This window comes from Pseudarthrobacter ribosi (assembly GCF_055412865.1).
In genome coordinates this window covers 171,668-229,338 of record NZ_JBVAYZ010000001.1, presented here as the reverse complement: position 1 = coordinate 229,338, position 57,671 = coordinate 171,668, and the positions used below count along the sequence as shown (strand labels likewise).

Genomic DNA, 57,671 nt, shown 5'->3' with positions numbered 1-57,671 from the left:
ATGTGTTGTTTTAGCGCGGTTAAAGGCGGTTTATCGCGGTTCCCGTTGTTCATCCACAGGAATACACACAGGCCCAAACAGAAAGCCCCCGGCGATAGACAGTTGGGAGGCGGATTGGTTATGAGACATTTTTCGACTCACCCCAACCTGGAGGAGTGCGAAGAGTGCACGATCCGAAGCGGCTAGCTCTGAGTGAGCGGCACTCGGACTATCGCGAAAGCAAGAAAGCCCTATAGAAGGTATCGGTAGACGGTGGCGCGGGAGACTCCGAGCATCTTGCCGATGTCGGAGGCGTCAATTCCTTTGCCTTTAAGTTCCTTGGCCCTGGCGGCGGCAGCGTCGTCCACCTTGCGTGGTCTGCCGCCATGGCGGTTGTTCGCCGCGGCCGCGGCGAGTCCTGCCCTGGTGCGTTGGATCATCGTGTCGCGCTCCAGTTGTGCGAATGCGGCCATGATCGTCAGCATGGCAGTGCCCATGGGCCCGGTCGTGTCCAGTCCCTCGGTCAGGGACCGGAAACCTGCTCCCTGTTCTCTGATGTTCTCGATGATGTCCAGGACGTGCCTGGTGTTGCGTCCCAGACGGTCGAGCTTCCACACGGTGAGCACGTCGCCAGGTTCAAGCCGGTCCAGGGCTTTTGCGAGCTGAGGACGTTCCACGGTGGATCCGCTGACTCCGTTGTCGGCAAAGGTCCGGGCTGTAGGCGGCCCGGAGTGCCGTGAGCTGCAGATCAAGGTTCTGTTCCATGGTGGAAACCCTCGCGTACCCAATGACAGCCATGCCCCCCACTATTCTCTTAATCCCGATGAATATGCCGTTGTGAGACTACCGGTTATTAGACGGTTTTTGAGACAGCGGAGGAGCCACGCCGCCGCGCGACCTGTCATTTTCAGGAGTCGCCTGCACTGAATGTCAGAAGTCGTCTGCACTGCGATTGTGTGTCCGAATGGGGATCATCCTCATACCCTGCCCCGAATGCGGATGAATAGGGCAGCGAACATCGCCCCGAAGAGGGACACCGTGAGGATGGCCAAGATCGCCAATGCCGGGTTCGTCCACGGCGGCACCAGATCGTACTCGGCGTTGCACTTTGTGGTCAGCGGGAACAGCTGGAGCTGCTCATGCGCGTTTTGGCTGCGGTACTCGTGGTCGTACGGCTGACCAGCACCCAATTCACACGCCTCCGCGACATCAAGCCCGCCGGCGAAGACACCTTGGAAGAGGACCACAACGAGGAGAAAAGCCGACAGTGCAGTCAGTTTCAGCCAGAATCCGGCCGGTTTGATCTTGCCCATTGACAGTCCCCCATAACTACAGGCCGAGTCTATAGTCCGCTATCCGCCATGCTTCACGCAGTGGCCCGCCGCAGCGTCTCGCCGGGAATCACCTGAGAGCTTGAGAAGTGCACCCAGTCATCGATCCGGCCCTCATCGAAAAGGCGGCGTGCCTTCATCTGGCACTCCTGCATGTCCCGTCGTGTGCCGCGCGGGTCGTAGCCGACGGCACCACCCAGAAGAGTTGAATTCACCAGGCGGGTCAGGCCAGGCGCGGTCATCACCTCGTACATGGTGTGTCCGCGCCGGAAGGGCCACTTGCCAGTTGGGACCTCGACCAGGCGAAGGTAGGTGTATCCGTGGGCGAACATGGTGTTCCCCATCTGCTGGAGCAGCGACAGTGACTCATCAGCGCCAAATGCGAAGTCGGTCATTTTCTGCAGCAGGTCCTGATACTGCTGGTCAAGCACCCTATCCACCGACCCGTCCGCCTTCTGCACGTACCTGTCGCCGAGTCCACCAGCACCTCCCTGGAGTGTCAGGCGAACCCATGCACGGATTTCCTCAACATCTTCGGCTGCAGGATTGGATAGAAGATACTTCGCCCGTGCCTCATAGTTCTCGGCCCCCTGCGGCTGACGGATGATTCGAAGCAGCCCGGAAAACGTCAGCATATCGAGGGCCAGCGAATTTACGTCCGTCGTCATCTCCGACTCCATTTCAGGTGTTATGCGCTGAGGCGCAGGTCGAATGCAATCTCTGCCGTGTCCCACTCCGGACCGAGTGACGCTGCGGTCGGATTCTTCAAGAACTCTTTCAGCGCCTCATCAACGGTCCCAAGGTCGCTGACATAGCGTGAGGGAATAAAGCCTTGGATTCGTCCGATCGGGACCTCTACCGATCTGTCCCCTGCTTGCCCGTGGCTTTGCAGGACCGCCCATGAGAAATCATTTTCCGCATCATGGTTGCGGTGGCACACCAGCTTCGATGGCGGGCTTCCGGCGACTTCGAAACGGGCGGGACCATGTTCCACTACCAAGCGGGGGTGGCGTTCCCCGTCCAACATATCCAGCTCCTGCTTGGCAACCTTGCGAGCCTCAGTCAGGGTATCGATTTCCCACCCGTTTACAGTCCACGAGGCTTTCATCTCGAACTTTTTACCCACGAGCCTCCAGGCAACACCGAACTGGGCCCCTGCAAGATAGCCGCCCATCCACATGAGTCCGGGTTGCCCCAGCAGCATGCCGACGATAAGGAATGATGCAAGGAACAGGAAGTTCAGCCACTTCCAAGGCAAGCCGAAGCGGAATACATAGGTGCTGAGAGCCAGCCCTGCAAGAAGCGGCCCGATGTCCGCTGACACCGACGTGTTCACGCCGAACAGCGTGAGGGCAACAGTTCCGGCCAGCACTACCGCACCGAAGATGGAGTAAGACCAGATCTCATTCCGGGTATTCTTCCCCGCCATGCTCAACCCTTTTCCTAGCCCTGACGGCGTTTCCCGCTCATCACCCAATCTACTTGGCACTCCAACTCGGACCCCCAAGCCAGGGTGTATGGCGAGCCATGTTCTTGAAAACGAAGGATTTCAAGAATGACTCAAATCGAGAATCCCCGGCTCTGTCGCTCTTCGAGATAGTGCGGCATTCTGTGACTGTTAACCGAGAATGGCGGTTTTTTCACAGCTCGGTTTGGCGGGTTTCGCACAGTTGGCCTGGTGGATTTGATGGCTCCTTGGCGGCGTTCCGTGATCGCTTGGTCTCGCCTTCAGGGAGGATGATGAGATGCGGCTAGTCCTTGAGTGCTCGCGACCGTCTATAAAACGTTGCTCGGGACATTCCGAGATCGCGGGCAACCTGCGCAGCGGGGTCGCCGCCTTCAACCAGGCGGACAGCGCTTCTGATCTGACTGTCAGTAACCCGGCGGGGTCGGCCGCCAAGGTCCTTTCCAGCTTCGCGCCGTTTGCTGATGGAATCGGTAACGCGTTCGCGCTTGATCTCGTGTTCCATTTGCGCGAGAGCGGCCATGATTGTGAACAACATCGAGCCCATGGGTGTCGCGGTGTCGACGTCGCCGCCGCCGAGGTTCAGGACGCGCAGGGCCGCGCCTCGGCCGCGGAGTTCGTCGGCGAAGTCAAGCATGTTCAGTGTGGATCGTCCAAGCCGGTCCAGTGTCGTGATGACGAGGGTGTCGCCATCGATCAGCGCGTCGAGTGCCCGATCGAACTCGGGTCGTGAAGCTCGCGCCCCAGACACGCCGTGATCAATGTAGAGGTCATCGCGTCGGACGCCGGCGGCCATAAGATCCACCTGCTGCCGGTCGGTGGACTGCTGCCGCGTCGAAACACGTGCGTAGCCGATCAGTTTTGTCATGGGCTGCTCCGACGTGTCTCGTAACTAACGGTGAATACACCGATTCAATCAGAAGCTTTCGAGACATAGTTACGAGACTCGCCGGCCGTGCACGAATGCGTTCGGTGCCGCGAAAATTTGGTCCTACCGGTCGTCGCGGTCGTTCAGTCGATGAGACACCTCATATCCCAAGGGTTGCGAGACAGACAGCGGGTCCAGCAGGTGCCGGCGATCGAGGCGACAAGTAGGCCCCCACCTATTGGATGGGGGCCCTACTTGTGTGCTGGTCATCGCGGAGCATCCGGCATAGCGTTGTGATCCGGTGCGGGCGATGTGGAGCACCCTTGCACCTGATCACTGAGCGGGTCAGCCGCCGGCCGCGAAGTTGAGGATCAGTCGAATGGACAGGGCGAGCACCGCGAGGAGGCCCACCACGCCAAAGAGGTTCTGCCACCACTTATTGCGTAGCGAACCCATCAGGTCGCGGCGATTCGCCATCACCACGATCAGTGTTGCCAGCAGAGGTGCAACCAGGATCGTCAGTGCCTGGGCGATAATGATGACCTGCACCGGTTGAGTTTGGAAGATGACGGTGATGGTGAGGCCGAACGCGAGGATGATCGCGCTGATCAGTTTCTGTGTGCCGGAAGTGATGCCATTAGTGCCGCGCCGGTTGAGTGCGTCGGAGAGCATGGTGCCACCGGCGGTGCAGTTGGCGGTCATGGCGGAGAAAGCGGCACCGGTAAACCCGATGGCGAAGATCGCGGTGCCGATCGGGCCGGCGAGGGGTTCGAAGACGCTGCCGAGCTGGCCCATGGTCGAGGCGACCTTGCCCGTGGCACCGAGTACGGAGGCCGCAACGATGATTACGAGCGAGGTCATGATGCCGGGGGCAACGATGCCGGGAATCGTATCGATCATGGTGATGTCGCGGTAGTCTTCCTCGCTGCGTGCGCGCTCCTTCGTGCCGTAAGAGGTGTAGAAGGCGGCGTTCACGGAGAAGTTCGTGCCGACCAATGCGATGACCAGCAACCAAGCATCGTTAGGAACGCTGGGAATCAGCCCGGATGCTGCCGCGGCCCAGTCGGGGTTCGCGATGAACGTCGTTGTTACGAAGGCAATCGCCATGACGCCAACCATCACGACGAGCACCTTCTCGATAACCCGATAGACATTGCGGACCAGAAGAATCGTGGCGACCAGGGCGGTGCCGATGATCGTCCACATGACCGGCGATCCGCCTAACAGCATAGACGCGCCCAGGCCGAGACCGACGGCGTTGCCGACCGAGAAGCACAAGGTGACCAGGAAGACGCCGATGCCAGCGATCATCCCGACCTTCTTTCCCAGGTGGTCCTTGATCGACTCGATGAGTGAGATTGGCGATTTGATGCCCAGACGCACGCTCATGTCGGTGAGGAAGATCATCAGGATGGTGGAGACGACGATCACCCAGAGCAGGGTGTATTGGTAGCCGCTACCAGCCTGGACGGCGGTGGCGAGGTTACCGGGCCCGAACTGCCAGGCGCCGGCGACGAAGGCTGGACCGATCAGGGCAAGGTGGCCCCAGAATGATCGACGGGTCTTTCGGGCCTCGGCGCTGGCCTGGACGCTGCTGGCGGACAGATGTCCGGAGCCGGTTCCCCGCTTGCGCGAGGTGCTAGGCGTCTTCGTGTGTTCAGTCACGGCGCGCCCTCCTTCCGCGGGACTATTCTCCCGCACAGTCTTCTTTGACTTTTTGATTCCGACCTCAATTGTCGGGTGGGCGGCCTACCAAGTGGCCGTTCGCTTGCGTAAACGCGGGCAGTGTCCGAGCCAGGGTGAGTGCGGTATGAATTCTCCCGCACACACCCTGCTGTCGGTCAGGCGGGGACGGCGACCTTGCCGATGTTTGCGGCGGCGAAGGCATCGGCAATCTCGGCCTCGGCGCCGTCGGGCAGGGGCAGCAGTGGGGTGCGCACTGTGGCGTGGTTCAGAATGCCGCGGTTCACGAGGCCCCACTTCAAAGCGACGGTGCCCTCCATGTGGGACCCGCGGTGGTAAACGTTTTTGGTCACCGGGAGCAGCCGCTCATGAATCGCGTGGGCACGCGGGTAGTCCTGCGCCTTGCCGGCTTCGATCAGTTCGACGAGCAGTTCGGGGGCGATGTTGCCGTAGCCGACGAGCAGACCGTCGACATCGAACATGGTCGGCAGCAGGTACTCGTCATGGCAGGACAACACCTGCAGCTCGGGGTACGCGGCGCGCAGCGCGGGGATCTCGGTGTACCACCGGCGCATGTTCCGGACACCGTTCTTTGTGGCGAACACGCCCTCCTGGCCGGCGATCTCGAGTTGAGTATCGAGGTCGTAGGTCGCCTTGGTGTTGTCGGGGTACTGAAACAGGATCAGCGGCAGACCGGACTCGTCATAGATCTCCTGGTAGCGCGACTGGGGCGCGCCCTTCTGGTACCCGAAGCGCAGCCACCCGTGCGAGGGGTAGACGAGACCGGCTGACGCGCCGGCCTCGACGGCCTTCTTGGCCTCGAGGGCCGCGGTCTTGTTGCCCTCCTTCGTGATGCCGGCCACGACCGGCACGCGGCCGTCGGTCGACGCCACGAACGCGCGGATGACGTCCAGCTGCTCCTCTTCGGTAAGGAACGTGCCTTCGCCGGCGTGCCCCAGGACGACGAGGCTCTTCACGCCGTCAATCGATCCGAGCCACGAACCCAGACGCTGGATCGCAGCGAAGTCGACAGCGCCATCTTCGGTGAACGGGGTGACAGGTGCGGGGCTGAGTCCGCGGAGATCGATGGTCATTACAGCTACCTCTTGTCTTCATTGATGGTCGGTAGTTCCGCTATGATGAGAACGTTTGCGGGAACGTTCTCTAGTTTGCACGTGTCGCAGCTCACTGTCAAGAGAACGTTTGCAAGTAAGGAGGACTAGAGTGTCTGTAACACCTCTGCTGACCAGGAGAACCGCCATGGAACCGGCAGCCACCGGCAATGTCGTCACACTAAAGGACGTGGCAGCGGCCAGTGGCGTTAGCATTTCCACAGCCAGCCGCGCCCTGGATGAACGGACCACGTACCGGTCTGCAGCCGCAGCGAACGTGCGGAAGATTGCCGAACAGCTCGGGTACCGGCGGAACTCTTTCGCCTCCAGCCTGCGCCGCGGCGAGACCCGGACCTTGGGCGTCCTTGTCCCCCGCTTGAGCGACACCGTCATGGCACTAATGTTCGAAGAACTCGAGAAGGCCGCGTCCTCCCGCGGATACTTCGCCATGGTCGGTACCAGCGGGGATGACCCTGACGAAGAACGCAGCGCCGCTGAAACACTCCTGGACAGAAACGTGGACGGGCTGATCCTGGCTACGGCCCGGCTCGACGACGAACTCCCCCGGCTCCTGCGTGAACGCCGGGTAGCGCACGCACTGGTACTCCGCACCGACGGCATCAGCCCATCAGCTCTCGGAGACGACGAAGTAGGCGGTTACCTCGCCGTGCGCCACCTCATCGACCTCGGCCACCGCGACATCGCCGTCGTCACCGGCCCCGCCTTCACGTCCACCGGAACTGCCCGTCTCGCCGGCGCCCGCAGGGCCATGGAAGAAGCCGGCATCAACCCGCCGGACAAGTGGCTCCTCGCCGCGGGTTACGGCATTGAAAACGGCTACACCGCAGGTGAAACACTCCTGGCCGCCGACCGTCGTCCCACAGCGATCTTCGCTGCCAACGACAACATCGCCATGGGCGTCATGGCGGCAGCGCACCGCGGCGGCATCACCATCCCCGATGACCTCGCACTGGTCGGGTACAACGACACACCCCTATCGGCGCGGCTGCCCACACCCTTAAGCTCGGTCCGCGTTCCCTTGGATCAGATCGCCGCCACAGCCATAGATCTCATCGTCAATCCCGGTACCGAACCCCTCATCAGGCGCTCCATGCCGACCCTCATCCCACGTCAATCCAGCGGAACACCCAAGCACTAGTCCCCTGAAGCCATCACATCCATAGGACACACATGCGCATCGCCCAATTTTCAGCAGGCGCTGAACCCCTCTTCGGCATTGTGGAAGGCCCGCCAGGGAACGAAGAAATTACCGTCATAGACGGTAACCCCTTCTCTGGCGGAATAAACCGGACCCTCGTCCGCCACAAGCTAACCGACGTCCGCCTGCTCGCCCCCGTTACCCCGCGCAGCACAATCATTGGTGCTGCACGGAACTTCGTTGCCCAGACAAGCGAGCTGGCACAAGTTGAAAGGTTCGGCCATCCACTCCTATTCATGAAGCCACACACCGCCGTGGTAGGCCCGGGCGAAGCAGTCATCCTGCCGAAATTCTCTACGGAAGTAACCTTTGAAGCCGAACTGTGCGCCGTCATCGGGCGCCGCTGCAAAGAAGTCGCCGCCGACGACGTGCAAGACTTCATCTTCGGCTATACCTGCGGAAACGACCTCACGGCCAAGGACGTCCAAGCCACCGATGGACAATGGACGCGGGCCAAAGGCTTCGACACCTCCGCACCACTCGGCCCGTGGATCGAGACCGACCTGGATATTTCCGACCTTGCCATCCAAGGCCGCCTCAACGGCGAACTCCGCCAGGACGGCAGCACCGCCCTCATGATCCACGGCGTCAATGAACTGATATCCGTCATCTCCCACGGACTAACCCTGCTGCCAGGCGACGTCATCATGACCGGAACCCCCAGCGGAATCGGCCAAGTGCAGGCAGGAGACAGCTTCGAAGTATCCATCGAAGGCATAGGAAAACTCACCAACCCTATAGTCCGCCAGTGAGCGGCAGGCGGGTTCCGGCCGCCTATAGATGGCCGATCCGACAACAGAGGCCGAATCTTTGTCATCGACCAACTCGGTGTCTCGAAACCTCCGTGCCTCGAATCCCTAGCGTTTCGAGACAACCGAGCAGCAAGGCGAGAGCTGGCCTGACTGCCTCTTACACCCGCGGAGGGCATCCGAAGGCGCCATGAAGGGCGCTGAAGCACCGCCTCATCGGACCAAACCACCCCAAATCACAGTCACGTTGTGCTCCAAGAACCACTTTTCAGGCACAGTGATCGACAAGTCTATGGCCCACCCTGACATCGGACTCAAGTCCTCACAGCCCTCCAATAAAGCAGACATAAGTGTGGACACTGTCCACACCCTCTTTGGCAGGACAAACCTCGGGGCGCGACTCTCGCGGGCACGCCCTAAGACCGCCTCCCAGGGGCGCTCTTTAGCGAGATCGCCGAGGTCATGTCGTCGTCGCTTCCCCCACACATGGATAGGTGTAGTCCACCCCCGGCCACACCGAAAGAACCGGAACGAGGAACCATATAACCCACTTCAGCAGGCGGAAGGCCCATCAGCCAGGGACTTGAACCCGCCACCCCACACACCTGAACAGGCCCCGCGGTAGCCAGGCCACCGCCCGCGAACCAGCCGTCAGAGCGACGCGACCACAAGCTTTCGCAACACGTCAAAGCAAAATCGCCTCTGACGAGGAAAAACGTCGTGCCCGAGGTGGGACTCGAACCGGGTTCCAGCCCTTGAATTTCCGCCACTCCCCCGAAAACCTCCGGAATCCGGCCCAGTCCGGCACCCGTACGACCCGAACCGAAGCCCAAGGTGTGCACATTGTGCACACCCTCTTTTTGACCAATTTGATGCAACAACCAGAAAGAGGGCCGCAGCCCTGCCGGCATGGAGTATCCCGTCTGCTCCTCGCCGATATTCCGCCCTGTGCGGCCCCGCCTACACGAGTCTTGGCCGGAGCTTGGCCTGGTACAAGCGCAGCATCCTGGCAAGCGGAAGACTGGGAATCAACGAGCGACATGGTGTTGCACCTCCTTTCGTACATCTCATTGCGGAAAGAATGGAACCGCGCATGACGACTACCCCCTGCACGGGAGCACGGGCTGACCCATTCGGTTTCCCAAAGCGACGGAAGATCCAATATCGGTAGTTCCTCGTCAGCCGTTAGGCGTCAACATTTACGCAGCAGCCGTCGTTAGTGCTTTCGCATTTGGTGAACAGCAGGCTTGCTGACCAAGACGGAATGCATTAGATAGGCCTGCCTGTCGGGCCTGGCAATCGCCCAGTACGCCGTCGGGCAGGTTTCCGCTGACCGTGTACCCACACATCTCCCCGGCGGCAACAACGCAGATGTGGACCACCGCCTGTTCGACCGGCCACACGGTCCGCGATGGCGAGGATCACGGGCAAATGACAAGGGCCACTAAGACGCGGCTAGCACCGCTCATTGAGTCCATGCCTGTCGAGTCGGTACGCTGCCGAACGAATCAGCTCGACAATGCGGCCAGTCCGGAACCTCGGCTTGCGTCAACTGCGGATCCAAGGAGCCGTTCCAAGCGGGGCTGGCGGTTGTCCGAAGACCTATATGAGTGTCCCACCGGCATAGTGGACCGCCGGTGGGACACTCACAGAATGCCGTTAATGCAAACCCGCGAGCGATGGGTATCCCAGTGGGGATGAAGCACTTCAGTTTTCATTTAGAAGTAGGTTATAAATACTTTCTGTGTAACACAGTAAATATTTGCCCTACAGAGAATCGGCTGATTCGTATTGGTCAGCAGCCGCCAATGTAATATGCAAAGTTGAGGCCGCCCAAGTTCGGGTTTGCATAGAGGCGGGTTTCTCCAGGGGTCACGCACAGGTCGCGTTCGGCGTAGTAGTACTGGACTCTGATCTTGACGTTACCTGGACCGCAGTGGTTATAGATCGCTTCTTCCCAGGGCGGTATGTTGCCGCCGATGTTCGACGTGACAACACCCTGAAAACCGCACACGGCTGCAGATGCCGGCGCGGCGGTGACCACCAGTCCGGAGACTACCAGAGCCGCCCCAGTCGCTATTGCGGCGCAAACGCGCTTGAAACCGTTTAGCTGACTCATTGGACCTGCCCCTTAGCAGAGGCCGACGTAGTAGGCGCCAGCGATCCTGTCGCCCTGGTTCACGAATCCGAGCCAGCTGTCACCCGGGGGTACGCATGCGTAACGGTTGCCATTGGGTGATTCGGTGACGATCCTAACGTTTGTGGGACCGCAGTGACCGTAGACAGACACGACTTTCTGGCCGCCAAAGGGGTCTAGGGTCTGACCAAGCAAGTTCAGACTGAGGATGGAACTGTAGGTGCGGATTTCTTGCGAGTAACCACATACCGAAGCCTTCGCCTCTTCCGGCCCCACTAGTGAGGTGCCAACGATGCCACCGGCAACGAGAAGCCCGGTGGACAGAATTGTGACAATCTTTCGAGCTTTCATGTTATATTCCCCCAAATTATTTACAAACCCTGTCAAGTTGGATTCGTTCAATACGATAGAATATATTCATGGCTACTTCAACTAGATCGCCGATGATGCGCCAGGGCCGCAAGCAGAAGGTACTAGGGCTGGCGTTTTGCGTGTCGATGGCGGGCCTCTTGGCTTCGATCTTCCTTACCGGCCGGAACCCGCTTTTTCCTGGGATGTCTGGTCCGCTGCTGGTGCTGTTCTTCTTCCTGGCCGCAGCAGGCAGCGTCGTCGGGCTTGCCGCTATCAGATTGCGGCGAACAGCGAAGGAAATCTCAGACAGGGATATCTGAGAGGACTTCGCTCCTGCGGGAGTGACATGCGGCTACGTGGAGGATCCCTAAGCGGACGCCGTGGCAAGGATCGGCCGCCGCCGTTTTCGCGAGGTTAGGGTAGGCCCCATGACGACAGTTGCGCCTCTGCCCTCGGCCTAAGCCTTGACGCCCTCGCGATCGCGTACGCCTATTGCGACGCACTTCTAACCGATGCTGAAGCCCGGGCCGCGCTCATTAACTCTCGTGAGCTGCGCCACTTCGGCGCCTACGTCCCCCGCAACGCGCAGGAGATGGCAGATTGGCTCGATGGCCTTCCCGCTGTCCCAAGCCCAGAGACGTCCGTCAATCATCCGCCCCATCGCCCTGTCTGAAGATCCGTACGCGTCGTCCGCTGGTCTCAGGCGACAACACGCATAGTCAGCGCCAGATAGAGCATCGCCAAGGATCCTGTGTTGATCAGCCAGAAGAGCGGGAAGCAGGCTAGCAACTGGGTGCCGAAGCCTATGAAGTAGGTGCGCTTGCGGCCAATCCTGTCCGAGAGGTATCCGGCGAGGTAGGTGAAGATAAGCCAGACAGCAGAACCGTAAGTGACTGCGACGAGCACGTCAGTGCGTCCGTGACCGACGGCGGGGCTGGTCGCGTAGCTGGGGATGAAGCCGCCTGTTGCCATATACCCTGCAGCGTTGTTGCCCGCGAAGATCAGGGCAGCGATGCGTCATCGAGATCGCCATCAGCACCGACGACGGGAAGATCGACCTGGAGCGCCAGCGCACGACGGTGAGGGACGCCCGGTGAACGGCACCCCTCTCTGGCCCTGGTATTCAGGCCCGGACGACGTCGTCGAGATCGAGAGGACCCCCCTCTCCGAACGCGGGCTTCCAGCATCGACGTATGAGCTGTTGTGCCGAGCCGCCCGGCTGTGGCCGGATCGGACGGCAGCGGCGATACTTCCGAACACCGAGCGCTGGCAGGAACCCATCGAACTGACGTTCGCTGAGCTTCTCGCCGATGTGAACCGGATAGCGAACCTGCTGGCAGAAATCGGGGTCGGCCGCAAGGACACCGTGGCCCTACTCTCGCCCAACTGCCAGGAGCTCATCTCCGCAACCCTGGCCGCCCAGGCTGCCGGGATCGCCGTCCCGATCAACCCCGGTTTGTCCGAGGATTACATCGCCGAGCTGCTCCAGCGCTCGGGCGCTCGTGTGCTGGTGGCCGCCGGACCCGATCTCGATCCCGACGTCACCGAGGCCGCGTTCAGCCTGGCGAAGAAGGGCCTGGTGGACTGTGTGCTCCTCCTGTCACCGACCGGCCAGGCACCAGCCGGCCCGGCCGCCATCGTCGGATCCGCAAGCGTGGACAACCTGACCCGCCGGGCAGCAGACGCGTCGCCTGAGCAGTTCCACGGTGATCAGCCCGGACCAGGCGATCTGGCGGCACTCTTCCACACCGGCGGCACAACCGGGACCCCCAAGCTGGCGGCACACACCCACGCCAACAAGATCACCGACTCTTGGATGATCGCGGCCTACGACCTCCTCGACGAGGACGACGTGTACTTCGCCGCCCTGCCCTTGTTCCACGTCAACGCCCTCATGGTGACCGTCCTCGCTCCCCTTTTCAAGGGCCAGACCGTCGTGTGGTCCGGACCGCTGGGCTATCGCGACCCTGCCCTTTACGACGTCTTCTGGAAGCTCGTCGAACACCACCGGCTTACCGCGATGAGCGCCGTTCCGACCGTTTACGCCACGCTCGCCGCGTCTCCCGTCAACGCCGACATCAGCAGCCTGCGCTACGCCCTGGTCGGAGCCAGTCCGTTGCCCGCGGCAGTGCGTGTCGGCTTCGAGACAGCCACCTGCGTCCCCCTCATCGAAGGGTACGGCCTGACGGAGGCGACGTGCATCAGCGTCCGGAGCTTCCCAGGCGCCACCGGGAGCTCTGTCGGCTGCCGACTGCCGTACCAGGAGATCAAGGCGGTGCATGTCGACGACGCCGGGCAGTGGCATGATGTCGGACCAGGCACAAGAGGCTTGCTGGTGATCAAGGGCCCGACGGTCTTCCCCGGCTACGTCGTCGGCAACGGCCCCGACGGCCTCTTACTCGACGGCCTCGGCAAACTGCGGGACGGCTGGCTCGACATCGGCGACCTCGGACAGGTCGATGAGAACGGCTTCGTCAAGCTCACCGGCCGCGCCAAAGACCTGATCATCCGAGGCGGCCACAACATCGACCCTGCAATCGTCGAAGACGCCCTCCTGACTCACCCGGACGTGACCGGCGCAGCGGCTGTCGGCAGACCCGACCGGCATGCGGGCGAGGTACCGGTCGCCTACGTCACCTTGGCCGCAGGTGCGACCACGAGGACTGAAGACCTGATCAGCTGGGCGGACGACCGGGTCGGGGAACGGGCGTCCTCGCCGAAGTCCGTCACCGTCGTCGACCAGCTTCCGGTCACTGCCGTGGGCAAGCCATACAAGCTCGCGCTCCGGGCGGACGCCACCAGGGTAGCGCTGAGCGAGACCTTGCGGGAAATGACATCCGTGCACGCCGTGGGCGCCGATATCGAGGACGGCACCATAGTCATCACCGTGAGCGCTGACGAGGCATCGCATGCGGCCATCAAGCGTGCCCTCGACGAGTACGGCGTCCGCTGGCGGCTCACGCATCGGACTGCACCGAAGGCGGATCGATGATCATCGTCCTCACGATAGCTCTGGTTGGATGCTTCACCATGCTCGGCCTGGCAAAAGTGGCCGGCGCGGCGGGGATGCCCGACCGCGCCGCACATGTGGGCTTTCCGCGCCCAGGTCGCCAACAGGTGGCGCGACCGCCGCGTCTTCCTCCTCGGCGACGCCGCCCACCTGAGCCCTCCCTTCATAGGTCAGGGCATGGGCGCCGGACTCCGGGATGCAATGAACCTGGCCTGGAAGGTCGCCGGGGTTCTTGCCGGCGACCTCCCCGCAATAGCGCTGGCCAGCTACCAGACCGAGCGCAAGCGGCACGCGAAAAGAACCATTACCGTCGCAAAGCTCTTCGGCTTCACCATGACCGCAGGTGGTCGCGTCGGAACCGTCCTGCGCAGGTTCCTGGCACCGGGCCTGCACCTCGTGGCAGGCATCCCCGCACAGCCCGAGACAGCTATACCCCCTGGCTCTCGCACTCGGCTCCGGGCAATCGCCCGCACGTCCGCCGTCGGACGTGTCTGCCCGAACGCCCCGACCTCGGTCACCCCGGACGCCAACCGCTTCGACGACATCGCCGGCAACGGATTCGCGCTGCTAGCTCTCGCGATCACTCCCGAGGAACGCGAACAGATCCTTGACAAGGGAGCTGCGCCGGTCGTCCCCGATCCCGGATCTGAGCTCCACCAGTGGCTCGTCCGACATCGAATGGCTTCGGGGGTCGTCCGCCCGGATCGCACCGTGATGTTCACCTCCGACTCGGTCTCCGGGAGCCTCACCCGCCTGCCGTCCTTCCACTCGGCAACCGCGGACGCCGAGGGAACAGAGCGATGAAAGGTCCCCTGCCCACCGTCCAACACCCCGTGGTGGTTCCCAATCGGTTCCCGGACGCTCAGCAACGCTCAGAGGCGCTTAAGGAGCGCGTATATGTCACCTTCACAGCCCTGGCCGTGACGATCGCTTCCGAACGCGACGCCGGGCACGCGACAGTGGCCGGCGCTGCACTCACGCTCCTACTCACCGTCCTGGGCACGCTTCTGGCCGTCTTTGTTGCAGATGTGATCGCACATATGGTCCGGGACAGCTCGCTACCCTCCCGGGCCGAACTCGCCCACCTCATATACGTGAGCTTCGGGTCTTTAGGCGTGATCGTCGCGCCGATGGCGATTCTTGGTCTCAGCGCACTTGGCGTGATCGGCGTGGCGCCAGCGCTCCGGATGATCGCGGCGACCCTCGTCGCCACCCTGGTAGTCGTCGCGCTCTTCGCGGTGCGGCGACCGCCCGTCAAGCCATGGCTTAAAATCCTTGTACTCGCCATCATGGCGGCGCTTGGACTCGCAGTGCTCGCCATCGAACTCGCCACCCACTGAACAGCTTCAGGTGGCCTTTGCACCGTCGGACGAACAGTACCGCCATGTCCTTTGCGGCTTGGTGTTCGGTGCGCGTTCAGGCGGGGCGGGGAGGACGCCCGCCTGCTCGGGTGGGGCGGGCCGGCCGGCCCGTCGCGGTCTCCGGGGCCCGGCGGGAAACCGGCAAACCAACATCCGGGCCCGCCGGTGATGGCAGCACCGGAGCCACCAAGAAAACGTCCATAACCGTCATACCGATCCCGAGGTGTTCCTTATCGATGAAATCCTCGCCGTTTGCGACGAACCTTTTCAGCGGAAGTGCATTGCCAAGATCCAGGAGCTGGCGCAAGACGGCAAGACGCTAGTTGTGGTCAGCCACGATCTGGATCTTGTCTCCCGGATCTGTGACCGGGGAGTCCTGCTGGAGCACGGTCGGGTAATGTTCGATGGACCCATTGTCGAGGCCGTGGCTTTGCTCCGGTCCTGAATGGGTCCTTGCGATCAAATCCTCATTCTCGCCATTCAGATTCACTCATCAAAGGCAAGGCTCCATGAGGACTGCCCTCAAGACTTCCGCCGTCTCATCGGGTGGCAACCCTCCTGACGGAGCGCGGCCAGCGCCTCGTCGGGACATCCAGGGGCTGCGGACCGTGGCCGTGGGTCTCGTTATCATCTATCACCTGTGGCCCGAGCTACTGCCTGGTGGATTTGTCGGTGTAGATGTCTTCCTCGTGATCTCCGGATATCTCATTGTTGGATCCCTTGTCCGCGAGATTCAGGCCACGGGGCGGCTGAACATGGGCGAGTTCTATTCCAGGCGGATCCGGCGCCTGCTGCCCGCCGCAACTCTGGTTCTGCTGACAACATTGGTGGCTGCCGTCATTGTGCTGCCTCAGTCCCGGTGGCAGCCAATTGCGCTGGACGTCATCATGTCTGCGCTGCAGCTTCAAAACTGGAACCAGGCGTTCAGCACCGGAACTTATGAGGGCGCCACCGCGCTCGTGTCGCCAGTGCAGCACTTCTGGTCCCTGGCCGTTGAGGAGCAGTTTTACCTGCTGATTCCGCTGCTGCTGGCTTCAGTGGCCTACTGGCGCTGGGTTCCGGGAAAGTCACTGCAGCGCCGCTGCCTCAACTTCTTCATCGGACTTTCTGCTGTATCCCTGGTCCACAGCATTGCCCTCTCGCAGACTCACCATGACGTGGCCTATTTCGCAACAACCACGCGGATGTGGGAACTGGGGTTCGGCGGGATACTTGCGCTGACGAAATTCTCGCCACTTCTCAGTCACACATGGCGACGCCTTCTCGGGTGGGCGGGGCTGGCGGCACTTGCAGCTGCAGCCCTTGCGTTCTCAACTCAGCTGGCGTTCCCGGGATATGTTGCGCTTCTTCCGGTTTTGGGGACCGGTGCCCTCATACTCGTCGGGGAGGACAGCAGAGCAGGCGCGCCCGCCCCGCGGGGCGTCACAGGACTGCTGTCGACCGGGCCTTTCACCTGGTTAGGCGATATTTCGTATTCGCTCTACCTATGGCATTGGCCGGTCATTGTCTTTTTCGTCCACATCGCTGGCCGCTCGCCCCAGGCAGTGGACGGCGTTCTGCTGGTTGCGCTCAGCGTGGCGCTGGCTGCCGGATCCTACCGGTGGGTAGAGCAACCTTTTCGCCGGGGAACCAGATTCTCGTGGTTCCGCGATGCGATGACGGCTAAGGGCAGGCACCTCGGCCGGGGTAGGACGGCATACGCGCTAGGAGCCTCGCTCATTGTGACCACAACGCTCGTGGCGGCCGTGCCGTGGGCGGCTATGGAAATCAAGTTCTCCGGGATCGAACGGACACTCAACATCCGGCAGTACCCGGGAGCCCTGGCCATGGACCCCGCATCAAGAATTGATCCTCCGCGTGGACTGCCCGTTCAACCGGACCCTGCCGTGGCGCTCAAGGATGTGCCCTTGACGGCTGCGGGCGACTGCGGCGTCTTCGATCCGTCGAAGCAGAATGCACACAGTTGCGTTTACGGTCCAGCGAACGCCGACAAGGTGATGATCGTCGTCGGAGACTCGCACGCCGCCCAGTTCGTGGACCCGCTGGTTCTTGCAGGGGAGTCGTCGGGCTGGAAAGTCCACGCCATGGTCCGGAACGGCTGTCCCTTCTCATCTGCACCGCCGGAATCGGAGCAGGTGGTGTTCCGAGGCTGTTCGGACCAAAACGAGGTCACGTTGGGGATGATTCTGGACCAGAAGCCGGAACTCGTGGTGGTTTCCGGGATGCATCCAGAGGGCTACGCCAAGGACCTGAAATGGCATTGGGCTGGACCCGGCAGCCTTGCACGCGGCTACGTGGACCTCGTGGGCCGTCTGCGGGCGCAGGGTGTCCGCGTGGCAGTCATTCCCGACATCCCCTTTCCGGACCGGTCCGTGCCGGACTGTGTGGCGGCGGTAGGAAATGATCACAGTTGCTCCGTTCCTGCCCGGGACGGGGAACGGCACGAAGATCCTCTCCGCCGCACAGCGCTGGACCTGGAAGGCGTGGAGCTTCTGGATCTTGATCCATATTTATGCCGCGATGGCACGTGCCCGGCAGTTCTGGGGAACGTCCTGGTCTACCGGGACAATCACCTGACGAATACCTTCGCCAAAACCCTGGCCCGTCCTCTCGCCACGATGCTTGGTCTGTAGCGCTGCTCCCGAATAGCCTAGCGGCAGGCCGTCAGCTCCAGCAGTTTCGCGTCACCGACCTGCGCCACCAGCTCGAATCCCGGAGTCGAACTGGGTATCAGTAGTCCCTGGAAACCGTGGTTGCCGCCGTGTACTTCCCTGGTTCCGAAATCAAGAACATAGGCGACGCCGGTCTGCCGGACGGCCGGACAGACGCTGGGATCAGTGGTCGCGTCGCGCAGTTTATCGTTGAGGAGTAGCTCGGCATCGGTGTACGTGGTGAGTGTGTGTTTGGATGTCGTGTTGCGGTCCGCCACTGCAAAGGCCATCGCACCGCCGGTCCAGGGATTGACCGCAATCGTTGCCCCTTCCGGGACCAGGTCGTCCAGCTTTTCGAGCAGGGCCATCTCATCAGCACTGACCAGTGGTGATTCCGCCGTCGATGCGTAATTCACCCGCGCGGAGGAGCCCACGGTCCGGAAGGTCACCGACCGTCTGGCTGGCCGGTTTCCCGATGCGCCCAAGGCCTCATCGCGGGAATCGTGGCGGAGGAATACGACTCGCTGAACACGGGCCGGATCAAAATTTACATCCCGACCCTGATCGAAAACTCGGTCAGAAACCGGCTGCACCACGACTTCGATACCAAGACGACACTCGACTGACTGGAGTGCCTGCAACAGTCCACCGAATGTCACTGCCCGGCGGCGCGAGAACTCACGGCGCATCCTCCGCCCCAACGAACTAATCTGCTGCCAGCGCCCGGTGGATAGTTGACTCTCAGACAATGCAGCTTTCCAAATGACTCAATACGCGGGGACTCCCCCGCCCGACAGCCAAGTCTCGGCCAACCGCGCCCACACGCGCACACAGGGTCACGGACGACAGGCGGCACCGGCATGGAACTGCCGCCCCGGTGGGCCGCCCTTGCGTGCGCGGCAGGCCCCAAGATCCGGGAATCGACTCTTTCCGTCTGGATAGCCGCGCCCAGCCGAACCACGGCAAAGCGGCGGTTAAAGCATCGGGGGGGGCCGAACTGGACAGAGTGGTCTTCCTGACACTAATTCAGCGTTGGCAGCCGGGCGGCGCCCCGGCCGACCAGCGCCAGCGGCGAAGCATCCCCGGGAATGCCAAGGAGATAGGGAACGGATATGAAAAGCATTTTGACCGGTTCCTCGCAGAGGCCTCGACCACCGACCGGGAAACCGACGGAGGGTTGGACAAGGAAGAGCTGTACGGCCTGTACACCAGCTGGTGCCTCCTCAACGATTTCCAGCCGGAGCCCGCCGAGGCGCTGTGGGAGGCCCTCAAAGGCCGCCGAATCAACACTGACGACAACACTCTCGCCATGTCCGGTCCCGCCGCGTTGGATTACATCGTGAAGCAGCTCCCCCGACCTGGCGCAGAACGCCCGACGGCGAGTCGCTTGAGGGGGTACGCAGCCCCTGGCAGCGTCAGAGCGCGGGACAAAGTTCGGCTCTGGTGAAATCTTACGTTTCCTCTCGCGCCCTCGACGCCACAAGGGATCGCGGAGGATGGGGTTGTGCAGCCTTTGCACGGCCATCTTCCCGCCGAGTCCATCCGCGTCGTTCCTGGTAGAAGGCCAAAATGCGGTTCGATTCCGATTCGAGGCTCTCTTCATCAATGCGTTTCCCGTCGAGGCCCCGCCTACCGACTGGCCGGGCTCAGCGAGCTCAAGATCAGCTCTGGTTCGGTTGCCAGGGCATGCAGTCCCCTCCGCATTCCTGCATGAACAGGTATCAGAGCGGAAATTCCGGACCGGCCGCAACCCTCGGTCGATCAAAAGAAATAGCCAGCAAGTCATGTTGTACGCGGTTCTAGACACCATGAAGTAGTGAACGCGAAAACCCAACGAAAGGACGAACGAGGATGAACACACATAAGAGTCCCCAGGGGGTGGTACCCGGTCCGCCGTAGGCAGCCGCTCCCCTACACAACCGAATAGGCCGTTCCGGGACCCCACACACCCGGAACATCAGATCAGAGGTCAGAGTGTGCACAATGTGCACACGAAGAAACACCAAAAAGGCCCCTGACCTGCGGAAACACTGTGCCCGAGGTGGGACTCGAACCGGGTTCCAGCCCTCGAATTTCCGCCACTCCCCCGAAAACCTCCGAAGTCCGGCCCAGTCCGGCACCAGTACGGCCCGATCCGAAGCCCAGGGTGTGCACATTGTGCACACCTTGGATCTTGCCCCGCCAAAGACCTCCCAAACAGCCTCACCCGCATTGAACGGGTGCGGCGTTTCTCTGTCTCGATAAAGTTGAACGAGCCATTCAACTCCACGAGCGGGAGCAGCCTGGTCATGACCTCGCTCTTTGCGGGCTCTTGGGCTGACCTCGCAGGGCTGTCGGTCGCCAGGCGCCTCATAACGATTCCACCTCCGTTCATCCCCTTCATGGTCGGTAGCGTCGAGAGCCGCATGACCGGGCAGTGCCCCTCAGAACCTCTCCCCCGATGTCCAGAAGCGTGCACGCAGCAAAGGGGTTTCCCATACTTCGAGAACGGGAGACCCCCTGCGGTTTGGGGTGTAAGTCGACCGCCGTGGTTAGCTGGCGTAGGGGTCGGCGATGCCGATGTACTGGGTGTAGAGGTATTCTTCGATGCCCTCGAGGCCACCTTCCCGGCCCAGGCCTGACTGCTTGACCCCGCCGAAGGGTGCCGCGGCGTTGGAGACCACACCTGCGTTCAGGCCCAGCATGCCGGTCTCCAGGCGTTCGCCCATCCGGATGCCCCGGTTGAGGTCCCTCGTGAAGACGTAGGCCACGAGCCCGTACTCGGTGTTGTTCGCCAGGCGGACGGCCTCTTCCTCGGTTGAGAAGGTGACGATCGGGGCGACGGGTCCGAAGATTTCCCGGGATAGTATCCGGGCGCCTTCGCGCACGTCGAGGAGAAGGGTGGGTTCGTAGAAGTATCCCGGACCGTCGACCGGTGCCCCGCCCGTAATTAGGACGGCACCATCACTCACGGCGTCGGTAACGAGCTCGTGGACCTTGTCCCGGCTCTTGGCATCGATCAACGGGCCGACCTTGGACTCCGGTTCGGTGCCGCGTGCGATGGTCATCTCTGCCATCTTCGCGGCGAACTTCTTGGCGAACTCCTGCGCGACGGATTCGTGCACGATGAACCGGTTCGCGGCCGTGCAGGCTTCGCCCATGTTCCGCAGCTTCGCCAGCATTGCCCCGGCGACGGCGGCGTCGACGTCGGCGTCCTCAAAGACCACGAACGGGGCGTTCCCGCCGAGCTCCATCGAGGTCCGCAGCACGTTCTCGGACGCATCCGAGAGCAGCCGGCGGCCGACCTCAGTGGACCCGGTGAAGGAGAGCTTACGCAGCCTCGAATCCTTGATCAGCGGCCCCGTGGTGGCACCGGCCGTGGACGTCGGGATCACGTTCAGCACCCCGGCCGGCAGCCCGGCCTCCAGCATCACCGCGGCGAACAGCTGCGAGGTCAGCGGCGTCAGGTTCGCGGACTTCAGCACCAAGGTGCAGCCCGCGGCGACGGCGGGGGCGACCTTGCGGGTCGCCATGGCCAGCGGGAAGTTCCACGGCGTGATCAGCAGGCACGGGCCCACCGGCTTCTTCGTCACCAGCAGCCGGGACTTCCCGTCCGGGGACACCGAGTAGCGCCCGAAGGCCCGCACGGCCTCCTCGGAGAACCAGCGCAGGAACTCCGCGCCGTAGGTGACCTCGCCGCGGGCCTCGGCCAGCGGCTTGCCCATCTCCAGCGTCATCAGCAGCGCGAAGTCATCGGCCCGTTCGGTCACGAGCTCAAAGGCGCGGCGCAGGATCTCCCCGCGCTCCCTGGCTGGGACCCTCGCCCAAGACTCCTGCGCGGCAGCGGCCGCGTCCAGGGCCGCCATGCCGTCTTCAGGTCCGGCGTCGGCAAGACTCAGCAGGACCTTCCCCGTCGACGGGTCCTCCACGTCGAAGGTCTTCCCGGACACGGCCGGACGCCACTGACCATTGATCAGCAGGCCCGTCGGGACAGAGGCCAGCAGGGCGCTCTCATGCTGGGCATTTGTTGACATCGTTCGCTCTCCAGGGTGTTTTGAAGGAAGCCGTGGCGGTGTGCAGCACGACCTTCAGCAGTTCGGTGCGGTAGGGCCGCCAGAAGCAGTGCATGAGGACGTTAAACCTTCGGGTGTCTCATGCACCCACTGGCGTCGGTGCCGGCCCTCCTGGGTCGGCACCGACGCCTTAGGCGAGAACCGGCTAGGCTCGGACGCTTGTGTTGGTGCGGATCAGGTCCAGAGCCTGAACGAGGTATTCCTTGAAAACCGGGTAGTTCTCGCTCATCGGGAAGTGCCCGATGGCCTTCATCTCGATGAACTCGGCACCCGGGATCTGGCTGGCCGTGCGGGCTCCGTCTTCAGGGGTGGTGAGGTAGTCGTACTCGCCGGTCATCAGGACCACCGCACATTTGTCGGTCTGGATTTCGCCCAGTTTGCCGCGCAGATCGTGGTCCACCGAGTAGAAGTACAGGTCACCCTTGAACGCCTCGGAACCCTGAGTGTAGTAGAACCACGTTTTCCAGCGGTCCGCCTCCGGCGATTGCGGGGCCATGAGATCCCAGGTGCCGCTGCCGCACACCTGAGCGGCATTGGCATGGGGGTGCTGCCACCAGTCGAGGTAGAAGCCCGGTGAGTGGTCCGCTCCCTCCACGGGGATGACGGCGTCGAACCTCTCCGGGAAGCGGTGGGCGAGCTGCAGCGCTATGTTGCCGCCGAAGGAGGATCCCATGAAAATGGGGTCAACAAGTTCCAGTGCATCGACGAGGGCGACGATGAAGTTGGCGAAGTGGTCCGCGCTGAGCTGGTACTCCTCGGTCCACCACTCAGTGTTTTCAGGGGGGTCTGATTTGCCGTGGCGGGGGAGGTCGTAGGCGATGACGCGGTAGTTGGCGGTGATCTCCGGGTCCTCCAGCAGGCCGCGCCACTGGTGGTTGTGGGCTCCGGCGGTGTGCTGGCAGACCAGGGGCTGGCCCTGTCCGTTTTCGAGGTAGAAGACCTTGTATTCGAGGCCGTCCACGTCGACTGTGACGTAGTGGCCGGTGACGGGGGAAATTTTGCTCATGTCAGGAACTCCTATGGTCTAGACGGGTGCGCCGGTGGAGCGCAGCAGTTCGATCTGGCGGGTGATGCAACGCAGGTTCTGCATCAGAATCAGGACGTCGCCCTCCAGCTTCATGTCGCGCTGGAAAGTGGCGGCCCAGATGCCGTGGTACATGGGAGCCGGGACGGGCTTGCCGAATTCACCCCAGGTGTGGGCGCTGGCCCGGATGGCGAACTGGTAGGGCACCTCGATGGGTCCCGGGTCCACGGAAATCTGGGCGATGGTGCCCGACACCACCCGAACAACAAAGGTGTGCGCCTCCATGTCCAGCAGGTAGGAGCAGGTGAAGTACTTTCCGTGGGCCTGGATTTCCGGGTCCTGGTTGTTGGCCTCGGTGAAGCTCTGAACCCAGGATTCTACAGAAGGGGCACGTGTTGCGACCGTCATGTCGTTGTTCCTCTCATTGGTCTCGCGGAGGGTCGGACTTCTCTGCCCGAGCCTCGAAAGCGGGGTTCCTGGAGTGCCTTTGGCGGCTGTCTCCGTTGGCAACCCTTCGCTGTTTCCATTGCAGCCCCCGTGACCCCGAACGGTCCAATACCTGTGCCCTATCCACCAATAGGCCCAAACTATTGGACCCCGATTGTGGCGGAGCTTAGAGTTGAACGATGCAGCAGCCACAGCTAGACCTGCGCGTCCTGCAGTACTTCGTCGCCGTTGCGGAAGAATTGCACTTCGGTCGAGCCGCTGCGCGGCTCCATATAGCTCAGCCATCCCTCAGCGTCCAAATACGGAAGCTTGAACACTCGCTGGGCACTCCCCTGCTGATCCGGACCAGCCGCAGCGTCTCCCTGACCAGCGCAGGGGATGTCCTGATGGGTGAAGCTAAGCGCCTTTTATCCGCCGCGGAGCGCGCCGTTTCGTTGACGCGTGAGGTCGCCAGCGGCGTGCGGGGCACCCTGATAGTCGGCTTTCAGGCCAACGCGGCCGCTGAACTGACCCCGCGGATCCTCGCCGCGTTCAAGAACAACCACCCGGAAATTCACGTCCAGATGAGGTCCTTCGATTTCGCCGACCCCACAGCGGGTCTTGCCGACGGAAGCGCTGACGTGGCATTTGTACGGCCGCCCCTGCCAGCGGCTGACTGGCTCGCCATGGAGACACTGTTCATTGAGCCGCGGGTCCTCGTAGTTGCCAGCAGTTCCCGCTTTGCCGGTCTGTCCGAGGTCTCGGTGGAACAGGTCGTTGATGAGTCCTTCGTCGCCCGCAAGGCTCCGGATAAGTGGAGGGATTTCTGGCTCGCAACCCAGGCCCGCGGCGGGCAGCCGGTCCGTCTGGGCACTCAGGTAGCCACCGTCGACGAGTGTTTCGAAGCCATCATGGGTGAGCGGGGCATTGCGTTCACTCAGGCCTCGACCCAACGTTTCTATGACCGTCCTGGGCTGTCTTTTATCCCCGTCAGAGACGTCCCGCCCTCTCCGCTGTCGATTGCATGGCGCACTGACGTCAATGACGGGCTGGCGCGCGAGTTCGTGGAGACGGCCCGGACCTTGGCCTCGTTCGGAGGCGTACCAAACCTCGTCGACTCCCCTCTGCCTGCCTCGCTATCCTCTTCGACCAGTCGAATTAGCGGCACTGACGATCGCAGTGCAGCCTAGCAATGCCGCCGATATTGCGTCTAGTGTAGGTTGCCCGCCGAGGCACCGACTGGGGGGCTTGCGGTTGCCGGCCCGAACGGGAGGAAATCTCCCGCCATTCCGGGAACCAACCAACGCTGGGCGGGAAACCGCCCGCCGTCGTCCGCTGTTCTTGAGCTACTTCGTGAGGGCCCCCTCCAACCAGGACCTCAGCACCGGCGCGGGAGCCGCGCCGGCCTGCCTCGCGACGATCTTGCCGTCGACGATGACCAGCAACGTTGGCACTGCCTGAATGGCGAATCTGGCGGAGAGCTGCGGCGAGTGGTCCACATCGACCTTCACAAGTTTGATCTGCCCCGCGCGTTCGTGTGCCAACTGGTCCAGCACGGGGCTCACCATCCGGCAGGGTCCGCACCAGACCGCCCAAAAGTCCACCAGTACCGGAACGCTGGGCCGTTCGGCGATCGCGCCGAAGTCGTCGTCGCCCGCTTCAACCACCCAGGGAAGCTCCCGGTGGCAACTTCCGCAGCGTGGCCGGCCCTCGGCGACAGCCGGAACGCGGTTGGACTTGCCGCAATGGGGACATTTGATGATGGCCTTGTTCATGCCGTTCCGGCCCCTTCCAGCTCCATCGTGCTGTAGTCAACCACGAGTTCCCCTTCGAATGCGGTCACCCTGACCACTCCGCCCTCCGCGATGCTGCCACGCAGCAGGGCACGGCCCACCTGCGTTTCCACCACGTGGGAAATATAGCGGCGCAGGGGCCGGGCTCCGTATACCGGATCGAAGCCGCGTTCGGCAATCAGGAGGCGCGCCTCCTCGGTTAGGTGCAGCTCTATTTGCTGCTCGGCCAGCCGCTGCCGCAGCTGCTGGAATTGCAGATCAACGATGCGTTCGATTTGCGGCAGTCCCAGGGGCGCGAACAGGACCGTATCGTCCACGCGGTTGAGGAACTCGGGGCGGAAATGCGCCCGGAGCTCACCCATGACCATGCCTCGCGCCTCCTCGGTGATCGCCCCGCCTTCGGCCGAACCCTCCAGAAGATACTGGGAGCCGATATTGGAGGTCATGATGATGACGGTGTTGCGGAAATCGACGGTCCGGCCTTGCGAGTCCGTAATCCGTCCGTCGTCGAGCACTTGCAGGAAGGTGTTGAAAATGTCCGGATGGGCCTTTTCCACCTCATCGAACAGCACCACCGAGTAGGGCTTCCGGCGTACCGCCTCCGTGAGCTGTCCTCCTTCGTCGTAACCGATGTAGCCAGGAGGCGCCCCCAGAAGCCGGCTCACGGTGTGGCGCTCCTGGTACTCACTCATGTCCAGCCGGATCATTGCGTTCTCGCTGTCGAAGAGCGCCGCAGCCAGAGCCTTGGCAAGCTCGGTCTTCCCGACGCCGGTCGGGCCGAGGAAGATGAAGGAGCCGATGGGCCGGCGGGGATCCCGGATACCGGAGCGGGCGCGGATGATGGCGTCCGTCACCGCGCTAATCGCTTCTTCCTGCCCCACGACGCGGGCGCGCAGGATTTCATCCAGGTGCAGGACTTTTTCACGTTCGCCCTGCTTCAGCCGTGCGACCGGTATGCCTGTCCAGGCCGCGACAATGTCGGAGATCTCGTCTTCCGTCACCACCTCGCGGAGCAGGCGTTTTTCACCCTGTTTCGCGGTCAGCCGTTCCTCCTCGGCGGCCAGCCGCCGTTCGAGGTCACCAAGTCGGCCGTAGCGTAGCTCCGCCGCCCGGTTGAGGTCGTAGTTCCGCTCGGCTTCCTCAGCCTCCAGCCGCACCCGCTCCAGTTCACTGCGGATTTCCTGCAGCTTGTGGATCGCCTGGCGCTCGGCTTCCCATTGGGCCCTCTTCGCGTCGGCCTCGGCGCGCAGATCCGCCAATTCACGCCTCAGCTCCTCGAGCCGGGTCTTGCTGGCCGGATCGGTCTCTTTGGAGAGCGCCGCCTCTTCGATTTCGAGCCGCGTGACCTTTCGGGTGAGCTCATCCAGTTCCGCTGGCATCGAATCAATTTCCGTCCGCAGCCGGGCGCATGCTTCATCCACGAGGTCAATGGCCTTGTCCGGGAGGAAACGGTCTGTGATGTACCGGTGGGATAGGGTGGCCGCAGCCACCAGAGCACTATCCTGGATCCGTACGCCGTGGAAGACCTCAAGCCGCTCCCGCAAGCCGCGAAGGATGGAAATGGCGTCCTCGACGTCGGGTTCCTCAACCAGGACCGGCTGGAAGCGGCGTTCCAAAGCCGCATCCGACTCAATGTGTTTGCGGTATTCGTCGAGGGTGGTGGCGCCGATCATGTGCAGCTCCCCGCGGGCCAGCATTGGCTTCAGCATGTTACCGGCGTCCATCGACCCCTCGGACGCGCCTGCCCCGACGACGGTGTGCAGCTCGTCCACGAAGAGCAGGATCCGGCCTTCTGCCGCCAGCACCTCGGCCAGCACCGCCTTCAGCCGCTCCTCGAATTCGCCGCGGTACTTGGCACCGGCCACGAGGGCGCTCAGGTCGAGCGAGAAAATGGTCTTGTTCTTCAGGCCTTCCGGCACATCCTGCCGGACGATCCGCTGGGCCAGTCCCTCCACAATGGCGGTTTTGCCGACTCCAGGCTCGCCGATAAGCACCGGATTGTTTTTGGTCTTGCGTGAAAGTATCTGGACGACACGCCGGATTTCCGCGTCGCGGCCGATGACCGGATCCAGCTTTCCGGTGCGGGCGTCCGCCACAAGATCGCGGCCGTACTTCTCCAGCGCCTCGTAGGTCTGCTCCGGCGTAGCAGAGGTGACGCGCTGGTTTCCCCTGACCTGAGTCAGGACCGAGAGGAACGCCTCGCGGGTGATGCCGTGCTCGGCCAGCACCTTGCCGGCTGCCGTGGACCGGCCTTCCTCCGCCAGCGCGACCAGCAGGTGTTCCACCGAGACGTACTCGTCTTTGAGCCGTTTGGCTTCACGTTCAGCGGCATCGAGGAGTGTGCCGAGCCTGCGGCTCACGTACACCTGCCCTGGCGCTGCCCCCGGTCCGGTCACCTTCGGCTTCCGCCGCAGCTCGGTCTCGACCGCCCTGTTCAGCTCGTCCACGTCAACCTGCATGCCCACGAGCAGCCGCGGAACGAGGCCACCCTCCTGCTCCAGCAGGGCCGCCAGCAGATGCTCGCCGTCGGTCTCGGTATGGCCGTGTTGCTGGGCGATCCGCTGGGCCCCTGCCAAGGCCTCCTGCGACTTCTGGGTCAAACTCTCCATATTCATCGCGAAGTAGTCCTTTCCACTTGCGTGATTTCAACCAAACGTCGTTCCAGCGTGTCCACCCGCGCCAGCAAGTCCAGTACCAGCGGGATTGCCGCATAGTTCAGCGCCAGCTCCGAATGCAACCGCAGGACGCGCGCGATCAGTTCCGGGGCCCGCGGACTGAACCACGGGCCGCCCGGAGCATCGCCACCTAGCGGCCGAATCAGATCCAGCTCTACGAACCGTCTGACGACGTCGGGGTGGACACCGCTGCTGCGCGCCACCGCCTCGAGATTCAGGCGCCACGGATAGGCGAGCGGATATTCTCGGCTCATAGAAGCCCCTCCCTAGGGTGAAAGTCGGACTCGGCGGCAAGCTGCTCGTATAGCTTGCGCACCTCGCTGCTCAGCCGCGGGGGCACCATGACGCGTATCTCCGCGTAGAGGTTCCCCGGCTGGCCCTTCGGGTCGGGCAGGCCCTGGCCGCGAAGCCGAAGTCTGCGCCCGCTGGAAGACCCTTCGGGAACGGTGATGGTGACCGGTCCCGCAGGCGCGTTGACCTTTATCTTGGCCCCGAGAGCGGCTTCCGACGGCGTGACGGGAAGGCCGAAGTGAATGTCCCGGCCCTTGACCAGGTATCTGGCGTCCGGCTGGATGCGTACGGTCAGGAATAGATCCCCCGGCGAACCCCCGTCGCGGCCCGCCGCGCCCTCCCCCGCGAGGCGGATGCGCTGACCGTCCAGCACACCGGGGGGCACGTCAACGTCATAATTCCGAGTCTCGCCACCCGGCTGGGCCAGGCGGACGGTGCGCCGTCCGCCACGGATCGCTTCTTCGAGGGTCAGCCGAAGCTCGGCTTCGTGGTCCACCCCCTGAGCCGAACCTGCTCCCTGCTGACGGAACCAGCCACCGAGCAGATCCTCCCAATCGACGTCACCTCCCATGTCGACATGGGCGTTGCCGTAGGCGCCGCGTCCCGGGCCCGGCCGGGGGTCGGGACGCGGCCCGCCGGAACCCCGCTGCGTGCCGCCGCCGCCCGGGCCGGCCCCGCTGCCGGCGTACTGCCGGTAGTCGGCACCGAACCGGTCATAGCGCGCCCTGGTTTCGGGATCTGACAAGGTATCGTAGGCCTCGCCGATCTCCTTGAACTTGTCGGCGGCATCCGGCTCCCGGTTGACGTCCGGATGGTATTTTCTTGCCAGATTGCGGTAGGCGCGCTGGATTGCGTCAGGCTTCGCCGTGCGCGGGACGCCGAGAACCGAGTAGTGATCCTTAGCCACGGTCCGGGGTCACCGCCCGGCTCACAACGACGGCGGCTGGCCTGAGGATGGTGTCCGCGCCGCCGTAGCCCGGGCGCAGTACGGTCAGCACAGTCCCGGGGGGAGCCTCGTCCGTTTCCGACACACTGACCACCTCGTGGGTCCGTGGGTCGAAGGGGACGTTCTCGGCGTCAATCCGCGGATAGCCCAGGCGGGCCAGGATATCGATGGCCTGGGAGCGTATAGCGGCTATGCCATCGACGAGCGGGTCCCCGGCAGACGGGGCGTGGGCCAAGGCCAGTTCCAGGTTGTCCAGGACGGGCAGCCACGCCAAAGAGACCGCTGCGCGCTCCTGTGCCCTTAGCTGTGCGCCCTCCCGGGCGGCGCGCTTTCGCACGTTATCTGCGTCAGCCAGCGCACGGCGCCACCGGTCCTCCATTTTGGCCAGCGCGTCCGCCTGTGCAGCCGCTTCGGTTTCCCTTTCCTCGGGTGCGGCGGCTTCTGTCTCGTCAATTCCTGGATGGGCCTGGCCAGCGGGCCCTACCTGGTCACTCATGGCCGTTCCTAGCCACGATCGAATTCTGCATCGACGATGTCATCGTCATCTACATCGTTGGACGCTCCGGGCCGTGATGCGGATCCCTGGCCAGCCCCTGCAGTGGCCGCGGAGGCAGCGGAGGCGCTCAGCGCCGACTGCAACTGCTGAAGCTCGGAAATTAGTTCCCTCGCGGTGCCAACGTCTGCCTGGTTGCTGACGGCGTCGCGAGCCTGGCCAACCAGCAGTTCCGCTCGGGCCTTGTCATGCACCGGGACCGCGCCACCAAGCTCATTGACGGCCCGCTCAACGCGGTATGCCACCGCATCGAGTTCGTTGAGGGTGTCAATCCGCTCCCGGTTCTGCAGGTCCTCGCTTCTGTGGGACTCAGCCTCGGCAATCATGCGCTCGACTTCCTTGGCGTCGAGGTTGGAGCCTTCGCTGATGGTGATGCCCTGTTCCTTGCCCGTGTCCTTGTCGCGGGCGGTGACGTTCAGAATGCCGTTGGCGTCCACGTCGAACGTGACCTCGACCTGCGGTTCTCCGCGAGGCGCTGGCCGGATATCGGTCAGCTGGAACCGGCCCAGCACCCGATTATCCGCCGCCAGTTCCCGCTCCCCCTGCAAGACCACTACGTCAACGGCGGGCTGGTTATCGTCGGCGGTGGAGAACACTTCGCTGCGCCTTGCGGGGATCGTCGTGTTGCGCTCGATAATCTTGGTCATCACGCCGCCGCGGGTTTCGACACCCAAGGAAAGCGGCACAACGTCTAGTAGCAGGACGTCCGAGACCTCTCCCTTGAGCACGCCGGCCTGGATCGCCGCACCGATAGCCACGACTTCGTCTGGATTGACGCTCATGTTGGGATCTTTGCCGCCGGTCAGACGCCGGACGACGTTCTGTACCGCAGGAATACGGGTGGATCCGCCGACCAAAATCACTTCATCGATGTCGTTGGCGGTGACCTTGGCGTCCGTCATCGCCTGCTTGACCGGACCCAGGGTGCGCTCCACCAGGTCATGGGTGATGTCTTCAAAAACGGAACGCCGAACGGTGGTCGTCAGATGCTTGGGACCCGTGGCGTCGGCAGTGATAAAGGGAAGGTTGACCTGGGTCTGGGTCACAGAACTCAGCTCGACCTTCGCTTTCTCGGCCGCCTCGAACAGGCGTTGCAACGCCTGGGCGTCCGACCGGAGGTCGATGCCCGCCTCCTTCTGGAAGTCGTCAGCCAAGTAATCGACCAGCCGGCGGTCAAAATCGTCGCCGCCAAGGTGCGTGTCACCCGCCGTCGAGCGGACCTCCACAACCCCGTCCCCCACGTCCAGCAGGCTCACATCAAATGTTCCGCCGCCAAGGTCGAAAACCAACACCGTCTCATGCTGACGTTTGTCGATGCCGTAGGCCAGGGCCGCTGCAGTAGGTTCGTTGATGATGCGCAGGACTTCCAGTCCGGCAATCTTGCCCGCGTCCTTGGTCGCGGTGCGCTGTGCATCGTTAAAGTACGCGGGAACGGTAATGACGGCCTCCGTCACCTTTTCGCCCAGCTGCTTCGCGGCGTCGTCCACCAGCTTGCGGAGAACGAGCGCACTCACCTCTTCGGGTGCGACTTTCTTGCCCTGAACTTGAAAACGCGCCACGCCGTTGTCGTCCGCTACGACGTCGAAACTCACGGCCTTGGCCTCATCCGAAATCTCGTCATAGTGTCGGCCGATAAACCGCTTGGCCGACGTGATGGTTCCCTTGGGGTTGAGAATCGCCTGCCGGCGGGCCAGTTGCCCCACAAGCCGTTCCCCGGTGTCCGTGTACGCCACAACTGACGGAGTGGTCCGGGCTCCTTCTGCGTTGGGTATGACGCGTGCTTCCCCGCCTTCCCAGACCGCGATCACCGAGTTGGTTGTTCCGAGATCAATTCCTACTGCTTTGGCCATGACTCACTCCGGTCCTAGAGGGCGCGACCGGTCCTGTGGCGACGTCCGCCCGAGGTTGCACCGCACGACGCACGCCCTGTCCCGCTGGGCCACGAGGCTCAAGGGCGTTGTCATGGGGCCTAATAGGGTTGAGTCTGCCCCCTGGATGGGGCGACGGCATGACCCTCGAAGGTCAAATATGCTCCAAGGAATTGACCTCTCAGGACAGGGTCCACAGGCTAATCCTCCAAGACGCCGAGATAATCTGAGGATCAGCCGTCGCACATCTCGCCCACGAACGTGTCCCTCAGCTGCGGATTGCCTGCAGGTCCAACAAATGCTCCATCCGCTAAGGGCCGGGGAGATTCCCGCCAAGGCCGTGCAATCTCTTTCTGCACTGGCCTTCTGCCAGGTAGTCTTGCTAACTGCGGTGGACGGTCACTTGTTTCGAGCCCGAACGGGGCGCCGACGGCGAGGACCACGATGTCCGCCAGCTCCAAGTCAGGGATGGCCCACTCCCCACCCCAGGCCCGGGATGGCGATACCCGCTCTCCCCTGGCGCCAGTTCACTCGGGTACGGGACTCACTGCAATTCCGGTACACAAGGCACGACGACGACGGCGGGAGGGTCCCGCCGTCGTCGACTTCCCTGCTCGACGCGGATTTCCCGGATGTACCCCTTGACAGGCCAATGAGCCGGGTCTATTACTGTGCTTTATCTGGGGCACCCCGCTCGCCGGTCCGAATGGTTCCCAAGCCGCCGGTCAGTGCCGACGCAACCCTTATTGCCGCCTACCGCGGCGAGGCCGGCTCCATGGCCGGACCGACATAGGAGCGAACATGATTCCTGGAATTCCTGATCCGCATCTCGCGCAGATTCGTCCGGTTCGGTTACGCACACCGCAGGGCTGCGAGGAATGTCTGTCATTGGGCACTCCGTGGGTTCATTTGCGATTGTGTCTCTCCTGCGGCCACGTCGGGTGCTGTGATTCCTCACCCATGCGGCACGCCCGAGCCCACGCCACCGAGTTGCATCCAATCGTTCGTTCCTTGGAGCCCGGCGAGGACTGGCGCTGGTGCTATCCCCATGAGGCATTCGTCTAGGGTACCGGCGGGAACAAGCAGCTGATGGAACCTATCGCAGACTCGACGCTGATCGAAACGCCGGATGTCTCCGGCGCCTATCCACGGCTCGGCCAAGCCCAGATCGAATTGTTGGGCCGTGCCGGCACCAGCCGGGCTACCTCCGCCGGAGAAGTCCTCATACAGGAGGGAAACTTCGACAGTGACTTCTTCGTCATACTGCAGGGCACGGTAATGGTCGTAGAGGGGCTGCACGACGCCGATGGCAGACAGCCTGCTGAGCTGGGCCCCGGCACGCGGATCCTCGAAGTTCACGGTCCGGGACGGTTCCTCGGGGAATTGGGCCTGGTCGAGGGGCAACCGGCCTTTGTCAGCACTGTGTCCGCCGAAGCGTGTGAAGTGCTCCAGATCAGCGGGGACGATCTGCGCCGTGTGATTCTGACGGACGCCGCGGTGGGCGAGACCATCCTGCGGGCATATCTTCAGCGCCGAATCCTGCTGATCAGCGCGGGCGCGGGCATCCGCATCGTTGGATCCCGCTTCAGCCGTGACACCCTTCGCCTCCTGGAATTTTCAGCCGCCAACCGCCTGCCTCACCGGCTGGTTGATCTGGAGGATGACGAGCAGGCGCAGGCCATCCTGGACCGGGCCGGGATCCTCGCAAGTGACCTGCCCGCAGTGGTGCTTAATGCTTCACAGGTCCTCAGAAACCCGTCCAACGCAGACCTGGCCCTCGCCATGGGCCTGCGGGCAGTGAAAGAGCATTCGGCCACGTACGATCTCATGGTGATCGGGGCCGGTCCGGCCGGCCTGGCGGCCGCCGTCTACGCAGCGTCCGACGGGTTGTCGGTCGTCCTTAAGGAAGGCTTCGGGTTAGGTGGGCAGGCCGGCACGTCGCCGCGGATCGAGAACTTTCTGGGCTTCCCCGCCGGAATCTCCGGCGGGGAACTCACTGAAAGAGCAATCCTTCAGGCCCGCAAGTTCAGAGTCCAGATCAACGTCGCCTGCCGGGCACGCAGCATCGAGTTGAGGGACGGCGAGTTCCGCGCCGAGTTCAACGAGAGCGGCCCTGCCTTCTCACGGGCCGCGCTACTAGCAACCGGGGTCCGCTACCGCCGGCTGCCGGTCCCCGGGCTGGAGGAATTCGAGGGAATCAGTGTCTTCTACGCCGCCACAGTCCATGAAGCCAGGCTCTGCGGATTGCAGCCCGTGACCGTCGTCGGCGGTGGAAACTCCGCGGGACAGGCCGCGCTTTTCCTGGCTGGCACGGGAGCCCCAGTGCGGCTGGTGGTGCGCGGGGCGGACCTCCGCGCGGACATGTCGAGATACCTCGCGGAACGGATCGAAGAGCAACCGGGCATAGAAGTACTGCTGGGGGCCAACATCGTGGGCGTAGACGGTTCAGGCGCCCTCGAACGGATCGTCGTCGATCTGCGAGCCACAGGCGAACAGCGCATCTTCGACTCCCGATACCTCTTCATTTTCATCGGGGCCACGCCGCACACAGAATGGCTGCAGGGTACCCTCGCCCTGGATGACCACGGCTTTGTTCTCACCGGGGCTGATCTCGAGGACATTCCTCCTGAGTTCAGCCATCTGGGGCGCAGACGGCTGCCCCTGGAAACCAGCGTCCCCGGGATGTTCGCGGTCGGCGATGTTCGGCATGGATCGGTGAAACGCGTAACGGCGGCCGCCGGTGAAGGCTCAACAGCCGTGGCAATGATCCACGAGCACCTGCGCCTCCTCCGGTACGGACCGGCCGGTGCGCGCTGGAGTGAGGGACGGTGAAAGTCCAGCAGGAGGGTCCCCTGGGCGAGACGGACGACGGCCGGCACCAATTTCGCGATTTACGTCAAGTCGCCGCGCATCCGTCCCGGCGGTCGAGTTACCTGACTATGCCGCGCAAGCGTCGAAGACGTCCCGAAATGTCGTTTAGCGTCCAGCACTGACGGCAATCCGCAGGGACATGACAAGAGCTTAACAACGGCGACATACGGGCGTAGTTTTGGTGGTGTTGGTATGCCGATCCCGGCCTTGCCGGATCGGCCGCAGAGTTGGCCGGGCCGGCAAGAGAGGACTCACCGGTATCCCGGCCAAGTACGGCGTTGGACACCCTGCGTCGAGGGTTCATGTTCAGGTCGGCATACCGTGGGACTCGAAAATGGTCGATTCTGAACTCCGTGATGGGGACAAGCGGCTAAAGCCGAGTCTCGATCACAGAGGGCAACGGATTACGGTCTGCCCAGGCTTGTATCCCCTGTAAGCCTTTGCTGTGGACAGAGACGAGGATCAATATGTTCGATCGACGTGTGGCAGAGGAAATCCTCAACACGGCCGCGCAGGCGGTGTCGGACATGTCGTTCTGTGAGGTCAAGGACCGTTACCTCGCGGTGAATGGCCAGTTGAACCCCGTGCCCGAACGCGCGGAGTTGCCTCAGGATCAGGACGTCCGGCGCCTCAATGGCAGGGACTCCGTTCTCCCGTGCGCCAGGCCGGGCTGGCGATACGCGCTGTTCACCGTTGGCGACGCTGCCGAGCTGACCGGGTGTCTGGTGCTGTCCGCCGCCGACCGTCCGGATCTCCCGCAGCTGATGCAGCTGATGCAGCTCCGGATAACCGCGGGGACAACGGGAACGACTCATGCCAGGGGGTCCCCCCGGGAACTCCCGAATGACGCAACCGGTCAGCCGCTCCGCCGTGACGACATGGACCAGCGTCTCCTGTCCCTCTCGGCGACGGTCCTTGAGCTTGAAGAACACGACAGGATCCGGGATGCCCTGGACCAGGGCGCGGCTCCCGACCTCGGGGACAGCGAATCCCGGGAGGGACTCCTGGCGGAGGTCCTTTCACGGCTGACGGGGCGGCCCATCTGTATTGAGGACGCGTTCGGGCATATTAGCGCGGCGGCTGGAATCGGGTCCAAACGCCCCTACCCCAGGCTTGGCGCAGCGGCCAGGTCGCGGACTGCGCAGCTATGGCTTGCCTCCGGCTCACCAGTCCGCGAACCGCGAAGGCTCGTTTCCCTTGCCCTGTCGCACGGCGAGGTGTTGGGGGCTATTTGCATGCTGGCAACCGACAGGCAGGTCACAGCCGGCAACGTCTTCGCGCTGAAGTACGCAACGCGGCTCTTGGAAGTCGAGTTGTCGCACCGCCGCAGCCTGGCCCGGCTGGAACTAAGGCTGGGGCGCGACCTCGTGGACGAACTCGTGTCCGGAACGGATGGCGCAACCGCAGGCGTTCGTACCGCGGCATTGGGATATGACATCAGTGGTCCGCAGCACGTCATCGTGGCGCAGTGGCAGCCGCCACGAACGGACGATACTGTCGTGGTCGCACTGCGCAGGACGTTCCGGGAACTCCGTTCATCCGCGCTCGTTTCACGGCGCTCGGACATGGCTGTTGCCGTCGTACGTGGAGATCCGTTGGGTGCCGAGGTCTTTTCCGTTGTCGCCAAAACCCTGCGAAGTGCCACCGGGGCCGTGGGCATCGGCGGTCCAAGCCTTGATATTGCCCAGATTCCGCGCTCCTTCTCGGAAGCCCTGCACGCGCTCCACATCCGGGCCGGTTCAATCGATCGCTACGGTGTCACCCGCTTTGATCAACTGGGGATCTACCGCCTCTTGGTCCCAGCTGGGGGCGAACCGGATCTGGCCGACTATATCGACGAGTGGCTCGGTACCCTTCAACGCGCCGACGACAGCCGGGGGTCTGACCTGGTGCAAACCCTGGCCCAGTATCTGGACCACGGCGGCAACTATGACAGTACAGCCCAGAGCCTGACCATCCATCGAAGCACTCTGCGTTACCGCTTGAAGTCCATCCGGCAGATCAGCGGCTTCGACCTTGCCGATCCCGAGACCCGACTAAACCTGCACGTCGCAACGCGCGCATGGCGCCTTCGTCCGCACGGCGCCCCTTTTCACGTCCCATAGCCAGGCCTCAATCGGCCGAATAGCCGCGGTCAACGCGGCGCCGGGTGACCTGCCAGGTTCGAATATGGGCAGTTTCTGGGCGGGCCGGGCAATGCGGCAGCCGAGGCGTTCAGGCATCGGGACCCTCTGTTCACGGCGAGGGTGACGTCCAGTTTGCAGGTCATAGACACTGAACCATTGGAGGTCGGGCGTGCCGGAACATTCGGGCGACGTGAACCCCACCAGTGCCCGTACGCTGGGCGTGCTCGCCGAACCGGAGGTCACCGCCGAGTTTGCCGAGCGCAACGGACGCGAAGTGGGCCATCTGCTCAACCTTGCCGACGAGCGCCACGACTGGTCCGTGGTGATCGAGTACCAGGATTTTACGGCCGGCAATGGGTTGACGCCGATGCTGGACTCCTTGGCGAAACACCGGACCCTCCGTGCATGGGATGTCATGGTCTGCCTGACCGATCTTCCGATTCGTTTCGAGGGCCGGACCGTGGTCGCGGAAGTTGCGGTGGGAGAGCCGATCTCCCTGGTTTCGTTGCCCGCGCTCGGCGCTGTCAACATCGACCGCCGGGTCCGCTCCGCCGTCGCCGATCTCGGCTGGGCGATGCACCGCCACTTCGATCCCGAGGATGACGCCGTGGAATTTGGCCCGCCCTCGCTGCACCAATCCAAGCACATTGAGACCGCTGTTCTTGACGAAGGGCCGATTGGGTTCCGCTACGTCTCAGCAACCCGCCTCGGCCGGGGACGGTTGCTGGCGGGCATGCTGCGGGCGAACCGACCTTGGCGGCTGGTCTTCGGATTGAGAAGCGCAATGGCCGCCGCGATCGCCACAGGCGCCTTCGCGCTTGTCACGGACACAATCTGGCAACTCGCGGACCTGCTCGGGGCGCCGAGGCTGACCCTGCTGATGGTCCTCTCGATCAGTTCTATGGTGTTCTGGATCATCACCCAACACGATCTCTGGGAAAGCCCCCGGCGCGACGATACCCTCGAACGGTACAAGGCTTCCTTGTATAACTCTTCAACAGTGTGGTCGTTGATGATCGGCGTCGTGATCAGCTACGTCCTGCTGTTCGTGGCCGTGCTGCTGGCCGCGGCATTCACTATCGACGATGCCTTATTGGCACGGACCCTGCAACATCCCGTGACTGTCTGGGACTTTATGGAAGTCGCCTGGATGACGACATCGGCGACGCTCATCGGTGGTGCGTTGGGCTCAGGATTCGAGTCAAAGGATGACATTCTTCGGGCGGCGTACGGCCAACGCGAACGTCATCGTCGCGAAGCGGTCGACGAAGGCGAATAATCCGGCCCTGCCGAAGGCGGCCCAGCCTATCCTTGTTTCGTTTCTCCCACCGTCGCCTTCACCGCGGCGCCCGGGGTGTTTCGCTGCCGGCGCGGTCTCCCGATCCTTCCGCAAGTCGGTTGCGGGTGCGGGCGAGGCGGCAGGAGTCGGTCGGTGCCGGTTTTCGATGATGTTACGCCATACGTGAGGCGGTCAACGATCGCTGCGCAATTCGTTTGAGACGATGGCGAGGGAGTTCTTTAGCTCCCTCCGCCAACTCGGTCAGACGCTAGGGGATCAGCGACTCCCGCAGCTGTTGCAGCGCAACACGAACCTCGCTCTCGGATCGGTGGATCTCCCTCACATTCATCCTGGTAAACTCCTTCACCGCACGGCGCATGCTTTGCACATTGGTGAATCCGCACGATGTCGCAATTTCTGAGTAGGTGATCCTTTGGGCGTCGGCCTGAAGGAGGAGCTCCAGCGCTTTGCGCGTTCTCAAAGCGCGTATGCGCTCGCTCAAGTGGAGTTCTTCTTTCTCGAAAAAGTAGAACAGGGAGCGACGAGAGAGGTTGAACCTTTCGGCGACCATTGCCACGTCCAGATCGGGGTTGTCATAGCTAGCATCAAGGTATTTCTTCACCGCCCGACTTAGGGCTGGTTTCTGCGCCTCAGCGTCGACCGGCGTTTCGAGCAGGGAGCCCACCAGGGTCGCAATTACGGATCTGAGGATGTCTGCGGTTCCCGATGCCTCCCGGTCGATGCCCGGCCGCTTCCAACTCAACAGCGCAGGAATCACGAAAGTCCCCACAATTGGATGCTTCGCGAGGTCAGGCATGCGAAGCAGGGAGCCTAACGCGGCCTCGCCCACATCCAGGCTGCTGCGATCGATGTTGATCTGCAAGGCATGAAAGCCCTCGGGCGCATCGAAACTGCCGCCCAGCGAGGTATCAATGAACCTGACGGAGCCCGGCGATACTGGCTCAGGCACGCCGTTGAGAGCGAGGGTTAGGGCCGGCGCTTTCCTGAAGTAGGCCAGGCGCAGATCCCTAGTGTCGGGATTCGGCGCCCACGAGCCCAATGCGGGGGCATTGCACATTTCTATGAGGCTGAAACCTGGCCCGGCAAGACTAATGGCCGAAGGAGTGAAAGGGACGGCAGCAGCATGTGCCGACTTTTCCAACCGCATCGGAGTTTCGACAGCACTGCCATACCACGTTCGCCAATGTTCGAACCGTTGTTCGGGGCTGAGCCCCTCCGGCACTGTATATCGCCGCAGATGACCGCTGTTCTCGGTAGCAGATTGAGGCATGCCATCCTCCTTTTTCACAAGTGTGAACCTTCATGGCGCTCCCTTGGAAGGGCCACGATGTCGTGAGCAAGCGGTTGCGGGGCACACAAGGCCCGCCTAAAAGACCTCAACTGTAAGCCCATTTTACCTGTGTACATCTTTAATTGGTGCGTTCATGGTTTCAGTGCCGGCGCCCCAACACGACCGGTTTTGTCGTCGCTCTGGCTTGGGTGTGCATGGCGTTGGATAGGGCACGGGCTCGGGCGATAATGCTCCGCTCCACACGAGGAGCGGTTAGCCATGGCGCGCGTGCCCTCCACATCTTCGTTTGGAAACGTGGCCAAAGAGATGCGCGGTGCCATTAACTGGCCACGGAGTCACGGAGTGATGCTTGGGCGACGTGTTCCACATTCTGCCGATCGGTATTTTGGTGTCCGCCGGGATCCAGTGTGGCTGCGAGATCATTGACTCGTTCAGGGGCGAGGGCATGTTCAACAGCCAAGATGCTGGCCCCAACGACTCCAGCTTCCGGGCCGGTTTCGGATTGAGTGATATTCAGATGCTGGGTCGCCAACGGCGTTGAGCGTGCATAGACCGTTTCACGGATTCCGGCGATCAGATGTTCTCCGGATTGTGCAAGCGATCCACCGACGACAATCAGGGCAGGGTTGATGAGGCTCACACACATGTTGAGCATTTCTCCGATGTCGCGGCCAGCCTGCCGGACGGCGTGAATAGCAGCCAAATCGCCGGAACGGACGAGTGAGACGACGTCGTTTGCGGTCGTTGCTTCGAGTCCGTTTTCGCGGAGCTGGGCGGCGACGGCCGGAGCGCCTGCGATGGCCTCCAGGCAGGCAGTCTTGCCGCAGCGGCATTGGATTCCTGCTGCCTTGGAAACAGCAATGTGACCGACGTCTCCTGCGACTCCTGCCGCGCCTCGCTGCAATATTCCTCCACTAATAACGCCCGAGCCGATGCCGGTGGCGACTTTAAGGAAGATCATGTTGTCCTCAGTGGGCCAGCGCGTCGCCCGTTCCCCGAGGGCCATAATGTTGACATCGTTATCGACGAGTACGGGAACGTCAAAGGTCCGCTGAACGTAAGCGGGGACATCGAATCCGTCCCATCCCGGCATGATCGGAGGGCTGGTCGGCTTTCCGGTGGAGTGTTCAACGGGACCGGGCAGCCCGATGCCAACAGCGATGATGTCCGTTGCCGGACGCTTCATCGTTTTCAAATGACCCTGCAGCGTCATCACTAGCCAGTCCAGAACAGCTTCCGGTCCGCAGGAAATCTCAAGTCGTTCAGTGGTTTCTAGGAGAATCCTTCCCGACAGGTCCGTGAGCGCCACGGTCGCGTGTGTGGCGCCGACGTCGGCGGCAGCGGCCAGCCTTGCACCGGGGTTGAAGGCTAGTCGCGCCGAGGGGCGGCCTCCAGTGGAGGGCGCATCCGACACTGGTGCAACTAGTCCGAGTTCCAGGAGCGCCTCGAGGCGAGAACTGATGGCAGCTCGCCCCAAGCCCGTTATCCCGGCCAGGTCGGCCCTGGTCCGCGGGCGTCCGTCCCGCAGGATACGCAAAAGTTCGCCGGCGCCGCCGTTGTTCATGTCTCTCCGTTTCGGGGGGGGTCAAAAGAGGTGAATGGGGAGCGTGAGGTCTTGACATATCACCCACACAGGACCCCGAGGGGTCCTTGTCTCCACTCAGTGTCACGGCGCCCACTCGTTCCCGTCCACTCGTCGATGCCCACAGCATCAAAGAGTGCAACTTCCGTGCGCATTCCATCGCCAGCAGCGTCAAAAGGTGCAGACTTTTGCTGACTGGCAACCAAAGCCGCCTGGTGCGTGTCACTGTTTCGGCATGGAAAACGACAGAACCACAACAGCCCCCTCCCGGTTACGGGCCGGGTTCGTCGGCGCCGGGTTCATGGCTGAGGTGCATAGCAGAGCTGCCCGTGCCGCAGGGGCGGAAATCGCAGGCATCGCATCCTCGAGCCCTGCCAGTGCCGCCCGCGCCAAAGACCGCCTGGGCGTCGAGCAGGCTTACGCCTCCGTCCAGGACCTCCTCCAGGACGACAGGATCGACGTCATCCACGTCTGCACCCCGAACGCCACCCACGTCGCATTGGCCGAGGCAGCGCTGAAAGCAGGAAAGCACGTTGTCTGCGAGAAGCCTCTGGCTACCACCGCACAGGATGCCGCCCATCTGGTCGAGCTGGCCGCTACGGCCGGGACTGTCGCGACCGTTCCCTTCGTCTACCGGTTCCACCCAATGGTCCGGGAAGCCCGGGAACGTATCGCCTCCGGCCAGACGGGACGGATCTCCACCATCCAGGGGTCCTATCTTCAGGACTGGCTTCTGTCCCGGAACGACGATAACTGGCGGGTGGACGCCGGTCTCGGTGGCCCTTCGCGGGCGTTCGCCGACATCGGGTCCCACCTGTGCGATCTCCTCGAATTCGTGAGCGGGGAACGGATAACACGGGTCGGTGCACTGAGCCGCACTCTCTTTTCGGGCCGGGCACACCACAAGGACGTCCAGACCGAGGACCTCGTTGCAGCTGTATTCGCGACTGAGAACGGCACCGTGGGAAACCTCCTGGTCAGCCAGGTTGCGCCGGGGCGGAAGAACCGCCTGATGATCGAGATTTCGGGTTCTGAGAGCACGGTCCAGTTCGACCAGGAAGCGCCGGAGACGTTGTGGCTTGGTAAACGGGCCGGTTCCCAGCTGCTTGTCCGCGACCCGGACGCGCTTAGCCCCGAAGCGGCACGGCTCAGCGTCCTGCCGGCAGGGCATCCCCAGGGTTATCAGGATGCGTTCAATGCATTTGTCGCCGATACCTACGCCGCAATCGACGGAGACAACCGCGATGGCCTGCCCACCTTCCGGGACGGACTCAGGTCAGCCGTCCTCACCGAAAGCATCATCGAATCCAGCAAGTGCGGCGAGTGGGTCGACGTCCCAAGCGTAAAAGAACTAGAAGGAGTGCAGTAATGAAAATCATCCAGGTAGGCCTCAGCACATGGGGCGCCCATAGCTTGAGGAAGGCAGTAAAATGATCCGATCTCTCGATCGCGTCAAGCGGTCACGCATCGTAGCGGGCTTGGGAGCCGCGCTCACCGTAACCCTATTGGCAACCGCATGCACGGGCGGGTCATCGGCACCCAACACGGCGGCGGCCAAACCGGCAGAGCTGCGGATGCTCTACACCACCGATGAAGCCAACAGCGCCGCCGTCGCGTCGCTGGTGCCGCAGTTCAAGGAAAAGTTCGGCATCGATCTGAAGATCGACAACCAGCCGTACGACGCGTTGCAACAGAAGGTCTTCTCCGAGTTCGCTTCCAGCAGCAGCTACTACGACATTGTCGTCGTCGACACCCCGTGGGCGCCGGCCCTGGTGCAGAACCTCGAACCCCTGAGCCAGTACCTCGAGAACGGGGCCTTGAACCCTGACGGCCCGCAGTCCAACGTGGGCGACTTCATCCCCAAGGTGTTCCACGACACAGCCGTCTACAACGCTGATTCCCCGATCAAACGCTACCCGGATCCCACGGCAAAGCCCGACGCTTCCGCGATAAAGAATGCAGGATTCGACGTGTACGGGATGCCGATCCAGTCGAACGTGGCCGTCATGGCCTACCGCAGCGATCTGTTCAACGACCCGGCCCAGAAGGCGAATTTCAAGGCCAAGTACGGTAAGGACCTCACTGTCCCGAAGACCTGGGACGACTATGCCCAGGTGGCGGAGTTCTTCACCCAGCCGGACAAGAAGCTCTACGGCACCACGGTCATGGCAGGTGTCGGCGACTGGGCCACCGATGACTTCAAGACCCTCCTCGCCTCCCTGGGCGGGGACGGGACCCTGGCGGACCAGAACGGCAAGCCTACATTCGACACGCCCGAAGGAGTCCAGGCGCTGGATTACTACGCCAAGCTGGCGCAAAGCGGACATGTCCCCCCGGGCAGCACGTCAGCGGACTGGGGGACAACCGCCGAATCGTTCGGCAGCGGACTGACCGCCATGACGATCAACTACCACGACCTCAAGCTCGGTGACAACGTCGAGGGCGGCACCATCGGCTATGCCCCGTTGCCCACCGCGAAGGCCGCCGGACCCCACTTCGGGACCTGGATGCTGAGCGTCAACAAGAATTCCAAGAACAAGGAATGGGCCTACCAGACGATCAGCTGGCTGACCGCCGCCGAGCAGCAAACAACGATGACCGCCAAGTCCCTGCACCCCAGCCGGACCTCCGTCTTTGCCAGCATCAAGAGCGATAACCCCCTCGCACCCTTCTACGACACCCTCGGAAAATCCCTCGCAGAAGGCGTCGGCCGCGCACGGTTGACCAACTACACCGAAGTCAGCCACGAGGTGGCCGTCGCGGTGAACAACGCAGCAACCGGCGCTTCCTCGCCATCAGACGCCCTCAAGTCCGCATCAGACAAGGTCTCGGCCCTCCTTAAATCGGCCGGCTACTAACCCATCGGACCGTTCAAGGTCGCCCAAGGAGTATCGATTATGAAAGCAACCGCCGCACCATTGGATGCGCCCTTGACGGTTGACGCTTCCCCCCGCGCGGACGGCCTTGCCACGGCCGGCCCGCGCGGCAGGAAGCCGCTGACCTGGAAAAAACGTTCGACCCCGTGGGTCTACATGGCCCCCGCCATGTTTGTCCTGCTGCTAATGACGGTGGCCCCGGCCATTTTTATCTTCTACTCAGCATTCCGCAACGACAAGATCCTCGGGGGCGTGGGAAAGTTCGTCGGACTGGATAACTTCATCGCAGCGATCACCAATGCCTCGGTCCAGCACGCATTCCTGATCACGTTCGGCTTCGTTGCGGTCGCGGTGATCCTGGAGATGATCCTGGGCTTCGCCCTGGCACTCCCGCTAGCGGCCCAGACCCGCGCCAACAAGGTCGGGGCCGCGCTCATGCTGCTGCCGTTCGCCGTCACGCCGGCGGTCGCGGCAATGGTCTTCAAGCAGCTGCTGAACCCCAACTACGGGTGGGTAGGCTACTACCTCGGCGTCTTCGGATTCCCCAAAGGCATCGACCTGCTCGGTGATCCGACATCGGCATGGATCGTCCTGGTCATTCTCGACATGTGGCAGTGGACCCCGTTCATCGCCCTGATCCTCATGGCCGGCCTTCAATCCCTGCCGGGGGAACCCAGGGAAGCAGCCATGGTCGACGGAGCGACCCCATGGCAGATGTTCCGGCACATCACCTTCCCGGCCATGGTTCCGTTCATTGCCATCGCGGCCGTGCTGCGGACCATCCAGGCCTTCAAAACCTTCGATTCCTTCAAGATCCTCACCGGCGGCGGTCCCGGTGAATCCACCGAAATCATCAACCTGGGCATTTTCCGCGTCGGCCTTCAAAGCTTCAACGTCGGTCTCGCCTGCGCCCTGGGCGTGATCTTCCTGATCATCCTCTCGCTCCTTATCCCCTTCATGCTGCGCATCATCGGCCGCCGAGCAGACCCCGAGGAAATGTAATGACAACGACATCATCAACCAGCCGCGGGGGTACCGTGGCACGCGTCATCATCGGACGTACCTTCCTGTGGACATGGCTCCTGATCGGCCTTGTGCCGCTGCTGTTCATGTTCATCACCTCCATCAAGCCAGACGGGATCGCCAACCAGATCCCCCCGGCCTGGATCTTCCAGCCCACCCTGGACAACTACGCCTCCGTACTGTCAGCCGGCGACGGCAAATCCGAAAGCTTCGGTCAGCTGCTCACCAACAGTGCAATCGTCAGTCTCGGTGCCACCGCCCTGGCCATCATCGTGGGGGTCCCTGCCGCATACGCCCTGACCATGAGGGATTTCCGGGCCCGCAAGGGGCTCTCATCCTGGATCCTGTCGACCTACATGTTCCCGCCCATCGTCGCCGTCATCCCGGTCTTCGTCTTCGCCGGCAAGCTCGGGCTCATGGACACCTACCCGGCCCTGATCATCCCGTACGCTGCCTTCAACCTGCCCATCGTGGTCTGGATCCTGCGCAGCTCGATCCTGCAGCTGCCCTATGAGATCCAGGAAGCAGCCATGGTCGACGGGGCCTCGACATGGAACGTGCTCCGCCGGATCATTTGGCCGCTGCTCGTGCCGTCCGTTGCGACGGCCGCCGTGCTGACCATCGTCCTGTCCTGGAACGAATTCCTGTTCGCCCTGTCCCTGACCCGCAGCGGAGCGAAGACCGCTCCGGTGGGCCTGCAGCAGTTCACCGGCATGTACGGCACGGACTGGGGCAACATCACCGCGGCCGCGACCCTGATCGTCGCACCCATCCTGGTGCTCATGGTCGTGCTGCGTCGCCAGATGGTCGCCGGCCTCACCTTCGGGGCAGTCAAGTAAATGAGTATTGGAGAAGAAAAGATGAAAGCAGTCATCCTCCCCGGTGACAAAAGAGTCACCGTCGTGGAACGCGACGTCCCGGAACCGGGACCGCATGAAGTGCTGGTGAGGACCCGTGCCTCCGCGATCTGCCGCAGCGACATGAGCATCTACTACGGCACTCCGATCGTCGGCGGCGAAGGCGCCGGCCACGGTTCGGTGATACCCGGGCACGAGGCAGCCGGCGAAGTCATCAAGATCGGGAACGCCGTGACCCACGTCAAAGAAGGCGACCGTGTCGCCGGCTACCTCGCCCTGGGCTGCGGATTCTGCGAGTACTGCCTCAGCGGCTACATGATGCTGTGTGACCAGTGGCAATGCTTCGGTTTCGACGTCCACGGCGGTGACGCCGACTACTTCGTGCTCCCCGAACGCAACTGTCTTCAGCTCCCCGACGAGCTCAGCTTCCGCGCCGGCGCGGTCATGACCGACATGGTCGGCAGCCAGTACCACGTGCAGAAGCAGCTCGGCGTGGCTGGCGGAAAAACCGTCGCCGTCTTCGGCATGGGACCAATGGGATCCGCCGCGGTACTCATCGGCAAGGCCTTCGGCGCCCGCGTCATCGCCGTCGACGTCATCGACCACCGGCTCGAACAGGCCAGCTCGCTCGGCGCGGACGCCGTCATCAACAGCACGACAGCCGACGCCGTCCAGCAAATCCGGGACCTCACCCAGGGCCGCGGAGCGGACGTCTGCATCGATTGTTCCGGCAACCCCGCCGGGCAAAACTCTGCCCTGGACGCCGCCGCCAAGCTCGGTGCCGTCGCTTTCGTCGGTGAGTCGCGGGCCACGCAGATCAACCCCAGCGACCAGATGCTCAGAAAACTGCTCACCGTCGTCGGCGGCTGGTACTTCCCCATCAGCGACTGGGAAGAAATCGTGCGCCTGGTCATCGACCAGAAAATTCCGGTCGAAAAGCTCATCAGCCACGACTTTTCCATCGATCAGGCCGAGGAAGCCTTCCGCGCCTTCGACCAGCGCGAAACCGAAAAAGCCGTCTTCATCTGGTAACCCGTCAGACCATCCGAAGGAGAGAACCCATGTTCAGATACGCCGCCGAACTCGTCCCTTACCACGACCACGGCTTCGAAGACTCGATCCGCGACCTTGCCGACATCGGCTTCAAAGAAGTCAACCTCTGGTCCTCCGCCGCACCGCTGGCCCACCACGTCAACCCGGGAGATGACCCCGGAAAAATCCTCGGAGTGCTGGACAAATATGGGATCAAACCCTGCGGCCTCACCGTCTACGGAAAGACCCAGGATGAAATCCTTGAACGCGTCGATTTCGCCGCAGACCTCGGAATCGACACCGTCATCTTCGACTGCGAAGCCAACTACCCCGACTTCGTCTCCACCTTCCTGCCACCCATCGTCGAAGCAGGGGCGCGCCGCGGAGTCCGGATCGCGGTCGAAAACCATCTCACTGTCCCTTTCGCCGCCGATTTCGAATCCGGTGCCAACGAAGACCAGCGCTGGGACGAAGGCGTTGACACTCTCGCCCAGATGAAGCGGCTCATCCGCGACATCGACGATCCCTACCTCGGGGTCTGCATCGCTCCCCCGCACCTGTGGGTGATGCAGGACACCATCAGCGAAGCGATCACGTTCCTCGCCGAACGCAAACGGCTCTTCTACTACTACATCTGGGACATCGACCGCGCCTACCGCCACGGCATAGACGGGCTGAACTTCGGTCCCGCCGACCAGCAACTCCCCCGCCCCGACGGAACACTGGATCACTCCGTAATGCTGGGAACACTGCGCCGTGTCGGGTATGAAGGCGTCGCCAGCCTTAAATGCCACGGAACGCAGGGATGGAGCTTCGAACAGATCGGTGAACACCTTCGCGCGTCCGATGCTTACGTCAGGGACTGCGTGAAGAAATCCCAAGCCATCTGAGAATCCGGGACTCACCACGTGGTCCGGGGTCTGCAGCGGCAACCCCCCGGTATTTTCCCGGCCGTACCCGACCTGCAGTCCCCGGACCTCAAGAACGGAAATCCGAAAAGGCAGCAAGCATTGCAACAGCCGGACCCACAACCTGTGATCCGGACGCGTCGACCCGAAACCGACGATCCGACCAAAACCGGACAATCCAGTAGGCCAAGGAGCCTGACATGCCCCGCCCGTACACCCTGTTCACCGGCCAGTGGGCCGACCTGCCCTTCGAGGAAGTCGCCCGCCTGGCCTCCGGCTGGGGCTACGACGGCTTGGAAATCGCCGTCTCCGGGGACCACCTGGACGCCTGGCGCTGGGACGAACCCGGCTACGTGGAGGCCAAACTCGCCGTGTTGGAGAAATACAATCTCCAGGTCTGGGCCATCTCCAACCACCTCAAGGGCCAGGCCGTCTGCGATGACCCGATCGACTTCCGCCACGAGGCCATCGTCGGGGCCAAGGTCTGGGGCGACGGCGACCCCGAAGGCGTCCGGCAGCGCGCCGCCGAGGAAATGCAGCACACCGCCCGGCTCGCGCGCGCTTTGGGCGTGGACACCGTGGTCGGGTTCACCGGATCCTCGATCTGGCAGTACGTCGCGATGTTCCCGCCCGTGCCTGCGTCGGTGATCGAGGCCGGCTACCAGGACTTTGCCGACCGCTGGAACCCGATCCTGGACGTCTTCGACGAATGCGGGGTCCGCTTCGCCCACGAGGTGCACCCCTCCGAGATCGCCTACGACTACTGGACCACCGTCCGGACCCTCGAGGCGATCGGCCACCGGGAAGCCTTCGGGCTGAACTGGGACCCGTCCCACTTCATGTGGCAGGGCATCGACCCGGTCTCCTTTATCTGGGATTTCAAGGACCGGATCTACCATGTGGACTGCAAGGACACGAAGCTGCGCCCCACCGGCCGGAACACCGTGATGGGCTCGCACCTGCCCTGGGGCGACCCGCGCCGGGGCTGGGACTTCGTCTCCGCCGGCCGCGGCGACGTGCCCTGGGAATCGTCTTTTCGGGCCCTCACCGCGATCGGCTACGACGGCCCTATCTCGATCGAATGGGAGGACGCCGGCATGGACCGCCTCCACGGCGCCCCCGAAGCCCTCGCCGCGCTCAAAAGGTACGACTTCCCGGCCTCGAACACCTCCTTCGACGCCGCCTTCAAGCAGTAGCCTCTATGGCCGATGCGAGGCTTCACGAAGCTTTGACAGCGCTGTCCAGGGCAGAGGGTACGGCCGGGGCACCCGGGACTCGTAGGACCGTCGGAAGGATTGTCTACACGTATGTGACCATGATCCGTCTTCGAGCATATAAGCGAAGGTGTAGCGCCATCTTGCCATCCGCTGCTCACCACGAGCAGCCTACGACGCCGGACATGGCTGGCGAGCTCTGTCCTCACATCCATAAAGGAACAGCGAACCGAGAAAGAACGCCGCGGCGGCGATCCCAAGCAGCACAGCCCATCTCTAGATCCATCTGCGCCAAAGCGGGCATCACGGCGGACTCCATGCTCCCCATCGGCATGCCGGTGTCGATGTTCCCGCCGCCGAGGTTTAGGAGGAGGAGGTTGACGCCCCGCCTCCGCAGCCCATCGGACAGTCCGAGCGTGTTGATGGCGGGCGCCCCAGTTCTGCCCAGAGTGGTGACCACTAGCGGCCTACGGATCGTCCTTTTCGGCTTCGGCCGGCCAGGACTCGATGTAGGGACTAGGTGGTTGTTGTTCGCGACGCCACTCAAACGGCCCCAGCTGCTATCGACCGCTCTAGGCGATGCGCGCTACTTGATACTGAGGAGACAGCATGACCCCGTACATTTGCCCGGCAGCCCCGATTCCCGTGCGGGCGGTGATGACCTGGTTCAGCGACGAATGCCAGCTTCTGGTCGAGTGCCGAGGAGACGTCCCGCGTTCCGGTTCCTTCATCGTGGGGCTCGAGGTGAAGAGCGATAGCGGGGAGATCCGACACTGTTGCATCGAGTATGCGGACGCTTCGCCGGCCGGAATCTTCACTTTCGACCTTTGGCGGAACCTACAGTTTGCACATGACTTGGGCACTGTGAAGATGAGAGGCCCCATTCTCGAAGGACGGTTCCCGGCATGGATTCTTAGCATGCCGGGCTCGGCGCCGTCGTTTTCCGTCTTCTGCATTCAGAACGGAGTGACCACCGCAAGCGGCGTTCAAGTCGAGCGGGCCTCAGCCCAGAATTGCCCGGCCCCGCAGTGGGTAACCTCGACCATCCGGTTACACGGTCAGTCCGCCGGTCGACAGTGAATACTGGGTGGTCAGACCGTTTCCACTTCCACGCCAGCTGACCGTAGTGACTCGAGCATCTGTGGCTCTATGCCATCATCCGTTAGGACGAGGTCGATGTCAGCCAACCCTGCGTGTCTCCAATTGCTGACCCGTCCAAATTTACTGTGGTCCGCCAAGAGGATCCGGCGGCGGGCGCTGGCACACATCAGCCGCTTCACTGCGGCTTCGGCGGCATCGGGCGTGGTGAGACCCCGGTCGAGTGAAACGGCGCTGGTGCCCAGGAAGGCGACGTCCACATTGATGTCGGCAAGGGCGCGGGCGGCCCAGTCATCCACTTCCGCTGAAGTAACCGGGCGTACCCGGCCACCGAGGGTGTAGATCGTAAGGAGAGGCGAGTCCATCAGTGCCAGTGCGATCGAGAGCGTGTTGGTGTAGACGCTCATCGCCCTGTCCCGGGGAAACAAGTCAGCGAAACGTGAGGTAGTTGACCCCGCATCGATGAGCACCGACCCGTCGGCTGGGAGGTGACGGAGTGCCGCGGCGGCTATTCGGGTCTTTTCCTCTGTGAAGGCAGTTCTGGAGGCAACGGGGGGCTCGTAGGTGAGCCGTCCGACGGGTACTGCTCCGCCGTGGACCCGCTTGATGAGCCCTAGCTGCTCAAGGGCCACCAGATCCTTGCGAACGGTCTCGTTCGTGACTCCCAGCTCCAGAGCAATAGCTGTGGCATCGGCACGCCCTTCCGTCCGAAGCGTCGTCAGGATGAGTTCCCGCCGTTGGTCAGGAAAAGGGACACGGGTCTCGAGACGTGTGGTGGCCGGGTCCGCGGCTGGGGTCATGGCGGCCTCCTTCAAGTGTGGCGTCAGTGATGTACCCAACCGTGTCACGAAAAGTGCCCTAATGAAAAGCGAGGTTAAAGACAACCTTGGCTGGTTCACCGGAGGACCTCTGATGGACGTGACACTTTAGCGACCGCAAAGGGCGCCGGGGCCATATTTCGGCAGGAACGCCGCGCCATGATCCCCGCCCGCGCGGCCCTCCCTTGGGTATCCAGTCGGCCCCTGTTCAGTCGTCACCCGCCGTTAGATGGCGAAAATGGTCCAGTTTGCGATGTGCGTCGCCCCGGGCAGGAGGTGAACGACGTCTTCGCCGGAGTTAAACGCATCGGGCGGGCAGCTCATCGGTTCGACGGCAAGTCCGAGCCGGTGGCGCTCAGCGACCACGTGGTCGGCGGTGTGGACCTGGACCCAGTCGCAAGACCGATTCCAGCGGATTCCGACACCGGATCCGCCAGGCTCCGTGAGCCGAACCGTTGCATTCCCCTGCGGATCCCGAACGAGGCCGGTGAATGGATGATCGATTTCGACGCCGCCCAATGTCCGTGCCTCGCGGAAGTCAAAAGGCCCGTCAGCAGCCGGGCGCCTGCCCAGGGGCAGAAGCCGGTCGGGGGTGACCTCCAGGAACGTGTCGGCCGGCAGCTCGAGGCTCCAGGAATTGAGTGCTGACTTCCCGGCCACCAGGTAGGGGTGGGGACAGATCCCGTACGGTGCGGCGTGATCGCCCGTATTGGTAGCTGACACTTTTGTGTGGAAGCCGCCGTTGTCCAGCCGATAGGTGACGTCCAGTAACACCGAAAACGGGTAGCCTGCGCTTGGCCAGATTTGGTGCCGCAACCGGACGCCGGATGGCTCCGGTGAAACCAGAGTCCAGGGCTGTTCACAGACCAGGCCATGTAGGGCGGCGTCACGTTCTGGTTCGTTTACGGGCAGCTGAAGCTCCCGCCCTTTATATGTATAACGTCCATCCGCGATGCGGTTTGGCCATGGGGCCACCAACGCGCCACGGTAGTCGGGAACCGGCTCGTCTGCCATGAACCCCACAATGAGGTCGCGGCCCCGGAAGCGGAGCTGTCGGACGGTAGCTCCTTGTTCTGTTACGACGGCGGTGTAGTTGGCCGCCGCTATTTCGTACTGCGCCCCGGTGGCGCCGATGCTCACATTCTGGGCTGTCTTCACGGGATCTTCCTGGCTGGTCTTCTTCACTGCAATTCCTAAGCCTTGTCGGCATATTGGCTTTCTAGCCCCACGATTGTTCGGACATGTGCCGGAAGGCAACCTCAAGGATCCGGAGGTGCCGCGGGCGGGAGAGGGCGAAGAGCACAACCTCGGCGACATCGGCAGGAGTCATCATCTCTTGCAGTTCCGGCATGCCCGGCCGGCGCAGGCCGCGTCCCATCCCGAAATTGCTAGCGACGCCTCCGGGACAGATATTCGTGCAGCGGATGCTGCTGCCCCTAAGCTCATGATCCAGCGATCGGGTGAAACCGACTTGGGCGAACTTGGTCGCAACGTATGCGGCTTCATCGGGCAGCCCGCGGCGGCCAGCTTCGGACGCCACGGTGATGATATCCCCTGCCCCTCTTTCCTTCAGGTAGGGAAGCGTGGCTTCCACGGTGTGGAAGAGGCCCGCCACATTCACCTCGGTCATCTCCTGAATGTCGCTGTCGGGGGTGTCGATGAAAAGTCCCCAGGAGCCAACCCCGGCGTTGGCGACGACGATGTCGATACCTCCAAAATGCTCGGCGGCCCGCTCGGCGGCGCCCTTCATCGCCTCCCTGTCCCTGACATCGGCCGCAACCTTCAAACTGTTGGGAAGCCGGGGACCCGAGCCGGATCTGGACACGATGCATACGGCCGCTCCCGATTGGGACAGGGCGTCCGCGACGGCGGCACCGATGCCGCCGCTGCCTCCCGTGATGAAAGCGGTTTTGCCCAGCAGCGGCTGGTTGACTGTCTCGTTCATGATTTTCCTGTCCTAGGTGAAGAAATGGTTTTCAACGCTTCACGTACGACCCGGGCGGTCCGGGTCCGCGCTGGTGCCAGGTACTTGCGGGGATCCACCAGTTCTATGGGGCGGAGAGCCTCCCGGACGCCCTCCGTAAAGGCGATGTTGAGCATGGTCCCGATGTTGATCTTGGTCATGCCGGCCTCAATGGCCAACGCTAGTTCTGTGCTCGGAACGCCCGAAGACCCGTGTAATACGAGGGGCACGTCGACGACGGCGCGGATCCGTCTGATGAGGTCATGGTCAAGAAGCGCTGTCTGGGCGGTCATCGCATGTGAGCTCCCCACGGCAACGGCAAGAGAGTCGACGCCGGTGGACTCGATGAAGGCCGCCGCTTCCGCCGGATCGGTTCGGACGCCAGGGGCGTGCGCACCGTCTTTCCCCCCGACCTCGCCAAGCTCGGCTTCAAGATGCCAGCCTTGGGTCCGCGCAAAGGAAACCGCTCTGCGGGTAGCGGCGATGTTTTCCGCGATGGCGAGCTTCGATGCATCAAACATGGCTGAGGAGACCCCCGTTCCCACTGCCTGCTCCAGAAACTGAAACTCTTCGATATGGTCCAGGTGCAAGGAGACGCGGGCATGCGACGCTTCCGCCATGGCGGCTAAACCAGCCAGCAGCGGCCTGACCTGGCCCCGGTGGAACTTGACGCAGTTTTCGCTCACCTGGAGCACGGCAGGAAGCCCGATTTCTTCGGCGGCTTCAACGATCGCCTCGCCATGTTCAAGATTGATGACGTTGAAGGCAGCCAGCCCGACTCCGCCGGCCATCGCCTCCCGCAACAACTCTCCGGTGTGGACCACAGGCATGCAATTCTCCTTAGTTAATTTCCCGACATGGGACGAAAGCCTCGTACGCGGCTGCGATCACAGGACTTTGGAATGTGACCTTGACAACACTCCAAGTAAACACAAGAATATCCAATAGAACGCAATAAGCAATGGAAGGCAAGGAGGTGACAAGGCAATGGTGCTAACAGTCGGTCTGGACGTCGGAACTACATCAAGCAAGGCAGTAGTTGTCTGTGAAAACGGGAAGATCTTGGCTCAGGGCCGTGCCCGCACGCCGTGGGACACCTCGGCGTCCGGCGTGCAAGTCGCCGCTTGCGATTTGTTGGAATCAGCAAAGGCGGCTCTGTCAATAGCCCTGAAGGATGCGCCCTCCGGCCGGATTGCCGCGCTCGGCATTACCAGCATGGGTGAGTCGGGTGTCCTTGTTGATGCCCAAAGCCGACCACTCACTCCCATAATCGCGTGGCATGACACCCGGGACGGCCAGGAGCTGGCGGACCTGAGGAACCATGTCACGGACGACGATTTCGCAAGGCGGACGGGTCTGCCCTTGCGGGCCCAATGGTCGCTGACGAAACACCGGTGGTTGCTGAACCATGTTCCCGCCGCCGGCCGTGCCGTGCGCCGTTTGAATATCGCCGAATGGATAGCTTTTTCGCTCGGCGGCGAAGCGGTCACAGAACAATCTTTGGCGTCCCGCACGGGCTGGCTTGACTTGGCGACCCGAGACTGGTGGAGCGACGCACTGGAGTGGTCGGGCCTCAACGTATCCCTCCTGCCGGAGCTGGTCACGGCCGGCACCAATATCGGCACCGTTGCTCCCGAGGCGGGCTTGAGCCGTCTAACAGGAGCCGCGCTCACAGTCGCAGGTCACGACCATCAGGCAGCGGTCGTCGGCGCAGGCGCCGGCGGAACAAGAGACGTACTGGACTCCTGCGGCACCGCAGAGGCCCTCGTTCGAACGATTGATCCCGGTCTGGAGCCGGGCGCTGTCCTCAAACTGACCCGGGCGGGCATCACCGTTGGCTGGTCGGCTATTGCGGACAAGTGGACGATGTTGGGCGGCACGCAAGCCGGAGTGATCCTGCAGACCACCCTGTCCATGCTCGGGCAGTCCACCCGTGACATCTGCCGTCTCGACGAGGAAGCAGCGGGCACCCGCACTGGCGGCCTTCGTCTCAGAGGCAAAGATCCCGCCTCGCTAACTCTCGAAGGGATATCGGGCCACGTGACCCCGGCCCGGGTATGGATGGCCGCCGTGGACGCGGTCACAGTCCAGGCGGACGAAGTCCACACCGCGATGAACGCCGTGGTCGGTCCGCATGCCTCCATGGTGGTGACTGGTGGATGGTCCCGCAGTGCGGCACTCCTCAAGGCCAAGGAGCGGGCCTTCGGTAAGGTGCGGCTCTCCTCGGTCCAGGAGACCGGAGCCCGCGGAGCGGCCCTGTTTGGCGGAATGGCTGCGGGCCTCTTTGGAGACATTCATGACTTTCCGGCGCCGGCCCAAACTCCCGCTGCGGCTTTCCCGCAGCAGGGCTCCCCCGTCGGGCCGGACAACACCTCAAAAGACAGGGTGCCGTCATGACCGAAATCGAAGACGCTTCCCGTCAAGACCAGCGGCTGCTCTATCCGGAACAACGCCGCGAATTCATCCTAACCATGCTCCGTACAGAGGGACGGGTCGACGCAACAGGAATCGCCGAGGACCTCGCTGTAACCAATGAAACGGTCCGAAAAGATCTGGTGTTCCTGGAACAGTCTGGCCTGTTGCGGCGCGTACATGGTGGTGCGGTGCCCGTCGGTCGCCTGACCTATGAACCCGCGGTTGCCAGACGCACTGGCTTTGCCGAAGAAAAGACCCGGATCGCCAAGGCGGCCCTCGAACACCTTCCCGCGGGCGGGTCAGTGCTGATCGACGCAGGTTCGACCACTGCACGTCTGGCGGATCTATTCCCCCGCGACCGGGAGACGACGGTTTATACGAATACGCTCACCATCGCGGCCTCCCTACTTGACCGGCCTCTCCTGACCGTCTACACGTTTGGTGGCCGGATAAGGCCGCTGACGGCGGCCCAAGTGGACCACTGGGCTGCAAGGTCCCTCGGTGAGATCAATGTTGATGTGGCTTTCCTGGGAGCAAACGCAGTGTCCGTGGATCGCGGGTTGACTACTCCGGACCCTGCAGAGGCAGCCGTCAAGAGGCTCATGCTTTCCAGCGCCCGCAAGCGAATCCTGTTAACTGACCACAGCAAGTTTGGCTGCGTAAGTAACTGCAAGCACGCTGATCTGGCCGATATCGACCTCATGATTACCGACGAAGGCGCGGACAGCCGTGAACTGAAGGCACTGAGAGCGGCGGGAGTCGAGGTGCAGCTGGCATGATTGTGACCGTTTCGCCGAACCCCAGTGTGGACCGGACCATGCGCGTTGAAGCGCTGCCCCGTGGAGAGGTTGTACGCAGCCTGCGGACCTACAGCGAGCCGAGCGGCAAAGGCGTGAATGTGGCGGTTGCATTGCACGCCCACGAGATCGACGTCCTGACGGTTCTACCCGCAGGCGGCTTCGCCGGCACACAGATCACTTCGATGCTGGCCGCCATGGGTGTGCCCTACCTGGCCGTTCCCATCGCGGGCGAGATCCGCAGCAACGTCAGCCTCGTGGAACCCGACGCGACAGTGACAAAAATCAATGAGCTTGGCCCTACGCTCGACCGGGCGGAAGCGGCATCCCTGGTCGCCGCGGCCCTGAGCAGTATCGGCGAAGGCGACTGGATGGTCGCCTGCGGGACCCTTCCTACAGGCGAAGTCGAGTCTATATATGCAGAGCTGGTAGTCGGTGCACGGGTGCGGAACGCGTGCGTCGCAGTCGATACCTCGGGCGAGGCCCTGCGGAAAGTGCTGCAGTACGGGCCGGACCTGATCAAACCCAACGCCAGCGAGCTCGCGGAGCTCACCGGCAGGGCGATGGAGAACCTCGGTGACGTCGTCGACGCCGCTGCCGAACTCCGGCAACGAGGTGCACGGGCAGTCCTGGCCAGCCTGGGATCCGACGGAGCAATCCTCCTCGACGATTCCGGCTGCTACTACGGTCGCGCGCCCGTCGATAGCGTCGTCAGCGCTGTCGGCGCCGGCGACGCGCTGCTAGCCGGATTCCTGGCCGGCGGCGGAAGCGGAAGCCAAGCCCTACGGCAGGGCATGGCGTGGGCGGCTGCCGCCGTCCAACACGAGGGCACCCTTTATCAGGGCCAAGGCGTCCCGATAAAGGTGGAAATCAGCGACGATCTCGACCGTAACCGAGCCCTTAAGGAACCTTGTACCGACTGGTATCAGCCGGGAGAATGCCCCCGCTAGTCCCCCGACAGCAGTCTCGATGCCACGGCGGTGATCTTTACATCCGTCATCTGGCTTGCACCCCACCAATCTGTGGCTACACCCTACCCATTTTAGGAGCATCATGGTTACAAAACGCGCTACGCGCTTCGCTCTCATCTCCTCCCTGGCTGCCGCGACGATGATTGTCGCGACGGGATGCGGCGGGACAGCGCCCGCCGCTTCCTCGTCCTCCAACGAAAAAGGCCTGATCGGCATCTCGATGCGGTTCATCGCCGGAAACTCCTGGCTGAGCACCATGTCCGACGGCGCCGTGAAGTCAGGGCAAGCCAAGGGCTACACCATGGAGGCGGTCGATGCGCAAGGAAGCGCGCAGACCCAGATCCAGCAGATGCGCACCTTCATCAACAAAGGCGCCAAGGCGATCATCATCGAACCCGTGGGTGACCGCAACATTGCCAGCGGCATCGAAGCCGCCAAGGCGGCCGGCATCCCGGTCATCGTCGTCAACGACAGGGTCTCAGAAGAGCTCGCCGCGAAGGTCTCCTGCAACGTTCACGACGACGGCGAGGCTACCGCAGCCCTCGTGGGCGAGAAAGCCGCTGCCGCGGCCGTGGCGAAGAAGGGCGAAAACTCCACCATTAGCCTGTACATCCAGGCGTTGTTCCCCCAGGAACTGGTCACGCAGAGCCGGGAGAATGGTTTCATGGCCGGCTGGGAGAAGTACATGGCCCAACACCCGGGTGTGAAGACCAAGCGGATCCCCAACAACTACGGCGAAGCACTGCCGGACAAGACGTTGGCCGCCATGCGCAACGTTCTCGCCGGCAACCCGGATATTGACGTCGTGTTCAACCAGACGGACGTCGTCATGCCCGCCGTCACCGAGGCCCTCAAAGGCTCCGGACTGATGGACCAGCAAGGCAACACGAAGGTTGTCATCGCCGGATTCGACGGTGGAATGGACGTCATCAAGAGCATGGCCACCAACCCGTCGTCACCTGTCGTGGCGGACGGTCTGAACCAG

General features: G+C 62.8%; 51 protein-coding genes and 2 pseudogenes (1 of these 53 cut by a window edge). 26 read left to right on the top strand and 27 right to left on the bottom strand.

Annotation, left to right across the window (positions count from 1 at the left end):
• Positions 1–230: 230 nt before the first annotated feature.
• The 8 genes and pseudogenes from ACZYZ5_RS01005 to ACZYZ5_RS00970 all read right to left on the bottom strand — a co-directional run bounded on the left by ACZYZ5_RS01005 (position 231) and on the right by ACZYZ5_RS00970 (position 6,420).
• Positions 231–419: a helix-turn-helix domain-containing protein gene (locus tag ACZYZ5_RS01005; protein WP_463898754.1), complete on the bottom strand. Its 189-nt coding sequence runs from the start codon at positions 417–419 to the stop codon at positions 231–233.
• 9 nt (positions 420–428) lie between these two features.
• Positions 429–744, bottom strand: a pseudogene (locus ACZYZ5_RS01000) (recombinase family protein); the annotation flags it as partial.
• 212 nt (positions 745–956) lie between these two features.
• Complete coding sequence (locus ACZYZ5_RS00995; RefSeq protein ID WP_463898561.1) at positions 957–1,292, bottom strand: hypothetical protein; 336 nt, start codon at positions 1,290–1,292, stop codon at positions 957–959.
• A gap of 53 nt (positions 1,293–1,345) precedes the next feature.
• Positions 1,346–1,978, bottom strand: a complete 633-nt coding sequence (locus ACZYZ5_RS00990; RefSeq protein WP_463898560.1) for a hypothetical protein — start codon at positions 1,976–1,978, stop codon at positions 1,346–1,348.
• Positions 1,979–1,998: 20 nt separating this feature from the next.
• Positions 1,999–2,739, bottom strand: a complete 741-nt coding sequence (locus ACZYZ5_RS00985) for a hypothetical protein (protein ID WP_463898558.1) — start codon at positions 2,737–2,739, stop codon at positions 1,999–2,001.
• A 322-nt stretch (positions 2,740–3,061) separates the two neighbouring features.
• Positions 3,062–3,643: a recombinase family protein gene (locus tag ACZYZ5_RS00980; protein WP_463898557.1), complete on the bottom strand. Its 582-nt coding sequence runs from the start codon at positions 3,641–3,643 to the stop codon at positions 3,062–3,064.
• Between the two features lie 345 nt (positions 3,644–3,988).
• Positions 3,989–5,308 (bottom strand): Nramp family divalent metal transporter, encoded by a 1,320-nt coding sequence (locus ACZYZ5_RS00975; protein ID WP_463898555.1) that lies wholly within the window; start codon positions 5,306–5,308, stop codon positions 3,989–3,991.
• A 176-nt stretch (positions 5,309–5,484) separates the two neighbouring features.
• Positions 5,485–6,420: a dihydrodipicolinate synthase family protein gene (locus ACZYZ5_RS00970; RefSeq protein WP_463898554.1), complete on the bottom strand. Its 936-nt coding sequence runs from the start codon at positions 6,418–6,420 to the stop codon at positions 5,485–5,487.
• 166 nt (positions 6,421–6,586) lie between these two features.
• Here ACZYZ5_RS00970 and ACZYZ5_RS00965 point away from each other — a divergent pair, with 166 nt between their 5' ends.
• Entirely contained in the window at positions 6,587–7,597 is a 1,011-nt protein-coding gene (locus ACZYZ5_RS00965; protein ID WP_463898753.1) for a LacI family DNA-binding transcriptional regulator, read from the top strand.
• Positions 7,598–7,629: 32 nt separating this feature from the next.
• Positions 7,630–8,409, top strand: a complete 780-nt coding sequence (locus ACZYZ5_RS00960) for a fumarylacetoacetate hydrolase family protein (protein WP_463898553.1) — start codon at positions 7,630–7,632, stop codon at positions 8,407–8,409.
• 1,792 nt (positions 8,410–10,201) lie between these two features.
• Here the strand turns inward: ACZYZ5_RS00960 and ACZYZ5_RS00955 are convergent.
• Together ACZYZ5_RS00955 and ACZYZ5_RS00950 are read right to left on the bottom strand one after the other, a co-directional pair.
• Positions 10,202–10,525, bottom strand: coding sequence for a DUF6355 family natural product biosynthesis protein (locus tag ACZYZ5_RS00955; RefSeq protein ID WP_463898552.1), 324 nt, complete (start codon positions 10,523–10,525; stop codon positions 10,202–10,204).
• 12 nt (positions 10,526–10,537) lie between these two features.
• A complete protein-coding gene (locus ACZYZ5_RS00950) occupies positions 10,538–10,945 on the bottom strand; it encodes a DUF6355 family natural product biosynthesis protein (protein ID WP_463898551.1) in 408 nt (135 codons plus the stop codon).
• 17 nt (positions 10,946–10,962) lie between these two features.
• On the opposite strand from ACZYZ5_RS00950, the gene ACZYZ5_RS00945 reads away from it, so the two are divergent.
• The gene (locus tag ACZYZ5_RS00945; protein WP_463898549.1) at positions 10,963–11,214 is read left to right on the top strand and encodes a hypothetical protein; all 252 of its coding nucleotides are present in this window, start codon (positions 10,963–10,965) and stop codon (positions 11,212–11,214) included.
• Positions 11,215–11,593: 379 nt separating this feature from the next.
• Here the strand turns inward: ACZYZ5_RS00945 and ACZYZ5_RS00940 are convergent, their stop codons facing one another.
• Entirely contained in the window at positions 11,594–11,896 is a 303-nt protein-coding gene (locus ACZYZ5_RS00940; RefSeq protein ID WP_463898752.1) for an MFS transporter, read from the bottom strand.
• Between the two features lie 91 nt (positions 11,897–11,987).
• On the opposite strand from ACZYZ5_RS00940, the gene ACZYZ5_RS00935 reads away from it, so the two are divergent.
• The 5 genes and pseudogenes from ACZYZ5_RS00935 to ACZYZ5_RS00915 all read left to right on the top strand — a co-directional run bounded on the left by ACZYZ5_RS00935 (position 11,988) and on the right by ACZYZ5_RS00915 (position 17,898).
• Positions 11,988–13,886, top strand: a complete 1,899-nt coding sequence (locus tag ACZYZ5_RS00935) for an acyl-CoA synthetase (protein WP_463898548.1) — start codon at positions 11,988–11,990, stop codon at positions 13,884–13,886.
• Positions 13,887–13,979: 93 nt separating this feature from the next.
• Positions 13,980–14,708, top strand: coding sequence for an FAD-dependent monooxygenase (locus tag ACZYZ5_RS00930; RefSeq protein WP_463898547.1), 729 nt, complete (start codon positions 13,980–13,982; stop codon positions 14,706–14,708).
• A gap of 116 nt (positions 14,709–14,824) precedes the next feature.
• A complete protein-coding gene (locus ACZYZ5_RS00925; RefSeq protein ID WP_463898546.1) occupies positions 14,825–15,244 on the top strand; it encodes a hypothetical protein in 420 nt (139 codons plus the stop codon).
• A gap of 229 nt (positions 15,245–15,473) precedes the next feature.
• A pseudogene (locus ACZYZ5_RS00920) lies at positions 15,474–15,710 on the top strand (ABC transporter ATP-binding protein); the annotation flags it as partial.
• Between the two features lie 64 nt (positions 15,711–15,774).
• Complete coding sequence (locus ACZYZ5_RS00915; protein ID WP_463898751.1) at positions 15,775–17,898, top strand: acyltransferase family protein; 2,124 nt, start codon at positions 15,775–15,777, stop codon at positions 17,896–17,898.
• Between the two features lie 17 nt (positions 17,899–17,915).
• Here ACZYZ5_RS00915 and ACZYZ5_RS00910 read toward each other — a convergent pair whose 3' ends face one another.
• The gene (locus ACZYZ5_RS00910) at positions 17,916–18,350 is read right to left on the bottom strand and encodes a DUF6541 family protein (protein ID WP_463898544.1); all 435 of its coding nucleotides are present in this window, start codon (positions 18,348–18,350) and stop codon (positions 17,916–17,918) included.
• A 69-nt stretch (positions 18,351–18,419) separates the two neighbouring features.
• Between ACZYZ5_RS00910 and ACZYZ5_RS00905 the strand changes: the two genes are divergently transcribed.
• Together ACZYZ5_RS00905 and ACZYZ5_RS00900 are read left to right on the top strand one after the other, a co-directional pair.
• Positions 18,420–18,542, top strand: a complete 123-nt coding sequence (locus ACZYZ5_RS00905; protein ID WP_463898543.1) for a hypothetical protein — start codon at positions 18,420–18,422, stop codon at positions 18,540–18,542.
• 380 nt (positions 18,543–18,922) lie between these two features.
• Positions 18,923–19,363, top strand: coding sequence for a hypothetical protein (locus tag ACZYZ5_RS00900; RefSeq protein ID WP_463898542.1), 441 nt, complete (start codon positions 18,923–18,925; stop codon positions 19,361–19,363).
• Between the two features lie 1,084 nt (positions 19,364–20,447).
• Here the strand turns inward: ACZYZ5_RS00900 and ACZYZ5_RS00895 are convergent.
• From ACZYZ5_RS00895 to ACZYZ5_RS00885, 3 genes are all read right to left on the bottom strand, one after another.
• Entirely contained in the window at positions 20,448–21,929 is a 1,482-nt protein-coding gene (locus ACZYZ5_RS00895) for an NAD-dependent succinate-semialdehyde dehydrogenase (protein WP_463898541.1), read from the bottom strand.
• 184 nt (positions 21,930–22,113) lie between these two features.
• Positions 22,114–22,974, bottom strand: a complete 861-nt coding sequence (locus ACZYZ5_RS00890) for an alpha/beta fold hydrolase (protein WP_463898540.1) — start codon at positions 22,972–22,974, stop codon at positions 22,114–22,116.
• Positions 22,975–22,992: 18 nt separating this feature from the next.
• Positions 22,993–23,400: a hypothetical protein gene (locus tag ACZYZ5_RS00885; protein WP_463898539.1), complete on the bottom strand. Its 408-nt coding sequence runs from the start codon at positions 23,398–23,400 to the stop codon at positions 22,993–22,995.
• Positions 23,401–23,618: 218 nt separating this feature from the next.
• Here ACZYZ5_RS00885 and ACZYZ5_RS00880 point away from each other — a divergent pair, with 218 nt between their 5' ends.
• Positions 23,619–24,608 (top strand): LysR family transcriptional regulator, encoded by a 990-nt coding sequence (locus ACZYZ5_RS00880; protein WP_463898538.1) that lies wholly within the window; start codon positions 23,619–23,621, stop codon positions 24,606–24,608.
• Positions 24,609–24,764: 156 nt separating this feature from the next.
• Here the strand turns inward: ACZYZ5_RS00880 and trxA are convergent, their stop codons facing one another.
• The 6 genes from trxA to dnaK are packed head-to-tail and all read right to left on the bottom strand — an operon-like array spanning position 24,765 to position 31,526.
• A complete protein-coding gene (gene trxA / locus ACZYZ5_RS00875; protein ID WP_463898536.1) occupies positions 24,765–25,193 on the bottom strand; it encodes a thioredoxin in 429 nt (142 codons plus the stop codon).
• On the bottom strand, positions 25,190–27,826 hold the full coding sequence (clpB, locus tag ACZYZ5_RS00870) for an ATP-dependent chaperone ClpB (RefSeq protein WP_463898535.1): 2,637 nt from the start codon (positions 27,824–27,826) through the stop codon (positions 25,190–25,192). Before clpB ends, trxA begins: the two co-directional genes overlap by 4 nt.
• Entirely contained in the window at positions 27,823–28,140 is a 318-nt protein-coding gene (locus tag ACZYZ5_RS00865) for a chaperone modulator CbpM (RefSeq protein WP_463898534.1), read from the bottom strand. Before ACZYZ5_RS00865 ends, clpB begins: the two co-directional genes overlap by 4 nt.
• Positions 28,137–29,084, bottom strand: coding sequence for a DnaJ C-terminal domain-containing protein (locus ACZYZ5_RS00860; RefSeq protein WP_463898533.1), 948 nt, complete (start codon positions 29,082–29,084; stop codon positions 28,137–28,139). The genes ACZYZ5_RS00865 and ACZYZ5_RS00860 overlap by 4 nt, the downstream gene beginning before the upstream one ends.
• Entirely contained in the window at positions 29,077–29,619 is a 543-nt protein-coding gene (locus tag ACZYZ5_RS00855; protein ID WP_463898530.1) for a nucleotide exchange factor GrpE, read from the bottom strand. The genes ACZYZ5_RS00860 and ACZYZ5_RS00855 overlap by 8 nt, the downstream gene beginning before the upstream one ends.
• An 8-nt stretch (positions 29,620–29,627) precedes the next feature.
• Positions 29,628–31,526, bottom strand: a complete 1,899-nt coding sequence (gene dnaK / locus ACZYZ5_RS00850; RefSeq protein WP_463898528.1) for a molecular chaperone DnaK — start codon at positions 31,524–31,526, stop codon at positions 29,628–29,630.
• An 819-nt stretch (positions 31,527–32,345) separates the two neighbouring features.
• On the opposite strand from dnaK, the gene ACZYZ5_RS00845 reads away from it, so the two are divergent.
• From ACZYZ5_RS00845 to ACZYZ5_RS00830, 4 genes are all read left to right on the top strand, one after another.
• Entirely contained in the window at positions 32,346–32,609 is a 264-nt protein-coding gene (locus ACZYZ5_RS00845; protein WP_463898526.1) for a UBP-type zinc finger domain-containing protein, read from the top strand.
• Positions 32,610–32,633: 24 nt separating this feature from the next.
• Positions 32,634–34,376: an FAD-dependent oxidoreductase gene (locus ACZYZ5_RS00840; RefSeq protein ID WP_463898524.1), complete on the top strand. Its 1,743-nt coding sequence runs from the start codon at positions 32,634–32,636 to the stop codon at positions 34,374–34,376.
• Between the two features lie 506 nt (positions 34,377–34,882).
• A complete protein-coding gene (locus ACZYZ5_RS00835) occupies positions 34,883–36,520 on the top strand; it encodes a PucR family transcriptional regulator (protein WP_463898522.1) in 1,638 nt (545 codons plus the stop codon).
• Positions 36,521–36,731: 211 nt separating this feature from the next.
• On the top strand, positions 36,732–37,820 hold the full coding sequence (locus ACZYZ5_RS00830; RefSeq protein WP_463898519.1) for a hypothetical protein: 1,089 nt from the start codon (positions 36,732–36,734) through the stop codon (positions 37,818–37,820).
• A gap of 268 nt (positions 37,821–38,088) precedes the next feature.
• On the opposite strand, the gene ACZYZ5_RS00825 is transcribed toward ACZYZ5_RS00830, so the two are convergent.
• Positions 38,089–39,129 (bottom strand): AraC family transcriptional regulator, encoded by a 1,041-nt coding sequence (locus tag ACZYZ5_RS00825; RefSeq protein WP_463898517.1) that lies wholly within the window; start codon positions 39,127–39,129, stop codon positions 38,089–38,091.
• 322 nt (positions 39,130–39,451) lie between these two features.
• Complete coding sequence (locus ACZYZ5_RS00820; protein ID WP_463898515.1) at positions 39,452–40,696, bottom strand: ROK family protein; 1,245 nt, start codon at positions 40,694–40,696, stop codon at positions 39,452–39,454.
• Between the two features lie 253 nt (positions 40,697–40,949).
• On the opposite strand from ACZYZ5_RS00820, the gene ACZYZ5_RS00815 reads away from it, so the two are divergent.
• The 7 genes from ACZYZ5_RS00815 to ACZYZ5_RS00785 all read left to right on the top strand — a co-directional run bounded on the left by ACZYZ5_RS00815 (position 40,950) and on the right by ACZYZ5_RS00785 (position 48,606).
• Positions 40,950–42,083, top strand: coding sequence for a Gfo/Idh/MocA family protein (locus tag ACZYZ5_RS00815; RefSeq protein ID WP_463898513.1), 1,134 nt, complete (start codon positions 40,950–40,952; stop codon positions 42,081–42,083).
• 136 nt (positions 42,084–42,219) lie between these two features.
• Positions 42,220–43,572: an ABC transporter substrate-binding protein gene (locus ACZYZ5_RS00810; RefSeq protein ID WP_463898511.1), complete on the top strand. Its 1,353-nt coding sequence runs from the start codon at positions 42,220–42,222 to the stop codon at positions 43,570–43,572.
• A 39-nt stretch (positions 43,573–43,611) separates the two neighbouring features.
• Positions 43,612–44,592 carry a carbohydrate ABC transporter permease gene (locus ACZYZ5_RS00805; protein ID WP_463898509.1) on the top strand — a complete coding sequence of 327 codons (981 nt, stop codon included), beginning with the start codon at positions 43,612–43,614 and terminating at the stop codon, positions 44,590–44,592.
• Positions 44,592–45,452, top strand: a complete 861-nt coding sequence (locus tag ACZYZ5_RS00800; protein ID WP_463898507.1) for a carbohydrate ABC transporter permease — start codon at positions 44,592–44,594, stop codon at positions 45,450–45,452. The genes ACZYZ5_RS00805 and ACZYZ5_RS00800 overlap by 1 nt, the downstream gene beginning before the upstream one ends.
• Positions 45,453–45,473: 21 nt before the next feature.
• Positions 45,474–46,502: a zinc-binding dehydrogenase gene (locus ACZYZ5_RS00795; RefSeq protein WP_463898505.1), complete on the top strand. Its 1,029-nt coding sequence runs from the start codon at positions 45,474–45,476 to the stop codon at positions 46,500–46,502.
• Between the two features lie 29 nt (positions 46,503–46,531).
• Positions 46,532–47,392, top strand: a complete 861-nt coding sequence (locus tag ACZYZ5_RS00790) for a sugar phosphate isomerase/epimerase family protein (protein WP_463898503.1) — start codon at positions 46,532–46,534, stop codon at positions 47,390–47,392.
• Positions 47,393–47,610: 218 nt separating this feature from the next.
• Positions 47,611–48,606 (top strand): sugar phosphate isomerase/epimerase family protein, encoded by a 996-nt coding sequence (locus tag ACZYZ5_RS00785; RefSeq protein WP_463898501.1) that lies wholly within the window; start codon positions 47,611–47,613, stop codon positions 48,604–48,606.
• A gap of 1,109 nt (positions 48,607–49,715) precedes the next feature.
• Here ACZYZ5_RS00785 and ACZYZ5_RS00780 read toward each other — a convergent pair.
• The 4 genes from ACZYZ5_RS00780 to ACZYZ5_RS00765 all read right to left on the bottom strand — a co-directional run bounded on the left by ACZYZ5_RS00780 (position 49,716) and on the right by ACZYZ5_RS00765 (position 53,333).
• The gene (locus ACZYZ5_RS00780) at positions 49,716–50,522 is read right to left on the bottom strand and encodes a DeoR/GlpR family DNA-binding transcription regulator (protein ID WP_463898499.1); all 807 of its coding nucleotides are present in this window, start codon (positions 50,520–50,522) and stop codon (positions 49,716–49,718) included.
• Between the two features lie 243 nt (positions 50,523–50,765).
• On the bottom strand, positions 50,766–51,725 hold the full coding sequence (locus ACZYZ5_RS00775) for an aldose 1-epimerase family protein (protein ID WP_463898497.1): 960 nt from the start codon (positions 51,723–51,725) through the stop codon (positions 50,766–50,768).
• Positions 51,726–51,759: 34 nt separating this feature from the next.
• Positions 51,760–52,485 (bottom strand): SDR family oxidoreductase, encoded by a 726-nt coding sequence (locus ACZYZ5_RS00770; RefSeq protein ID WP_463898495.1) that lies wholly within the window; start codon positions 52,483–52,485, stop codon positions 51,760–51,762.
• A complete protein-coding gene (locus ACZYZ5_RS00765) occupies positions 52,482–53,333 on the bottom strand; it encodes a class II fructose-bisphosphate aldolase (protein ID WP_463898493.1) in 852 nt (283 codons plus the stop codon). The genes ACZYZ5_RS00770 and ACZYZ5_RS00765 overlap by 4 nt, the downstream gene beginning before the upstream one ends.
• A 157-nt stretch (positions 53,334–53,490) precedes the next feature.
• On the opposite strand from ACZYZ5_RS00765, the gene ACZYZ5_RS00760 reads away from it, so the two are divergent.
• From ACZYZ5_RS00760 to ACZYZ5_RS00745, 4 genes are all read left to right on the top strand, one after another.
• Entirely contained in the window at positions 53,491–54,900 is a 1,410-nt protein-coding gene (locus ACZYZ5_RS00760; protein WP_463898491.1) for an FGGY-family carbohydrate kinase, read from the top strand.
• On the top strand, positions 54,897–55,697 hold the full coding sequence (locus tag ACZYZ5_RS00755) for a DeoR/GlpR family DNA-binding transcription regulator (RefSeq protein ID WP_463898489.1): 801 nt from the start codon (positions 54,897–54,899) through the stop codon (positions 55,695–55,697). The genes ACZYZ5_RS00760 and ACZYZ5_RS00755 overlap by 4 nt, the downstream gene beginning before the upstream one ends.
• Positions 55,694–56,665, top strand: coding sequence for a 1-phosphofructokinase family hexose kinase (locus ACZYZ5_RS00750; RefSeq protein ID WP_463898487.1), 972 nt, complete (start codon positions 55,694–55,696; stop codon positions 56,663–56,665). Before ACZYZ5_RS00755 ends, ACZYZ5_RS00750 begins: the two co-directional genes overlap by 4 nt.
• A 103-nt stretch (positions 56,666–56,768) precedes the next feature.
• Positions 56,769–57,671, top strand: the 5' portion of a protein-coding gene (locus ACZYZ5_RS00745; protein ID WP_463898485.1) for a sugar ABC transporter substrate-binding protein. The gene runs 174 nt beyond the window's last position; only the first 903 of its 1,077 coding nucleotides appear in the window; its start codon is at positions 56,769–56,771; the stop codon falls past the right edge of the window.

Coding starts and splice junctions, on each gene's coding strand:
- ACZYZ5_RS00990 (WP_463898560.1), bottom strand. CDS start 1,978: ATGACGACGGACGTAAATTCGCTGGCCCTCGATATGCTGACGTTTTCC.
- ACZYZ5_RS00865 (WP_463898534.1), bottom strand. CDS start 28,140: ATGAGCCGAGAATATCCGCTCGCCTATCCGTGGCGCCTGAATCTCGAG.
- ACZYZ5_RS00790 (WP_463898503.1), top strand. CDS start 46,532: ATGTTCAGATACGCCGCCGAACTCGTCCCTTACCACGACCACGGCTTC.
- ACZYZ5_RS00800 (WP_463898507.1), top strand. CDS start 44,592: ATGACAACGACATCATCAACCAGCCGCGGGGGTACCGTGGCACGCGTC.
- ACZYZ5_RS00960 (WP_463898553.1), top strand. CDS start 7,630: ATGCGCATCGCCCAATTTTCAGCAGGCGCTGAACCCCTCTTCGGCATT.
- ACZYZ5_RS00785 (WP_463898501.1), top strand. CDS start 47,611: ATGCCCCGCCCGTACACCCTGTTCACCGGCCAGTGGGCCGACCTGCCC.
- ACZYZ5_RS01005 (WP_463898754.1), bottom strand. CDS start 419: ATGATCCAACGCACCAGGGCAGGACTCGCCGCGGCCGCGGCGAACAAC.
- ACZYZ5_RS00945 (WP_463898549.1), top strand. CDS start 10,963: ATGGCTACTTCAACTAGATCGCCGATGATGCGCCAGGGCCGCAAGCAG.
- ACZYZ5_RS00970 (WP_463898554.1), bottom strand. CDS start 6,420: ATGACCATCGATCTCCGCGGACTCAGCCCCGCACCTGTCACCCCGTTC.
- ACZYZ5_RS00835 (WP_463898522.1), top strand. CDS start 34,883: ATGTTCGATCGACGTGTGGCAGAGGAAATCCTCAACACGGCCGCGCAG.
- ACZYZ5_RS00915 (WP_463898751.1), top strand. CDS start 15,775: ATGAGGACTGCCCTCAAGACTTCCGCCGTCTCATCGGGTGGCAACCCT.
- ACZYZ5_RS00840 (WP_463898524.1), top strand. CDS start 32,634: ATGGAACCTATCGCAGACTCGACGCTGATCGAAACGCCGGATGTCTCC.
- ACZYZ5_RS00890 (WP_463898540.1), bottom strand. CDS start 22,974: ATGAGCAAAATTTCCCCCGTCACCGGCCACTACGTCACAGTCGACGTG.
- ACZYZ5_RS00895 (WP_463898541.1), bottom strand. CDS start 21,929: ATGTCAACAAATGCCCAGCATGAGAGCGCCCTGCTGGCCTCTGTCCCG.
- trxA (WP_463898536.1), bottom strand. CDS start 25,193: ATGAACAAGGCCATCATCAAATGTCCCCATTGCGGCAAGTCCAACCGC.
- ACZYZ5_RS00795 (WP_463898505.1), top strand. CDS start 45,474: ATGAAAGCAGTCATCCTCCCCGGTGACAAAAGAGTCACCGTCGTGGAA.
- ACZYZ5_RS00760 (WP_463898491.1), top strand. CDS start 53,491: ATGGTGCTAACAGTCGGTCTGGACGTCGGAACTACATCAAGCAAGGCA.
- dnaK (WP_463898528.1), bottom strand. CDS start 31,526: ATGGCCAAAGCAGTAGGAATTGATCTCGGAACAACCAACTCGGTGATC.
- ACZYZ5_RS00750 (WP_463898487.1), top strand. CDS start 55,694: ATGATTGTGACCGTTTCGCCGAACCCCAGTGTGGACCGGACCATGCGC.
- ACZYZ5_RS00995 (WP_463898561.1), bottom strand. CDS start 1,292: ATGGGCAAGATCAAACCGGCCGGATTCTGGCTGAAACTGACTGCACTG.
- ACZYZ5_RS00805 (WP_463898509.1), top strand. CDS start 43,612: ATGAAAGCAACCGCCGCACCATTGGATGCGCCCTTGACGGTTGACGCT.
- ACZYZ5_RS00980 (WP_463898557.1), bottom strand. CDS start 3,643: ATGACAAAACTGATCGGCTACGCACGTGTTTCGACGCGGCAGCAGTCC.
- ACZYZ5_RS00780 (WP_463898499.1), bottom strand. CDS start 50,522: ATGACCCCAGCCGCGGACCCGGCCACCACACGTCTCGAGACCCGTGTC.
- ACZYZ5_RS00885 (WP_463898539.1), bottom strand. CDS start 23,400: ATGACGGTCGCAACACGTGCCCCTTCTGTAGAATCCTGGGTTCAGAGC.
- ACZYZ5_RS00955 (WP_463898552.1), bottom strand. CDS start 10,525: ATGAGTCAGCTAAACGGTTTCAAGCGCGTTTGCGCCGCAATAGCGACT.
- ACZYZ5_RS00965 (WP_463898753.1), top strand. CDS start 6,587: ATGGAACCGGCAGCCACCGGCAATGTCGTCACACTAAAGGACGTGGCA.
- ACZYZ5_RS00855 (WP_463898530.1), bottom strand. CDS start 29,619: ATGAGTGACCAGGTAGGGCCCGCTGGCCAGGCCCATCCAGGAATTGAC.
- ACZYZ5_RS00820 (WP_463898515.1), bottom strand. CDS start 40,696: ATGAACAACGGCGGCGCCGGCGAACTTTTGCGTATCCTGCGGGACGGA.
- clpB (WP_463898535.1), bottom strand. CDS start 27,826: ATGAATATGGAGAGTTTGACCCAGAAGTCGCAGGAGGCCTTGGCAGGG.
- ACZYZ5_RS00880 (WP_463898538.1), top strand. CDS start 23,619: ATGCAGCAGCCACAGCTAGACCTGCGCGTCCTGCAGTACTTCGTCGCC.
- ACZYZ5_RS00755 (WP_463898489.1), top strand. CDS start 54,897: ATGACCGAAATCGAAGACGCTTCCCGTCAAGACCAGCGGCTGCTCTAT.
- ACZYZ5_RS00930 (WP_463898547.1), top strand. CDS start 13,980: ATGTGGGCTTTCCGCGCCCAGGTCGCCAACAGGTGGCGCGACCGCCGC.
- ACZYZ5_RS00985 (WP_463898558.1), bottom strand. CDS start 2,739: ATGGCGGGGAAGAATACCCGGAATGAGATCTGGTCTTACTCCATCTTC.
- ACZYZ5_RS00845 (WP_463898526.1), top strand. CDS start 32,346: ATGATTCCTGGAATTCCTGATCCGCATCTCGCGCAGATTCGTCCGGTT.
- ACZYZ5_RS00765 (WP_463898493.1), bottom strand. CDS start 53,333: ATGCCTGTGGTCCACACCGGAGAGTTGTTGCGGGAGGCGATGGCCGGC.
- ACZYZ5_RS00770 (WP_463898495.1), bottom strand. CDS start 52,485: ATGAACGAGACAGTCAACCAGCCGCTGCTGGGCAAAACCGCTTTCATC.
- ACZYZ5_RS00815 (WP_463898513.1), top strand. CDS start 40,950: ATGGAAAACGACAGAACCACAACAGCCCCCTCCCGGTTACGGGCCGGG.